The following is a 57,671-nucleotide window of genomic DNA, read 5'->3' as shown; positions in this document are numbered from 1 at the left end:
CCCGCGGCAGGGGCAAATATGCTAACCCCTGTTGCTGGTGGCGTAATGACAGCTGTAGTTGCTGGTTACGGGGCCGAAGCGGTTGCCGCTTGGGGGGTAGGTAATAGAATGGAGTCTATTGCTAGTATTGTCGTGCTAGCGCTTTCTATGACGCTGCCCCCTTTTATTAGCCAAAACGTTGGAGCAGGGCAAGTAGAACGGGTAAAAAAAGCATATTCGCTTACTTTGAAGTTTGTTCTTATTTGGCAGTTCGGCATTTTTCTTGTCATGTGGGCAATGTCTAGCTGGATAGCCGTTGCCTTTGCCCATGAAGCAGAGGTAAGCGTACTAATACAGCTGTTTTTGATGATTGTGCCGCTAGGCTACGGTATGCAGGGTATTATCATTCTGACTAACTCATCGTTAAATGCCATGCATCGACCAATGACGGCGTTAACATTAAGTGTCATCCGCTTATTTGTTTTCTTCGTACCTATCAGTGTGGCAGGAAGTTTTCTCTTTGAATTAAAAGGGTTATTTGTAGGCAATGTCATTGCCAATACTGCGATGGCGTGTGTTTCATTTATTGTTTTCAAGCGCGCAGTAAAGCAATTTGAAATTGACACCGTAAATTCTCAGCATAATTAACGCGCTGGTGTTTTTTTTCACAGCGCATCTTCACTGAGCATGAGCGCAAATAAAACGTCGAGCAATAAGCTAAAGAAAAGGTTAAGTAAATGAGTAGAGGTTTTGAGCTTCATTCTAAATACAAGCCAGCAGGCGATCAGCCTAAAGCCATAGAAGCCTTAGTGGATGGGCTAGAAAGTGGCTTAGCCGGCCAAACACTTCTAGGTGTTACGGGGTCGGGTAAAACCTTTACCATGGCCAATGTAATTAAAGAGGTACAGCGACCAACGCTTATTCTTGCGCATAATAAAACACTAGCGGCTCAGTTATACGGTGAGATGAAAGAGTTCTTTCCCAATAACGCCGTAGAATATTTTGTTTCATACTACGATTATTATCAACCAGAAGCCTACGTTCCTAGTACCGACACTTTCATCGAGAAAGATGCTTCTATCAACGATCACATTGAACAGATGCGATTATCTGCGACTAAGGCGCTAATGGAGCGCAGAGACGTAGTTATTATTGCGAGTGTTTCGGCTATTTACGGTTTGGGCGATCCTGAGTCCTATATGAAAATGCTGTTGCACCTTCGCCAAGGCGACACTATGGATCAACGTGATATTTTACGTCGCCTTGCTGAACTTCAGTACAAGCGTAATGATTTGGCCTTTGAACGGGGTACCTTCCGTGTACGTGGCGATGTCATTGATATCTTCCCAGCCGACTCAGAAAAGCAAGCGGTGAGGGTTGAGCTTTTTGATGATGAAATTGATAAGATCAGTTTATTTGATCCATTAACGGGGGCCGTCGATAAATCAGTCATCCGCGCAACGGTTTTCCCAAAAACACACTACGTGACGCCCCGAGAAAAAATTCTCAATGCCATTGAACACATTAAAGATGAATTGGGCGATCGCAAAAAACAGCTCCAAGAAGCGAATAAGCTTATTGAAGAGCAGCGTATTTCGCAGCGAACCCAGTTTGATATCGAAATGATGATGGAGCTCGGATACTGTTCGGGCATTGAAAACTACTCCCGCTATCTGTCAGGGCGAGCGCCGGGCGAGCCACCTCCAACATTAATAGATTATTTCCCTGCAGATGGCTTAATGTTTATCGACGAATCTCACGTTACTGTTTCTCAGATAGGAGCTATGTATCGCGGCGACCGCTCAAGAAAAGAAACTTTAGTGGAGTTTGGTTTTCGACTTCCTTCTGCGCTAGATAATCGCCCACTTAAATTTGAAGAGTTTGAACAAATTTGCCCCCAAACCATCTATGTTTCTGCAACGCCTGGCGAGTATGAATTAAAGAAAACTGAAGGTGAAATAGTAGAACAGGTCGTACGTCCAACAGGTCTTTTGGACCCAATTATTGAAGTTCGCCCTGTGGCGACTCAGGTCGATGATGTTCTGTCTGAAATCCAAACGCGAGTAGAACTAGACGAACGGGTTCTCATTACCACGCTTACAAAGCGCATGGCCGAGGATTTGAGCGAGTATTTGAATGAGCACGGCGTTAAAGTTCGTTATCTGCATTCAGATATTGATACTGTTGAGCGTATCGAAATTATCCGCGACCTGCGATTGGGTAAATTCGATGTGTTGGTGGGTATCAACTTGCTACGTGAAGGTTTAGATATGCCTGAGGTGTCGCTAGTTGCTATTCTAGACGCTGATAAAGAGGGCTTTTTACGTGCTGAACGCTCTTTAATCCAGACTATTGGTAGAGCTGCGCGACATGTAAACGGTAAGGCCATTTTATATGGTGACAGTATTACTAAGTCTATGAAAAAAGCGATAGATGAGACAGACCGTCGTCGTGAAAAGCAAATGGAGCATAATAAGGCAAATGGTATAACGCCAATGCGACTTAACAAGCCTATTACCGATATTATGGACTTAGGTGACGGCGCGCACCCTGCGTCTGGTAAAGTTAGGTTGCGTAAAGTAGAAGAGAAGAAAAAACAACAGAAAACAGCTAGCGCCACTGAATTGATGGACCAAGTTACCGAGCTGGAAAAGCAGATGTTTGAATATGCTCGAGAGCTAGAGTTTGAGAAAGCGGCTTCGTTACGAGATGATATTGAAGCACTGAGAAAACAGGTTGTTGCGCTTTCTTGATAAATGCGCCCCAATATTTATTGGGGCCAACGTTTTCTATCGTGGACAGCTTATTTAGTTCTTTCATAGCCGTCTAATTCCTAGCCTAGGTTATCCCTTCGCATTTTATTAAACTCTTTGTGAGGCCTTAGGCATGGCTCTTTCGTATAAAACCGGATAACTCATATCAAGTTTTTGCTTTTATTGTTTGTTTCCCTGCTGTGCTCGTGGAAATCATCAATTAAACAGTTACTTCGAGAGCATAAACTTCTCAATTTCAGTACAAAATGAGACGAAAAGCCGTAAAATGTCGTTGTAATAGCGCAATTAGTTACATATAGTTCTAGTTTGAGTATCGATAACTATACCTATAAACAGGTGCCAATATGCTTAATCGTCTACAGGAGTCAGATATAAAACTACTGCGTGTATTCTACGCTGTAGCAAGCTGCAATGGATTTACTGCGGCAGAACCCGTGTTGCGTATGCAACGTCCAAATATCAGTGCTGCTATTAAGAAGCTGGAAGAGCGTTTGGACCTGGTGCTATGTCACCGGGGGCGTGGTGGCTTTCAAATGACAAAAGAAGGTGAAGTGGTTTTTCAGGAAACCAAGCGCATCTTCAACGCCTTCGATAACTTTGTGTTCAATCTAAAATCGCTGCACGATGACTACTCTGGCCATATCACGCTAGTGTTAATGGCAGGTCTTCCGCTTTCAATGCACTTGGCCGTTAGTAAAGCGGTTAAAAGCACGATGAAAAAATTTGACGATATTCATGTGAATATCCAAACTCGCTTATATAACGAAGTTGAGCATGTCGCGCTTTCAGGTGAGTGTCACCTTGTAGTTTCAACCTATGACATGGTTAAACCAGAATCGGTCACTTTCCACCCGGTAGGAATTGAAACTGAAGGGCGATTATACTGTGCGCCGACCCATCCTTTGGCCAAGTATCGCGATAGTGAATTACCAGAGAACGTGAAGATTGGTGATTATCCAGCTATTGGTATCGCTGGTTTATCATCGGCTAACTATATTGAAGATGAAACCAGACTATCTATTCAAACTTTTTCTGATTCTTTCGATGCTGCGATGTCCGCAATTATGACGGGCGAATATATTGGCTTGTTGCCTGATTACATGGCAAAAGAGCAGGGGGCCGCGTTAGGACTTGTGCCAATTGCACAAGGTAGCCTTTTCAACTTTAGTCACGAGTTGTTCGTGATGAATGGTAAAAATACGCGGTTAAACCCGGTGTTACGCCACTGCATTAAAGAGTTGAGCTATTTTATTTCTGAAAGTCAGAAGTAATTAAGTAGTGATTGAATAGTAAGTAAAGACGGCGTATTTATTACGCTGTTTGTTTAATTAGTGAATAAAATTTTTAAGTAAGATTGCACCATAGCAGTTCCCAATTTTAATTCCTCTTTATTTTTTCGATTACGGTGAGAAATATATTGCGATTTGTGGCTCTACCTGTATATTTTGCCAGTGTTTAATCGGAGGATGTTTTGAAAGTATTAGATCTATTTTGTGGCTGTGGTGGATTATCATTAGGTTTGGAGCAATCAGGCTTCGATGTGGCTTTAGGTATTGACATATGGAAAGATGCTTTAACAACATTTAAAGCCAACCATAGTAACTCACAAACCCACTGCGCCGATCTTTCATCAGTAAATTTTAACGATTTAAGGGATATGTATCTCTCTAGCGGTGCGGATGTAATAGTTGGAGGGCCGCCATGTCAAGGCTTTTCTATTTCAGGAAAAAGAGATCCAAATGATCCACGCAATAAACTATATACATCGTTCCTTAAAGCCGTAGATTTTTTTAAGCCAAAAGCTTTTATCATGGAAAATGTTCCAAATCTAGCATCTATGAGCAATGGAAAGATAAAAGATACAATAGTCAGTGAGTTTGAAGAAATTGGTTATACTATCTCATACAGAAAACTATTGGCTTCCGATTTTGGTGTTCCACAGAATCGTCGTCGATTTATTATGGTTGGTTTATTACAGAATAAAAAGTTTGAATTTCCGGTGCCGACGCACGGTATAGATAAGATATCCTGTCACGATGCAATTTCGGATCTTCCAGAAGACACTCTAGAGGACGGCTCAAATTATCCAATTGAAGAGTTGACGGAATTCCAGCAAATGATGAGGATTGGCTCAAGAGGCATTTTCAATCATCAGACTACCCAACATACCGATAAAACTGTATCAATAATTTCCTTGGTACCAGACGGTGGAAACTATAAAGATTTACCCGACGAGTATAAAGGCACTAGGAATGTCAACATCGCATGGACACGATATGCCAGTGACAAACCAAGCTTAACAATTGACACTGGTCATAGGCATCATTTTCATTACAAATTTAATAGAGTTCCGACGGTAAGGGAATCGGCAAGACTTCAATCATTTCCAGATGATTTTGTTTTCCATTGTTCAAAGACCAGTCAGTATAAGCAAGTAGGAAATGCAGTTCCTCCAATGTTAGGGAAAGCATTAGGTGAGCAGTTAAAAAAATTCATTTAGGGATAGAATAAGCTATGTATAGAGTTCCAGAAGAGTTCTTCGTTAGATTGCATCATTGTCGTCCAAGATTCAAAAACGACAGAGAGAATGTACTTTTATTTATAGCTAGTGAACTGTGCTTGATAGGTGAACTACCAGAGGCTGATTTTGCTAAAGAACTGAATAGCGCAATCAAGAGATTCCCTGGTAACTCAGCAAAAAAAGGCAAGACGATTGATAATTGGCGAACTGAGATAAGTTCATTGCTGGGGTTAATCGAATACACCGAAGACAATACATGTAAGCCGAGCCAAATGGCTGAGATTTTGAACAATGGGCAAGACTTAATCGAATTTTTTAGGTTTTTCTGTTATAAATTTCAGTATCCTGGAGGGCATCTTAAACCGAAAAAAAGTTTGGAGCTAATCAAGTTAGGAGTAAAGTTTAAACCTGTAGGGTACATACTTAAATTATTAGTTGAAGCTAATAAAAACAGCGATAAGAAGTTCGGTATCTCAAAAGAAGAAGCTACGCATTGTATATTCAATGACCTTCGAGTTGTAAGAGATCATCGGGCTGTAGAGGATACAATATCAATCATCCTCAATAATAGGTCTTCAGGGATCGAGTATGATGGTAATGGTGACATTATTAGGTATGCAGGAGATATTCTTGACTACATGGTTCTGGCGAATTTGTTAGACTTTAAACCGAATGGAAAATATTACATCCGCACTGTGGAGCCTGAGGTTATTAATACTATCTGCCATGATGATAATTATTTTCCAGAATATGAGCCTCTTTACAATCAAGACGACTTGGAGCTACAAGACATCACTGCCACTCAGCTCGCTTGGTTCAGGTATGTAAATACAGATTTAAACGCTGAAATATTTGAGACCGATATTTTTAGTATTGTGGATAAGCCTGATGACGATAATGAAAGCACATTCATTGCAGAGTTACTAGATAGTATTCGCGTAAAACAAAGGGCAAATGGTAAAGTAAAGACAAAGGAAATTGGAGATGTAGGCGAAGCGATTGCGATTCAGCATGAGCAAGTGCGCTTAAGAAAGCTTGACAGGGATGATTTAGCTAAAAAAGTTGTTAAAATGCCGGAGGCTCTTGCAGCTGGCTATGATTTAAACTCGTATGAAGGCATTGCTGAGAAAAAGCGTTGTATTGAAGTCAAGACGACAATTAGTAGAAATAAGCTAAATATTCAGAGATTCCACCTGACTCCCACAGAATGGGGAGCCGCAGATACCTATCAGGATGCATATTACGTATATCGATTAATGATTTCGGCTAAAAGTGTGACGCTATTTATAATGAGAAATCCTGTGAAATTATATAAAAATGATATTATCGATATGACTCCCAGAGATGGTGTCGACATCACTTACAATGGTAAATCTGGAAAAACCGAAGAGGTGTTATCGTGAAACGATTGTCTGCAGTTTCACTCTTTTCTGGCTTAGGAGGTATGGACCTAGGCCTAACAGGGGGCTTCTCATATCTCGAAAAGCAATATAAAAAAAATGTATTCGATATCGAATTTGCTATGGATTTCGATAAGCCTACATGTGATATATACAACAAAAACTTTAGTCATGAATGTCACAACATCGATGCAACTAAATTGAAGGAGTCTGACGTTCCAGATCATGATATTTTAATTGGTGGTTTCCCTTGTCAGGCTTTCTCCGTATCAGCTCAAAACCCTCCCAGATTAGGCTTCAAAGATGACAGAGGAAAGCTCTTCTTTGAAATGTGTAGGTTATTAAAGCATCACCAGCCAAGGTTTTTCGTAGCAGAAAATGTCAAAGGAATTTTATCAGCAAATAAGAAAAAAGCCTTTCCATTAATACTGAGTGAATTCGAAAAGGCCGGCTATCACATAAAATATAAAATATTGAATTCTGTAGAATTTGGGGTTCCACAAAAGAGAGAAAGAGTTTTCATTATTGGATTTAAGAACAGGTCTGATTACCTCAGGTTTGAATTTCCCAAAGGCAACCCTGAAAAGGTCGTTCCGCTGAAGTGCATACTTGAACCTGAAGATACCATTGAACCTAAATATTATTTTAGCCAAAAAGCAGTTGATGGCTTGAAAGCTACCAAAAACTACAAGATTATGAATAAAGGTCGGGCCCAATGTATCGAAGGACCGAGCAATACTGTAAGTGCACACCTAGCGAAAGTTAGCTTAAACAGCACTGACCCAGTTTTAAAAATTAATAATAGGTACAGGATGTTTACGCCCAGAGAGGTTGCAAGAATCCAATCTTTCCCGGAGTCTTTTCAATTAACTGGGTCCAAGACATTGAACTACAAAGCTCTAGGTAATGCTGTTGCTCCTGTAGTGATGTGGCACATTGCAAATACCCTTGAGGGACTCATACTCAACGATAATATTGAAAAATTTCAAAATGTCGGCCAGCTAGATTTGTTTGAATTCAATGAGAAAAAAGCGGCCTATGTTACTTGACTAAACAGTATTGAACGGCTACTATCCTCAGCGTTATTTAGATGCTCCCATCGTCTAGAGGCCTAGGACACCGCCCTTTCACGGCGGTAACAGGGGTTCGAATCCCCTTGGGAGTACCAACGCATCAATTCCTCCTCTTATTTAAATAATGATTAATGTTTCCAACGTAAGCTCGTTCTCGTTTTTTGGAAGATTTTTGAACTACGGTAGTTATGAGCAAGCGTAAGGTTTTTACTCTTCTCTATAACCTAAGGTGTCTTGCCGATAATATTACATTCAATTTATAAGTTAGTTGCGATGTTGTTCACTATTCGCAAAATAACCATTCCGTAGCAGAAGATGAAGTAATATGGCTGGCTCGATTTACTTGGGCGCAAAAATAGGCTCATTAGCTTTGAGTTTTGTTTTCAGTTATAGATTAATGTTGAAAAACTATCAAGCTCGTAAATTAATATGATAAACAGTAGTGCATAAGTATTTTATTGTTCGACCTACCAATAAGATGGCACATTTTGATTTGCAAATTGACACAATACATGAACAACTAACGCAAAAATGTGCTACCGAGCTTCCCAGTCAAGGCTAGCATTAACTGGGAAATCTTGTTTAAATTTCTTTAAGAAAAGATGTATTTCAAAATTGCAAAATTTAATTCATATATCGATATAAGTAACTTGCGCAAATCGTTTAAAGAAATGTTTATATTGGCATAAAAAAATGAATCTCTAATTCGTTTGGTTAAGTAAACATTTTAGAAATGATCAACCGTATTAATATCTCACAGAGTAAGGTCACATCCCGTAATTTTTTATATATTCAAGGCAAGAGGTGCTTTTTTAACAATCTTTATTCGTATTCAAGAGGGTCGGTAGCGCCATTTTCTTTAAATGCTTCTAAACGCTCTTCGCACGCACCACATTTCCCGCAGGCTTTTTCTCTACCGTTATAGCATGTCCATGTTTGCCCATAGTCCAATCCCATCGACAAGCCGTCAGTCAAAATAGCTGTTTTGCTAACATCGATATAGGGCGTCATTATGGTAACAGGGGTATAATTTGCAATGCCGCATACATCATTCATTTTATGAACAAATTCAGGGCGGCAGTCAGGGTAAATGGCATGATCGCCAGAGTGCGCACCGTAGTAAACTTCGTTTGCTTCTAAGCTAACGGCATAGCCAACTGCTAGCGAAAGCAATATCATATTGCGGTTAGGTACCACAGTTTGCTTCATACTTGGCTCTTCGTAATGGCCCTCTGGAACATCGATATCAGACGTTAGAGCCGAGCCACCAATAAGTGTGTTAATGGCACTGATATCAACAATCTTGTGCGGAACGTTAAGCGATTTGCATACGTTTGCCGCATAGTCGAGTTCTTTTTTATGGCGTTGGCCGTAATTAAAACTCAAAGCATAAACTTTTTTGCCTGCTTTAAGTGCCTTGTGTAACACTGTGAAGGAGTCCATGCCTCCTGAATAGATAACAACAACGTTTTCTGACATAGTTTTCGAAGATTTAAGAAATTATAAACGAATTTTATGTGATCCTTGGTAAAATCCCAACATACAATCGTTAAAGGGTGTCAAATTGTCTGTAATGTCCACACTAAACATCAATGAGATGTTTGAAACTATCCAGGGTGAAGGTGCTCACACTGGAATTCCTTCCATTTTTGTTCGTTTACAAGGCTGCCCTGTAGGCTGCCCCTGGTGCGATACTAAACATACGTGGGAAATTAAGCCTGATTTAAGTGTTTCGCCACAGGCGGTGATAACCAAAGGCGAAGAGTCAGAAAGCTATTTCATCTCAAGCGAAGACGCTTTGCTGGCCGAATTTACTCAACAAGGATACGTGGCAAAACACGTGGTCATCACAGGTGGTGAGCCTTGTATGTATGATTTACGTCCGTTGACGACCTTACTACACGACAAGGGTTTCACTACGCAAATTGAGACCAGCGGCACCTTTGAAGTGCTCTGCGATGAACGTACATACGTGACAGTATCACCAAAAATAAATATGAAAGGTGGGTACGGTGTTTTAGTGAATGCGCTGGAAAGAGCGAACGAAATTAAGCATCCTATCGCTATGCAAAAGCATATTGATGAGCTTGATGCGCTATTAGCTAAGGTGTCGTCACTTGTCGGAAAACAGGTGTGTTTACAACCAATTAGCCAGCAGAAGAGAGCAACTGAACTGGCTGTGCGTACTTGTATTGAGCGCAACTGGCGGCTATCTTTACAAACACACAAATACATTGGCATTGAATAAATGTTTATTATGCATTGGCCTCTTGAAAGAATAAAACGCGATTACGAGTACTCAATTCACTCTTTAATTCAATATGGGCATAAAGAAAATGCACAGCTTCAATTTGCTTAAAAAAGCTGTTACTGCAGCTATTGCTTTGTGTCTTTTGGCTATTGTACCAACGGTTAATAGCGCTACGTGGACGATTACCTACCCCCGTCCTATCGATGACTCCGACGCACGTGCTCAATATCCTATCGCTTTACTTAAACTCGCTCTCGATAAAACAGGTGTCAATTACGAGCTTCGCCCGTCGGATCGCATATTACTGACCAGTAAGGCTATGCGCCAGCTTCGTGAAAATAGAGAAGTGAACGTAGTGTGGAGCATGACAGATAACCAGCGTGAAAAAGAACTGGCTCCCATTCGAATTCCTATCGCCAAAGGGCTTATTGGCTTTCGTGTCTTCGTTGTAAACGAAGATAAGAAGTCGAAATTTGATGATGTATTATCGCTGACTGATATGCGAAAACTTGTTCCTATCCAAGGGGAAGAGTGGCCAGATACCAAAATTCTGCAAGCTAATGGATTTAATGTTTATACTGTGCCTGAATTTCGCAAAGCGTACGAAATGATAAAACAAGGAAAAGGAGACTTTTTTCCCCGCTCCGTGATGGAAGTGAGCGCAGAACTTGAAGAAGAGGGCCGCCGCTCTAATCTTTACCTTGAGCCTTCAATGGCACTTTATTATCCCACGGCAATGTATTACTTCGTTAATGTAAATAATAAAACATTAAAAAATCTCATTCAGACTGGTTTAAATAGAGCCATAAAAGATGGGTCGTTCGACGCCTTGTTTGAGTCTACCTACGCGCCTATCTTAGAATCTTTAGACGTTAGTGAACGCAAAATATTTACCTTAGAAAATCCATTGCTTCCCATCGAAACGCCTCTTACTAATTCTGCACTCTGGTATAAACCAACGTTAAAAGCGACTAATACCAATCCGCATAGATAAGTGCCCACTCAGAAGGCGCTGGCAAGTTTCCTAGCAAAGCGTGGGAATGCAGGAATGGTTGTTCCCTTTCAAATTCCCAGAATGAAGCTAGGAAGCTTGCCAGGCCTTCCCGAAGGGCGAGTTTAAAATGTCCACACTCTTTGTTGTGTCACCTTGATGTAGAACCACTATACCTGCGGTAATACGCCGTGATTACGAACATTTTAACTCTCGCTGAGTGGGTAATTATCTATGCGGACTGGTATAAAGTAAAAGAGCAATAAAAAACGCAGCCTAAGCGGTAATGCCGTTCACTTAAGGTGAGCGGTATTTTTCTTTCTACTGTATCGCTGTGGCCTCTGCTTAACAGTCCTAGGGAAGCTTCGCTCTCGTCGTGGAGCAAGGATAAGATGCTCAGCCATTTTGTGCATATACTTATATTGTCTTGGAATAGCGCCGGGCGTTGAATAAGGCAGACCGACCAGCAGCGACGTCACCTGAGCCAGCGCGCCATTAAAACTAAGCTGGTAAGGTAGGTAGTTGCCTTTAAGGTTAAAGCACATCTGAACCATCTGGTATCGCACCAGATTGTAGGTCAGCAATACGCCCCACAGTTCCTGCTTCACTAATTCAGGAAGGCGACTACGCAAGGTCAGACGGTTTCCCAGCATGTATTGTTTTTGCTCCCTGTAGCCCAGCTCAATCTCCCAGCGATGCCCGTATAAGTCAGCGATATCGGCTGCAGGGTAGCGCATGGCATCGGTCATTGACGTAAGCACTTCATAGGTTTTACCTTTGATCTTTCGACTCACAATACGAGCGGTCAGGGTATCGGGTAATCCCGGCCATAATTTCCTAGAGCGAGGGTTACTGCTTAACATTACTAACTTGTCATTGCGTCCCAAGGAGCGAATTTCCTGATATTGCAGGTTCTTTTTAACAGGAATAAGCCAGTGCCGGTTTTCCCCTTCGAGCTGCCATTGATGTAATAGGCCTAGGGAATAAAACCCTTTATCGAACAGGGTGACACTATTGTCCGGGGTGGTTTCGATAAGCTGTTCGGCCAGCTTCATTTCATTGATGGCGTAACTATCAAACGCGCTTCCCGTCATCAGATGGGTACTTAGCTCCATCTGACAAACCATTCTTACTTGCGGGTAAAGAGAATCCTTTTTGCGTGAAAACGCGTCGGCATTTTCTGGCGTATCTTCGGTACGCCAGACGACACCATCAACGCCTAACAGCGTCAGTCCATTCCACTGAGGTAAGTTTGCCTGTCTGAGCCAGTGCGCCGTCATGTGCTGATACACCGCCTTTGCGCCACTTTCTCCCAGTGTTTTACGACGCTGTGTTAATGCACTTGGCGCCACAAAGGGCTTACCCTCACGCTCAACAATATCGAGTTGGTTTACAACATCAGATATCGACTTGTCATTGTACAGCGCCATGCCTACAAGTAGCCATACCAGTGATTCAAGCGACAGCTTACGTTTGCGCAAAGTGACCGTATCAGACATCTCATAAGCTTGCTCAATCAATTCTAACGGAATGAGGTCAGACAGCGCTTTAGCTTGTGGCTGCTTAACAGTATTGATGATGTCTAAAGCTTGAGAAGCGTCCATAAAAAAATCCGATATCAGTTACCTGATACCGGATTTTGAAGCCTTAAAAAGATCGGTCAACCGATCATTAAACTCTTAACTGATCGGCATTACAGCCTAAGCTGCGTTTTTTTATATCTTTGTTTCGTAACGTCTGTTAAGACTCACCAGCGTGAACGTCTTTCATTGAGCGACCAGAAGGGTCTGCATTGTTCTTAAAGCTTTCGTCCCACTCAAGGGCTTCTACTGTACTACAAGCAATAGATTTACCGCCAGGTACGCAGCGTGCGGCACTCTCTTGAGGGAAGTAACTCTCGAAAATAGTGCGATAGTAATAGCCTTCTTTGGTGTCAGGCGTATTCACTGGGAAGCGGAACTCTGCAGTTGCTAATTGCTGGTCTGTTACTTCGTTTTCAACGAAATCGCGAATTGAGTCAATCCACGAGTAACCTACACCGTCACCAAACTGTTCTTTCTGACGCCACAATACCTCTGCAGGAAGTGTTTCCCCATTATCGAACGCTTTACGAAGGATCCATTTTTCCATTTTGCCATCAAGACACATTTTATCTTGTGGGTTTAAGCGCATCGCTACATCAATAAAGTTCTTATCTAAGAAAGGAACACGTGCTTCTACACCCCATGCTGATGTTGCTTTGTTTGCACGAGCACAGTCAAACATATGAAGGCGATCTAGCTTACGCACGGTTTCTTCGTGGAATTCTTTGGCATTTGGCGCTTTGTGGAAATACAGGTAGCCACCAAAGATTTCATCAGCGCCTTCCCCCGATAGCACCATCTTAATGCCCATCGCTTTAATTTTACGGGTCATAAGGTACATAGGTGTAGCTGCGCGGATGGTGGTTGTATCGTACGTTTCAAGATGGAAGATAACATCACGGATGGCATCTAAACCTTCTTGAATAGTGAAGTGAATTTCATGGTGAACAGTACCAATCATATCTGCCACTTTTTTCGCGGCTTTTAGATCTGGCGCACCCTCAAGTCCAACGGCGAAACTGTGTAGGCGAGGCCACCAAGCGTCGGTCTTATCTTCATCTTCAACGCGTTTTGCTACGTACTGTGCAGCCACAGCAGAAACCAGTGATGAGTCTAGACCACCAGATAACAACACTGCGTAAGGGACGTCAGACATCATGTGTGACTTCACTGCTTTTTCAAAAGCAACGCGAAGTTCCTCTAGATCGCTCGTGTTGTCTTTTACGTTGTCATACTCCATCCAGTTGCGTTTGTAGTATTTAGTGATTTTTCCTTCTTTGCTCCACAGGTAGTGGCCAGGAGGGAATTCACTAATTGTCTTACATACGCTCGCTAGCGCTTTCATTTCTGATGAAACATAGAAGTTACCGTGTTCATCGTAACCCGTATAAAGCGGGATTATACCAATGTGGTCACGGGCAATGAGGTAAGCGTCTTGTTCTTCATCGTAAAGAATAAACGCAAACATACCCTCTAGTTCATCAATAAAGTCGATACCTTTTTGCTGGAAAAGCGGAAGGATAACTTCACAATCTGAACGGGTTTTAAAAGGATACGGCTCATCTAAATCAGCGGCTAGCTGCTTGTGGTTATAAATCTCGCCGTTAACAGCAAGAATATGCTTATCGTTTTGGCTGATAAGAGGCTGTGCCCCAGTATCAACGTCGACAATCGCCAGTCTTTCGTGACAAAGAATGGTATTGTCATTATTCCAGATACCCGACCAGTCAGGGCCACGGTGGCGCAAAAGTTTAGATAAATCGAGGGCTTGGGTTCTGAGTTCAGACACATCGGTTTTGATATCAAGGATACCGAAAATACCACACATATAACGGATTCTCTCTGTTCACTTGTTGAAAAAAATAATAGAAGTTTTTTCTGTCGGTACTCGCGTACGAGTGGGCGAAGGATTGTTTTTATTCTTTTTTCGCGTGCCCCTGAATGTGCCAGTCTGACAGGAAATTGCAAGTACAATATGATGAGAAAATGGAAATTCTTATTCCTTTTATCTCAAAATAGCGCTTTATTAACATTTTTATCCTATTTCGCGGCGACAAACACTGTCTTTACTGAGTCATATGGGTGTTAAGGAAGAAACAAAATTAAGAGTATGCAACGGCTCTATTTAGGCATATGTAGGGCGCCAACGAAAGGGGCCTCATAAAGAGGCCCCTGTTATACTCTTGCAGGTTTAAGCAATTTTCCAGTGCTTAAACGTCGACGTTTGTATTAGTTTTGACGCTGAAACTCACTTGCTTCATTCCACTTAGGCCAAGCATCTGCATTCGCTACGCCGACACCCACGTCAAATAGCATTTGCGTGTCTTGTACGATACCAGTTAAGTCCCAATCGTCACGATATTGGTCGCACACTTGATGATAACAACCAGTCACGATAACGTTCATACGCTTTCTATACTTAGCCGTTTCTTCATCTGCAGGCTCGTTACCGCCTTCTGCATAAAGTGCTGGGACACCCTGTTTGGCGAAGCTGAAGTGATCTGAACGGTAGTAATAACCTGCCTCAGGTCGGTCTTCTTGGGTAAGTGTACGACCTTGTTTTGCCGCAGCGGCCTCTAGGTAATCTTCCATTTCTGACTTGCCCATTCCCACAACGGCGACGTTTTTAGTTCTACCTAAAACGTTCATTGCATCCATATTGATATTAGCGACAGTATTTTCAATTGGAATGACAGGGTTGCTAGCATAAAACTTGCTGCCTAATAGCCCTTGCTCTTCAGCAGTAACCACTAAAAATGACACTGAGCGTTTAGGCGCCGGTGTTAGCTCCGAATAGGCTTTAGCCATGGCTAAAATAGCTGCAGTGCCGGTCGCATTGTCGTGTGCGCCGTTATAGATTTGGTCGCCTTCTTTGCTTTCATCTTTACCTAGATGATCCCAGTGTGCTGTGTAGATAACATGCTCATCAGGAAACTCTGTACCCGGTAGTGTAGCAATTACGTTGTTGCTCTCTGACTTTTCAAAAGTATTGTTTACAGTAACCGACGCTTTGATATCCATCGCTTTACTATATGGGCCTTGCATGGCGTTAGCTTTCTCTTCATCAAAATCAAGGCCAGCATCGGTAAACACTTTTTTCGCTGCATCTAACGTAAGCCACCCTTCAACGGCAACACGGCTTGCACCTTTGTCACCGCTCACTAGGCCGTACTGCGGGCCACTCCAACTGTTAGCAACAACAGACCAGCCGTAAGACGCTGGCGCGGTTTCGTGAACAATAATGGCACCCGCCGCCCCTTGTCGGCTCGCTTCTTCGTATTTGTAACTCCACCGGCCATAATAGGTCATGGTAGTGCCTTGAAACTTACCGCTTTCTGGGTTTTCAAAACCAGGGTCGTTGATTAGCATAACCACGGTTTTGCCCTTAACATCTAACCCTTCGTAATCGTTCCAGTCGTATTCTGGCGCATTTACGCCGTAACCGACGAACACCAGCTCAGAATCTTCAAGGGATACCGAGCTTTGCTCGCGCTTAGAAGAGGCTACCATTTGCTCTTTGTAGACAAAGTTATTGTCGCCGATAGTCATGGTCATATCAGGATCAGCGGTAATTTCCATAAGCGCTACTTTTTGAAGAAAGCTATCGCCATTACCCGGCTTAATCCCAGCTTTAGTAAATTCGCTTGTTAAGTAGTCAATGGTTTTCTTTTCACCTTCAGTCGTTGGTAAACGACCTTCAAACTCGTCTGAAGAAAGGATCTTTAGCGGCTCGCGAATATCGGCATCGGAAATACTGTTGTAAACACTGTCGAAGTTAGATGCTACTGGCATCTCTTTTTGAGCTAATTCTTTTTGTGAGGTGCTGTCGTCGTTCGGTGTGCAAGCACTTACGCCTAAAAGGGTAGGTACAAGCAATGGCAAAAACATATTTTTCATTGTTAGTCTCTGTTTGCTCTACAATACGCGACTAGTATAGAGAAAACCCCAAAGCGAACCAATAGTTGATATGCAATCACACTCAATCCCTTTCTGTAACGACTACTTACTAAAATACGCCAGTAAACCGGTTACGGCGCTTCTTGAAGAGGTTGGCTTGCTAAGTAACGACGAATTTCCTACGCCTGAACAGCTAAATGAATTAACTACTCGGTATTATGATCATTGGCAGGGGCCTTTGTTCAAGGGGCAAAGCCAGTTCTCAACTGATGAGCAACGTTATTACGAGACCATTATTAGTGAAGACGGTGTAGTCCCTACCCGGGAGCAAAGCTGGCACGACTTATTTAATGCACTTATTTGGCTACAGTTTCCTAAAACAAAATCTTTGTTAAATGAGCTGCATATTAGTGATATCAATGCGCACGGCGTGAACCCCAGAACGGCACGCCGCAACCGCATTACCCACTTTGATGAATGTGGGGTAGTGCTAGCCGTTGAGACTTCTGACAGATTTGTTTTAGACAAGCTAGTGCCTAGTAAAGAAATTCCTGAGCAAAAGTTTGAACCTGCAAATAAAAACAATCGAAGCGCGCATATGACAGTGATGCGCTTGAGACATTTTTAGCAGAATTAGCGGTTCACGAGTGGGAACGAGTTTTCGTCGAAAAGCGAGAATTGTGGCACACCCGAGTGAGCCCTTTTATCTTTGGGCACGCGAATTTAGAAATGATGCTGAACCCGTTTATAGGGCTGACGGGCAAGTGGCTTGCGGTATCGGTACCTCATGGTTTTAGCCGTCTTGATAAATGGCAGCAACGCTTGGTATTAGACCATGCTATGACAGCGAGAATTAAGACGCTAAATTGTTTCGAGAGCACACCGCTTTTAAAACCTTTGCCCCTGCTAGGAGTGCCATTATGGCACAGTCAGCAAGATGAAATGTTTTATAAAAATAAAGACTATTTTAGACCGCTACGCGAGGGCAGTAAGCCGACAATTCAGCTCCCCTTGTGGTCTTAAGAACTTTGCGCTGCCCCAGTTTTTTATCTGAAGCAGCGCCAACTAATAGCCAAATGGAAAGTAGGCTATTAAGAGTGTTTTTTTAAAATAGCGCTAAGGCAATTAACCAAATACCGTAGATAACCACATACGGCGCGCACGCAATTAATGCCGCTTTCTTAAGAGGAAAGGACGTCCATTGCGAAATGCCTACTGTAGCTAAATAAATGCCCCAAAAAAGCTCTAATCTTAACGCTTGGCCGAAGGCGTACCAGGGCGAGTCCATGGGAATATTTGCAATAAAGCCTAAAGACGTTGGAGATAAGATTGATGGTGCCACCTGATGGTCGCCTGCGAACAACAGCAATGCAACGCCAATTAAACCAGTTAGTACGTAAGGCATTGAAAGCCACCATGCGAATCCGTACCAGTCGGTGAAGCCGAAAACATGGCTGTCGTCTGAACGCGTCATCAGGTTTACGTACACGGCATAAACCGCGTTAATAATAATGGGGATAAAAAACGCGCCGATAATAGATGACCACAACAAAGCACTTCTGGTGAAGAAAGCTTTCATCTGCTCTTCTTCCGCTGGGCTCATATCACCTTGTGCGGCAATATTCATTTCAGCAAACCACTCAATATCTACAAAGTTAACGTAGAGGTACTGTGAGACTAGCGTGATAGCCATGATCAAAATAAATGGCATCCAACTCCAGTTGTTGTGTTCGCCTACCGCTTTGAACACGCCATTCGGTTTAAAAAAAATATCATTACACGCTTGGAAAGGGTTCGTCACGTTGTGCATCCCTTGCTCCTCTTTTTCGTTTTTATTCACTGTTTAGGCTTTGTGTAAAGCAATGACTGAATGTAAGTCATTGTTCATAAACACGTAAGAACTTTTGCGTTTACAGATTACTGGGGGCTACATGTGATGTACAGCACAAGATTCTGATGAAGAGGTATTTTTTGTAAGGGGAGGTGAATAAGGCTAGTTTATTAGAGCGAATTGCGTTTCTAAAATTAAAAAAGGGAAGCAAAGTGAAGCTTCCCTTTCTATTTTCTACAAAGGAAAAACCATCGAGCTATAGATAAGTCATATTAAGCAATGCTAGTACGATGGTGCTATACAGCACCGAAATAGGCAGCCCTATTTTTATAAAATGTGAAAACTTATAGTTCGCCGCGTTATAAACAAGCAAGTTGGTTTGATAACCAAACGGCGATATAAAACTCGCGCTTGCTGCAAATGCTACCGCTAGGGCAAATGGCATAAGGGGGGCGCCAATGATTTGCACTAAACCATAAGCGAACGGAAACATTAATGCCGCTGCCGCATTGTTGGTAACAAACTCGGTTAAAAGTAAGGTTAATAAGTAGATAACCACGAGCGCTATAAACCAATCAGTGCCCGCCAAAAGAGGCATTAGCGCTTCGGTTGTAGTCGCAATGACCCCAGAGTTTTCGAGCGCAGTGGCTAAGCTTAATGCCCCTACAATCACAACAATCAAATTTAGCGGTAAGTTTCGCTTCATTTCCCCATTTGAGGTCACTCTTACGCCAATAAGCACTGCGGCTAAAAATAGTAGACCGATGGCCAAGGAGATGGCGTTTGTTGCAGCTAATAACACAGTGGTAAGGAAGCCGCCAAGGGTGATCCATTCTTGATTATTGGTCAGCGGACGGGCAATTTTTTGCTCGGACAAAATGAAAAAGTTCTTATTCAAGTTTTGACGAGTCGCAAAGTCTGGGCCTGTCGCTAATAGTAAAAAGTCACCGGCTTGAAGCTTTATTTCACCAAGCTTACCTGAAAGCTGTTCTCCGTCGCGACGAATTGCAACAACGGCAGCGTCAAATAAGGCTCTAAAACCAAGCTTTTTAATGGTTTGTCCAATAATTTGTGCGCGGTTAGCCACCACAACTTCCGTTAAGCTTTCACGTAATACGCCATCCGTTTCTGCAAACATACTTAACCCTTTTATGTGGCTTAAGTTATCCAATTTTTGGACGTTGCCAGAGAAAATCAGTTTATCGTGCTCTACGATAACTAGGTCAGGGCCCACGGGAGAGATGAGATTGCCATTGCGAACCACTTCTACTAAAAAAAGTTCAGGCAGATTACGTAAGTGATTTTGCTCTACGGTTTTGCCTATTAACTCTGAACCAGGCTCTACTTCTGCTTCAACCATATACTCGTGATAGTTATTGTTTTTGTTGCCGATATTGGGCAACAAGGGCAATAACATAAACATGAGTAAACCACAGCTAAGCCCCGCTATGGTGCCGTACAAAGTGAAGTCAAAGAAATTAAAGCCAGGGTGACCGTGCTCTTGTAAAAAGCTATCTACAATGAGGTTAGTTGAAGTACCAATTAAGGTAACCGTTCCACCGAGTATTGCAGCGTAAGAAAGCGGGATCAGTAACCGTGAGGCCGGGTGATATTGGTTTTGCTTTATAGGACCAATAAGGCTTGCCACAATCGCGGTGTTATTTAACAGCGCAGAAGAGACAAAGGTTAACGAAAATAATCGCCAATAGGACTGAGTGAAATTAGCGCTAACTAACTTTCTACCAAGTCGCTTAATTAAAGCGGTTTTATCAATGGCACTACTCACTAAAAGCAACAAAACAAGGGTGATTAGGCCCTTGTTTGTTAAGTTTAGCAAGATGTCGTCAAGAGATAACTGCTGGGTAACCAGTAAAGCTAACACTGCTCCAGAAAACACAGTGGAAGGGCGCTGACTGGTAAAAATCAGCGCGCATATCGTACTGGCAAAAATTGCCAGTACGATGAACTGGGTCACATCCATATTGCTCCAGTCCTGCTTATAGTTTACTGATATCCACAGAGTTCCAATGCGGAAAGTGCTTGCGAACTAATGCATTGAATTCAAGTTCGAACTCAGAGAAGTTTGGCGAGGTATGTTGTGCATCACCGGCAATTTCGTCGATGATCATACCCGCACCTACCGTACCATTGGTTAAACGGTCGATAACAATGAATGAACCGGTAGGTCGGTTGCGCTTGTAAGGGTCACAGGCTACAGGCTGAGTAAACTTCAAATCTACAATGCCAATTTCGTTAAGATTTAGGTGCATGGCATCTGCTTCTTCCAGTGTGTTCACATCAATTTGATTATCGATATGAGCAACAACCCCTGGCGTCGATTTGGTCGCAAACTTAAACAAGTATTGCTTGTTCGGCATTAGCGGCTCTTCAGACATCCACACCAGATGTGTTTTAAACTGTGTGTTAAGTAGTGGCAAGTTGTCCGATTTAACAATCATGTCGCCACGAGAGATGTCAATTTCATCTTCTAAGGTAAGCGTAACTGCCTGAGGTACATAAGCGCGTTCTTGATCGCCTTCAAATGTAACTACTTGCTTAACTTTTGACTTCTTACCAGATGGAAGTGCAGTCACTTCATCACCTGGCGCAACCTGACCCGATACTACCGTACCGGCAAAGCCACGAAAATCTAGGTTAGGGCGGTTAACATACTGTACTGGGAAGCGAAAATCTTCCTGATTGTCGTCTTCACCAATTTCAATGTTTTCCAACATTTCCATTAGTGGTGTGCCGTCAAACCAAGGTGTTTTTTCACTGACACCAACAACGTTGTCGCCTTCCAATGCTGAAATAGGAACAAACTGAATGTCAGGAATATCAAGCTGTTCAGCAAACTTCAGGTAATCTTCCTGAATTTGCTTATACACCTCTTCTGAATAATCCATTAAGTCCATTTTGTTAATCGCAACAATAACGTGCTTGATGCCTAGAAGTGAAACTAGAAACGAGTGGCGCTTAGTTTGTACTTTAACACCGCCACGGGCATCAACAAGAATGATAGCGAGATCACAGGTAGATGCACCCGTTACCATGTTGCGTGTGTACTGCTCATGCCCTGGGGTATCAGCGATAATGAATTTACGCTTGTCGGTAGAAAAATAGCGGTATGCTACGTCAATAGTAATACCTTGCTCACGCTCAGACTGAAGGCCATCGACAAGTAAGGCTAGGTCAACTTTCTCACCTGTAGTACCTACTTTTTTACTATCTTTAGTAATAGCCGCAAGCTGGTCTTCATAAATCATTTTTGAATCGTGAAGTAAGCGACCAATAAGGGTACTTTTACCGTCATCTACGCTACCGCAAGTAAGGAAACGTAGCATGTCTTTCTGTTCGTGTTGCTCAAGGTAAGACAGAATGTCCTGTCTTAGTAATTCGTTTTCATTGTTCATGTTATGCGCTCACAAGGAAAAAGGGGTTTAACACAGACTCTTTTTGGTTATAGGTAAGAGCGTCAGCGTTGTCATCTAGTGGGTTCTCAGGGTCAAGTACGGTTACGTTTGCACCAGCCGCTAATGCGACAGCGTGTGCCGCGCCTGTATCCCATTCAGATGTGGGGCCTAAACGAGGGTAGAGATGTGCTTCGCCCTCAGCCACCAAGCAAAGCTTCAGTGAGCTGCCCATCGCCACAAGCTCAGTTTCACCTTCAAGCTGTGCCAATAAATTTTGAATCTCTGGGCTTTGGTGAGAACGGCTGCCTACTATTTTCCACACTTCAGCTCCGTCGTGCTTGCGTGCAGAAATTGCAGTGAATTCGCCATTTACTTCGGTCCACGCACCTTCACCTACAATACCGACATAGCTTTTGTTTAGTGCTGGCGCGTAAACCACACCCATTGTTGGTTTGCCGTTTTCGATAAGTGCAATGTTTACCGTAAACTCACCGTTTTTCTTAATAAACTCTTTGGTGCCGTCTAGCGGGTCAACCAGCCAGTATGATGACCAGGTTTTGCGCTCATCCCACGAAATATCTGCTGATTCTTCAGAAAGAATTGGCAGATCGGACTTAACTTCAAGGGCGTTAACAATAACGTTATGCGCCGCTAGATCCGCTTCAGTTAACGGGCTGGTATCTTGCTTTTCATAAATGGCAAAATCTTTTTCGTAAATTGCCATTATTTTATCACCGGCTTCTTTGGCGATAGTTAGCACTTCTTGTGCAAGGTTATTCAAAGGCTGTGTCATTACACCAATCCCTTTTCTTGAAGCAAAGCATATAAACGCTCAGCGGTCTGCTCTGCTGGTTCATCCTGATAAGTTAAGTGTACTTCCGGAGACTCAGGGGCTTCGTAGGCTGAATCTATGCCTGTGAAGTCTTTAATTTCGCCGCTGCGCGCTTTCTTGTATAACCCTTTAGGGTCGCGCTTCTCACACACTTCAAGTGGCGTATCAACAAACACTTCTACAAATTCGCCCTCTTCCATTAAGCTGCGACAGTAGTCGCGATCTGCTTTAAACGGAGAGATAAAAGCGGTAAGTACGAGGGTACCAGCGTCAACGAATAGCTTCGCAACTTCGCTGATGCGTCGAATGTTTTCAACGCGATCTTTGTCGCTAAAACCCAAGTCGCCACATAAGCCATGACGTACGTTGTCGCCATCAAGCAGATAGGTGTGCTTATTTTGCTCGTGAAGCTTCTTCTCAAGCAAGTTTGCCAATGTCGATTTGCCCGAGCCACTTAACCCGGTAAGCCAAAATACGCGAGGCGTTTGGCCTAGCTTCTCAGAGCGGGTGGTTTTGTTGACTTCGTGTTTATGCCAAACAACGTTGTCTGTGGCCATTAGAAGTACCCTTCCATTTTCTTCTTCTCCATAGAGCCCGCGCTGTCGTGGTCAATCACTCGACCTTGACGTTCAGACGTCTTGGTAAGCAACATTTCCTGAATAACTTCAGGTAGGGTAGCCGCTTCTGACTCTACCGCTCCGGTAAGAGGGTAACAGCCAAGGGTACGGAAGCGTACCGAGCGCATTTCTGGCACTTCACCTTCTTCTAATGGCATGCGGTCGTCATCAACCATAATTAGCACACCATCACGCTCTACGACCGGGCGAGGCTTAGAAAGGTAAAGTTGTGGGATATCAATGTTTTCTAAATAGATGTATTGCCAGATATCTAGCTCAGTCCAGTTAGACATTGGGAATACACGTATGCTTTCACCCTTGTTAACTTGAGAGTTATAAATATTCCAAAGCTCTGGGCGCTGGTTTTTCGGGTCCCAGCGGTGGTTGCTATCCCGGAATGAGTAAACACGCTCTTTAGCACGAGATTTTTCTTCATCGCGTCGTGCACCACCAAATGCAGCATCGAATTTATATTTGTTCAATGCTTGCTTAAGTGCTTGAGTTTTCATGATATCAGTGTGCTTCGCTGAGCCGTGGCTAAATGGACCAACGCCGGCTTCAACACCTTCTTCATTAATGTGAACAAGCAAATCAAAACCGTGTTTCTTTGCTTGCTCATCGCGGAACTTGATCATTTCGCCAAACTTCCACGTGGTGTCTACATGTAAAAGTGGAAACGGAATTTTGCCTGGCGCGAACGCTTTACGGGCAAGGTGAAGCAGTACAGAAGAGTCTTTTCCGACAGAGTAAAGCATTACTGGGTTTTCAAACTCAGCGGCAACTTCACGGAAAATTTGTATACTCTCGGCTTCGAGTTGTTTCAAATGCGTTACAGACGGGATACTAGCAGTCATTTTGAAGTCCGAATTTATGTTATATAAAAAAGTTATATGCGGGTTATTTTTCTGCATAGAACGATAACATATTTAAATTCAAAAGTAGTATGCGATTTTGCTATTTAAAATAGCTACCTTATTCCATTAAATAAAACTGTCATGCAATTGAAGCATAAGACCGTTTTTGCCGGTCTAGAAAAGAAAAAAGCCCTGCTCAAAAAACTAAGCAGGGCACTATATTTACAGTTATAACTGAATTATTTTTCGCTTATTTTTCACTAAGTTTGGTCTGGAAAGCATCGAACGTATCGACTACACCTTCTCTCGGTGTACCTGATTTACTCAAAATCATGATGGTTAAGCTCGATAAAATGAACCCGGGTACAATTTCGTACATCCAAGCACCAAGCTTTTGGCCGCCAATTTCTATTGGTAGATAAATCCAAAGCAATACGGTTACAGCACCAACTATCATGCCGCCTAATGCCGCCCGACGCGTCATTTCTCGCTTAAACAAACTAAATAATACTAGTGGGCCGAACGCAGCACCAAAGCCTGCCCAAGCGTTGCTCACTAAGGTAAGGATAGTGCTGTCTCTGTCATAGGCGAGATAAATAGCCACAAGTGCTACAACCACTACGCTAACGCGGCCCGCTATTACAAGCTCACTGTCTGACGCATCTCGACGTAGAAAGGCTTGGTAGAAGTCGCTGGTAAGTGAACTTGACGTTACTAACAGCTGAGATGAAATAGTACTCATGATAGCCGCTAGGATCGCAGCTAGTAAGAAGCCACCAATAAGAGGGTGGAATAAAATTTGAGAGAGGTAGATAAATACCGTTTCTGGGTCAATGTCATTGCCGTTGCCAGTTACATAAGCCAATCCAAACAAGCCAGTCATTAACGCACCGATAATAGAAACAATCATCCAGCTCATGCCAATGTTTCTAGCTGTAGGAATGTCTTTTACCGAACGGATAGCCATAAAACGAACGATTATATGTGGCTGTCCAAAGTAACCTAGACCCCACGACATCAGCGATACAATACCGATTACACTTAATGCTTCGTTAGTTGAAGCATCCATAAATGCATCAAATAGAGCAGGGTTAATGGTATCTAACGCATCAATTGAAGCCCCAATGCCGCCAAGTTCGCTGATGACCACAGCAGGTACCATAATGAGTGAAACGAACATTATGCAGCCTTGCACAAAATCGGTCATGCTCACTGCCATAAATCCACCAACAAGGGTATAGGCAACAACAACACCCGCGGTGACGTATAGACCAGTCTCATAAGTTAAACCAAATGATGTCTCAAAAAGCTTTCCGCCAGCGACAACGCCAGAAGAGGTATAAAGGGTAAAGAAAACAACAATAACGACTGATGCAATAACCCTTAATAGTCGAGAGTTATCGGCAAAACGGTTTTCAAAGTAGTCGGGGAGGGTAATAGAGTTATTAGCCACTTCGGTGTAAACGCGAAGCCGCGGAGCGACCAACATATAGTTTGCGAGCGCACCAATAACTAATCCAACGGCAATCCAGCCTGCAGATAAGCCAGATACATACATGGCGCCTGGTAACCCCATGAGCATCCAGCCACTCATATCTGATGCGCCTGCTGAAAGTGCGGTTACAGCCGGGCCTAATTGGCGGCCGCCAAGCATATAGCCTTCTACGTTGGTGTCTGTTTGCCGATAGGCGAAAAGGCCTATTCCCAACATTACAACAAAATACAAACCCAACGAGATTATCGTGCCAGTAGCCATATAAATTCCCTATGTTTTTTATTTCATGCTAACACCTATGACTTAGAGTCTCTACGTCAGTCAGCGACCTTGCATACTTTCTATACGGTTACTCGTAAATAAAGTTTGGCGAAATTTCAAAATGTGTAGGATTCGACTCTCGCACGCCCAGACCTTTTCGCTTTGTAAAGCAGTTCATCACAGGCTTTAATAATGGTATCTAGGTTGGATTCTTCACTTACATCTAGAAGACCAGAAGAAAAACTAACTGAAAACTTTTCATTGGTATGACTCCAGTGCTTTTGACGAGAAAGTGAAACGTTCAGCTCATCAAGCACACGCTTGGCCGACTGTTGGTCTGAGTCAGAGAAATAGATCAAGAATTCCTCACCACCATATCGGCAAAGCTTATCTGATTTTCGAATTCTATTGTTGATGATTTGGGTGAGCGTAGTTAACACTTCGTCACCTACAGTATGGCCGTATCTGTCATTAATTTTTTTGAAATTATCAACATCAAGCAGGGCAATGCACGACGTCTTGTTGTCTTTAAGTGATTTCTTAAGGCTGTTCAACATGGCGCGACGGGTAAGTGCTCCAGTTAGAGAGTCTCGTTCTGCGATTAAATCGCTTTGTCGCTTCGAAATCCAAAGCCACGAAGTGAGTATTAGAAGAATAGTGACAATAAGCGCAAAAATAGTGGTTTTCATTGCTTCTTTGTCAGTGGATAGCCCCTCTTTTTCAATTTGCAGCGCGCTAATTTCTTTTTGTCGATAATGAGCTAGCTCGATATCCTTCGCAATGCTATTTGAGAAATTAGACGAAGAATACTTAAATTGCTCCGTGTTTTTTTCAAAGAGAAGTTGGTTGTACGCTTTGGAATGCTCGTAAGCCTTCTTGTAATTGCCAGCAGCGTCATAGATACGGGTAAGTTCGAGTTCTTTTCTTAACATATATTGTTTTTTGAACCCATTTGAAGATAGGTTTTTTCGTACCGCATCTTCGAATTTTGTAACTGCCAAAGAGAGCTGCTTTTCATTATTTTGAACAATGGCTTTATAGGAATGATAAAGGTGAACAAGCTCTTCTGGTTTAATTTTAATTTGATTTATATCTAACGTATCAATCTTGTTTACGACTGACTGTATTTCGCTTTCATGAGTTCGCCGAAATCCCATAATAAGTACTCGTAGTCTTTGATAAAGGGTTAGAAATATTTCAAGTTCTGAATTTTTAATTTTTACAAACTCAAGGGCCCTATCAGAAATAAGCAGTGCGTCCTCATATTTACTTTGAAGAAAAAGAGAGTCAATCGAAGTAAAGTACGCCCATGTAATGAATTCATCATTCAACTTGCTTTGCTCGATTATCTTCATCGAATGAGTGAAGGCTCTACTTGGTACCGATAACTCAGTAAAAGCGATGCGAAGCCATTCGTGGGCAGTATCGCTATCTAAAATGTTTTCTAAAGTAAGCGCAGAAGACCGGGGGGGCAAATGGGGAAGTGCATATTCTATTTCATTGATTGCCTGAATGGGGTTAGCTAAGGTGAGTTCCATTGCCAGCCATATACTTGCTATGGCAGTTGCTGTTTTGTTACCTGTTTCCAAAACTTCGCGCTTTAAGCGTCTGAGCGCAGGCACTGTTACATTGATTCTCTGGGAGGAACCGTCAAAGTCATTAATAGCTCTGGCATAAATATAATACGCCCTAGCAGCAGCATACAAATCTGTATTTAGCGATTTTAGCTCGTTCCAGTGGCTCTCTAGTAAAGGTGACTTAACGTATATCGGAACCCTGGGCCTTTCAGTTTCGTTAGCTGTTCCTGTGGCTAATAGATGTCTGAAGATTATGCCTTCACTACTATCATCAGATTGAATTTGTAAGTCTTCGATTTTGGCATTTATCTGGTTATTATCGATATCAGATTGATTATTCCAGTTATAAATAGTTACTGCTGCTAACCGACTATAAGCATCTAACTTTTTAAGCCTGAACTTTTCAGAACTTTTGTCTAACTGTGCATGAAGTGAGTGACTGAAGAAAATGATGAAAAGTAGACAAAACTTCACCCTTGTAAAACGACACCAAGCGGCCATGGAATTTGCTACCTCTATACTGCGGATAAACTGAAACGTTTACTGATAATTAAAACAGTTGTTTAATCCTAAAGTATAAGTTCTATTGAACGTGTTTTCATCTTAAATTTAAGCAAAAAAATCGGCCACAATGGGCCGATGAAGGGAAGTGCATAAGGTAAGCACTCTTTTGGAACGGAGAATGCCAGCTACATTGCTAGCTAGGCAGAGAAATGGATTCTTTCAGATACTGCTTTTTTCATGCTGCTCAAATCAGCATCTTTATCACCCACAATCATAACGTTAGCATGATTCATTTTTATGCTCTCGCCGTGGTATTGTCCGTCACCAAACTCGCTGGGTACCGAAATGTCACCACGCTCTGGCACCACGAATACCGACATTTTACCTTGTGGCGTATTCACAATCAGGTGGAGGCTTCTAACTGTACTTAAGTGACAATAGTTCACCACTTCAACACCATCGAGCATTTCACTAAAGCTACCGCCAAAACTTGCTAGCTTTGCATTTACCATGTTTAAGTCAGCAGGAAGTAGCGAATGGGCACTCTCCATTTCTGCATACTGCATGTGCGCAAGCGCTTGACCGCCAATACTAAGGGGCTGGTGGTACCACATGGTAAGACCAATGCCAATGGTAAAAGCAACCGACGCCGCCATGGCCAAATACCAACGATTTCTGCGCTTGTACCGAGTGAATTCGTCTGTCGATTGTTGCCAGATTAGCTTGCTAGCAAGATCTTCTGGTACATCGACTTTAAGAGCTTGCTTTAATTGCTTATCTAACTGCTTTTGTTCATTCCAGAAACTGCGTTTACTTTCATCCGCTTTTGCCGCTTCTATAACATCACTGTCAGTCGTTTCTGGATCGGCGTAGATTCGACGCCTAAATTCTAACTCATCCATTTACACGACCTCTCTGTTCATTTTGTTTCTCTAATGCCTCTTTAAGCTGGTTCCTCGCCCTAAAAAGGCGGGTCATTACTGTGTTCTTGTTAAGCTCTAATTGGTTAGCTATCTCTTCGCCACTAAACCCAAAAATCAATTGAAGAATTAAAGGTTCGCGATATTCCACGCTCAATCCGCCTAACAGCCGCTGAAGTTCTCTGTCTTTCAGGTCACCATCTGCATGCTGGGTATCGTCTTGTATATGACAATCGTCAATATCTACCGTGTCGAATTGCTTGCGCTCAAACCTGCGGGCATTCTCACGACGAAGAATGGTAATTAACCATGACTTTGCCGCCTTTTCGTCATTTAGGGCGTCTAGTGATCGCCAAGCACGTAGAAAGGTTTCTTGTACAACATCTTCTGCAATGCTCTGGTCCTTAATAAGCCAGAAAGCATAGCGGTAAATGTCGGCGTGGAATGCCTTTACCAGTGCTTCATATCTTTGGTGTTTTGCTTTCATACCCGATAAGACCTGAGCATTATCAGTTTTATTTCGCCCAAACATAAAAAAATCCGAAAAACTCTAACTTTTTTCACTATCTCACAAAAAACGCGCCATTTCGTTAGCCAAAAGACGCGTTTTTCTTGTAATACTAGTGATCAGAGCACTCAGTCAGAGTTGCTAAGTACTTTTTTGAGAAGCAATCCAGCTATTGATATTCTCTTCTAAAATAGAAAGTGGAACTGGGCCGTATTTCAGCACTTCGTCATGAAAGCCTTTCCAGTTAAACTTATCGCCAAGTTCAGACTTAGCATGCTTTCTAAGTTCCATGATTTTTAATTTGCCAATCATATAGGCCGTGGCTTGCCCTGGCATGGCAATATAGCGTTCAATAGCTTTTTGCGAGTCATACTCAGAGTTTGGTGTATTCTCAATAAGATAACTAACCGCTTCTTCACGGGTCCATTTTTTCGCATGAATTCCCGTGTCAACTACAAGTCTGCACGCACGCCAAAGCTCCATGGCTAAACGCCCAAAATCAGAATAGGGGTCTTTATAAAATCCCATGTCTTTAGCTAGTTCTTCAGTATATAAGCCCCAACCTTCAGTATATGCAGTAAAGCTCAAGAACTTTTGAAATTGAGGAACACCCTCTAACTCTTGTGCAATCGCTCGCTGCATGTGGTGACCGGGAATGCCTTCATGATATGCCAACGCTTCTAACTGATAAGTCGGCATCGCCTTCATATCGAACAGGTTTGCGTAATAAATACCCGGGCGGCTGCCATCCTGTGCTGGGCTCTGATAGAACGCTTTACCCGCAGACTGTTCACGGAACGCTTCAACGCGCTTAACAATCATTGGTGCTTCTGGGAGAATACCGAAGTAGTCAGGAATAGCTTCACGCATGTCATCTATGGCCGTTTTTGCCATATCAAGGTACTGCTGCCTGCCTTTATCTGTTGAAGGTAAATAGAATTGTTCGTCTTCACGCATGAAAACAAAAAACTCTTGAAGCGTACCTTTAAACTCTACCTGTTTCATGATGTGACGCATTGCATTGTGTATGCGCTCTACATTGTCTAAGCCAATTTGATGAACTTCTTCCGCAGTAAGATCTGTAGTCGTAAACCAGTTAAGGCGGTTCTGATACCACTTGTCGCCGTTAGGCAAACGCCATACACCATCACCTTCAGGTGTCACATCGCGCTGATGGGCTAGTTCTTCGATAAACTTTTCGTACGACGGCATAACCGAGGTTACCAATGCGGCTTTAGCTTCGCCCAGTAACGTAGTTTTTTCAGCCTCCGATAATTCAAGGCTGTCTACCTTGTTTTGAAAATCTTCCCAGATAGTTGAAGGTGTTTCGCTGGAATCAAATGGTGCGCCGGTAATGACATTTTTTGACGCATCAATCATTTGGTCATAAGCCCATGCGGGTGGAAATACCCCAGCTTTTTCGCGTATTTTCATTTGTTCGATAACTTGGTCAAAGTATGTGCGAACATTGTCTAATCGACCAATATATGCTTGGGCATCTTCTTTACTTCTTACACCGTGAATATTAATAAGGAAGCTAGGAACTTGGGTATGCGCTGCACGAAACTGATGTACAATATAACGGTGATGTCTAAACTCGTCGTTAGCCAGGTCACGTTCAATGCCAAGCTTATAAAGGCGCAAGCTTAACTTTTCTTGCTCGCTTAACTTGCTGGTGTCGAAACTATTAAGCTTCTCTAGTCGGTTTTTGGCGATAGCAACACGGGCATCGGCTTCTTCATCACTGATGTCATCCCACTTATCGTAGTCCCACTTTTTACCCAAGTAACTTTGAAATAGAGGAGAGCGTTTAAGGTCTTCATCGAAAGTACGTTCAAAGAACGCATTTAGACGCTCAGACTCAGACTGTCCGGCAGGCTGTTCTGTTTTAATAGGTTCTGGCGCTGTCTGAGCGGTTTCACTTGCAGGAGAGCAAGCTGTCAAAGCGGTAACTGCCAACGCTATTGGCGTTAGCTTTAATAGTGTTTTCTTCATTTTCTTCCCCGTCGCGTTTAATTAATTATTTTTATAGGCTAAACCAGTTCAGCTTTACGACCTCAAAAAGGGCATTAAGAACGAGACTTTAACTGATTATTAATTACACATAATGCTATCGAAACCCTCGTCGCTGCTATTTAGCAAGGAGCAAGGGCTTTGATTACGCAAATTTCATCGTATAGGCAAATGAAATGCGTTTTATGAAGCAGGATACAAGTTAGATAGCGTGTGGCTGTTTTCTTTGCTTTTTAGCTTCCATTCGTTTCGAGTACGCTTAACTTCTTCAGAAAGTTTACTCAATGCCTTCGATACTTGTTCAGAATTGGAGCTTTTATCAGCCTTATCAGCTGAGAAGCGCAGAGCGTAGAGCTCATTAACTGCATTGTTAATACCTTCGAACTGTGAAAGTTGCGTATTGCCTGCAGTTAGCGCATTTATCCATTGTTTAAGAACAGGTGTCAGAGAACTTGTATCCTTTGCTTTGATTACCGTCATGAGGTTTTGAAATTGTACTTTTTCATCTTGCTTCGCTGAAGGATAGGGACGCTGTGCTGAGCCACCATTTTGTCCAATAAACTGAACCTGTTTGAGCTTTCTGTAAGTAAGTAGCCACCCTGTAAGTGCGATAACGAACAGTACAACTAGCACACTAACTACAATCCAGATAAAGGGGGCTTTGTCGCTAATACCGGCGTCATCTGAAACGCTATCTAACGACTTGTCTTTATTGCTAGTGCTTGTGGTAGATTGAGGTGACGTTGACGGTATATCGTCTTGAAAGTCTTCTGTTGCATTGCTTGGCAAAGCTGTATTGGCGTCGCTTTGACCAGTTGCTGGCGCTACCGTAATTGAGCGCGCTGGAATAGTGGCATACTCAGTTTGCTGAGTTAGTGTGTTAAACCAAGGGATAGTAATTTCAGGTAAAACAACGTTACCGGGCTTCGTTGGGATAATAGCCAGCGACGTTTGACGCTGTGATATTAAGCTTTGGTCTTTTTCGACTGTTGTTGTATTTGATTGATCAGGGTATAGCTTAAAGTTTGGCGGATAAAACTCAGGAATATTCGGAAGCTGTTCTTCAACTACCCCAAGCGCGGTTAGCGTTATAATGCGTGTTACCGGTTCGCCCGCCACAAAATTATCGCCTTGAGGCCATTCTTCATCAATTCGCACCATTTCAGAAGGCAACCAAGAATAATCAATTCCTTGAGGGATAGGCTTAATATTAACTGTAATATCAGGACCAACGCGATTGATTTGCTGAGTTCGGTTAAAGAAGCCAAAACGCTGATTAGTGTTTGCAGCCATGACTTCGCCGGTAAAGATGGGGCCTCTTAATGTGAATTCCCCTGACGCTTGAGGAACGACGGCGAATTGACGTTCAATAATTTGATACCGTCTACCGTTTACTATATCTGTATACTGCTTATCTTCACCTAATTGGGTGATTTCCGCATTTGGCATTTCTGGCGCTTGCAGGCTGCCGCGCTCAATATTGCCAGAAAGAAAAAGCTTAACAGTGTAAAGCAGTTGCTGATTTAAATAAGCCTCTTCCAAATCGATGTCTGTGGTAACGAAATAGTCGCGGGCCACGTTACTTTGTTCTTGCACCGGGATAACTTTAACCTGAATAGGCTTAGTTGATTTTCCTTCTATGGTTAAAGAAGGAATAGTGAACGTGCCTTCCTTGCGAGGAAACAAAGTGGTGGTCCAAACGGTGGTGCGCTTGGTGTCAAAATTGACGATTGAAGTTTGACTGCTTACCGATGTTCTACCTACCACAAAGTCCTTAAGCATGGGAGAGCTATCGAAAGCATCTCTGTCTGCGCTGCCATCCGCGGTAACCGTTAAGCGAATAGCTTCATCCAGCATAACAGGGTTTCGATCAATGGTGGCTTGCACTGAGTTTACATCGGCATAAGCTGCCGCACTCAACAAAGTGGTCAATAAAAAAAATATACGTGTAGACTGTAATAAGGCTTTCATCTACCAATCACTCCGGTTTGAAGGCATACGTTGACGCTGACGTTTTTGTGCTTCTAATTGCATTTTTCGTTTAAGTAAGAATGCAGGGTCGTCTGGCACGCGGCGCATTAAACTTTCCATTCGCTGTAGCTCTTCTTTTTCTGCATCGGTAAGTTCAGCTTCTTGACTTTGCATTGCCTGAGCTTCCTGCTGCGCTTGTTGTTCGTCTTCTTGTACTTGCGCACCATTTTGCTGCGCATTACCATCCTGCTCAGACTGTGTCTGTTCTGCATTTTGTTGCTGTGAGTCCGATGGTTCGTTCTGGCCGTTCATATCGGAGTTGTCAGACTGTGGTGATTCATCACCGCCATCTTGTTGATTATCATTGGGGCTTTGTTCCGACTGTTGACTCTCACTATCGTTTTGCTGACCATCTTGCTTATCGGAACCATTCTGGTTGTCTTGCTCACCAGGTTGTTGCTGGTTGTTATCAGCGCCCTCTTGATTTTTATCTTGAGGGTCATCTTGTTCGCCATCATCACCATTTTCGCTCTGATTTTTATCCTGATTTTGCTGTTGCTGTTGATTCAGCAAATCCTCAACTATCTTTTTATTGGTTTGCGCATCTTCGAAATCGGGCGCTTCGTTTAAAGCCTGGTCATATTTCTCAATAGCTTCGTCGAGCTTACCTAGTTTCGCCAGTGCGTTCCCTTGGTTGTAAAGGCTCTCAGGGCCGGGAATGCTTTTGTAGGCACTTAATGCACCTTCATAGTCACCTGATTTATAAAGTGATGATGCTTTCCACGTGTCGTCATTAAACTGGTTAACGGCGTCTTTGTACTTGCCTCTTTGGAAGCTGTTCAATGCTTCTTGATTGTCATTCATAAATGGCCTTTGCCACCATGAAAGTGATTCAGGTTTACTTGGCATTTCTGAAACAGACTCAGACTCTGCCGTCACTTTGTTGCTTGGAATAGCTTGAGCACTTTGAGGTGCATCTATGCTTTGTGAGGGCCCAGAGCTCTGTAATGCATGGGCGTTCTTAATCATAGAAGGACTAATTAAGCCTACTAACACGATGAATACTAAACCGCGTTTAAATGCGAAGGCAGCAAGCGGAAGAAGTGCAAGTAATAAGTAGGGGCCGACTTCTTTCCACTGGTCACCCTGTAAGTTACTTTCTTCTTCATCTTCTTCACGGTCATTTTTATCTAAAAGTGATACCGCTGCGAGGGCATCAATATCGGCGTCATTTGATGTAAAGGATTCAAAGCGGCCGCCACTTGTTTTTACTACACCTCTCACTGCGCCTTCGTTCAGTTTGGGAATAACAATACTGCCGGTGAAATCTTTCAAGAGTTCGCCATTTTGTTGGCGTATGGGGGCGCCTTCAGACGTACCAACCGTAAGCGCATTCACGGTAAAAGGAAGAGATGCCACATACTCTTGAAGCTCTTGTTGTTGCTCTAACTCTATACCGTCAGTAATCCAGTAGATCATACCTGAATTATACCCTGCGTTCGTCAAAAGCTCAGACGCACTCTCTATTCCCAATAGTGGGTCGCTGCCTGATACGGGCATGATCTCGGGAGATAGGCTTGGGATTAAGGTCGTAATATTCCCAGCATCTTCGGTTAACGGACTAATGACAAAGGCATCTCCAGCATAAGCAACCAAGCCCATTTCGCCCTCACCAATAGCGTTTACTAGGTCTATCGCTTTATATTTTGCCCGAGTAAGTCTGTCGGGCGTCATATCGGTAGCACGCATTGATAGCGACATGTCTATCACGATAACGTGCCCCATTTTTAGCTGATAAACCGGCTGGGGCAAGCGTTCCCACGTTGGGCCAGCGAGAGCTATAACACTCACAATCCACACAAAAGCGAGCATCCATATTGGAGGCTTTGCGCCCATTTCGGTTTTCCCAATCACCATGTATTGATAAAGGTGAGAAGGGATCACCGACTGCCACCCAGATTGTTTAGCCGTAGTTTTTCTAATTAAAACTACAAGCAACATCAGAGGAATAAGTGCGATAAACCATTCGGGGCGTAAGAAATGAAATTGGTTCAAGAAGTCGAATTCCATTATTTCGTCTCCTTACGTGATTGAGTAACATGAACTGCTCGAGCTGTTTGTATTGCATCAGCATTATTCGAGTGTTGCGATGATAACTGAGCTCGCTTTTGTGTGAACCAGCGATATAAGGAAATAGCTATCGTCAAAAACGCCCATAGTGCCGATAGTAATATCGCAGCACCGAGGGGGAAGTAAAAAAGCGCACTCAACGGACGCATTTTTCGGGTTTCGCCTTCAATGGGCTCAAGTGCGTCAAGCTGTTGATAAATAGCCTGAAGTTCCTGGGCGTTTCGGGCTCTAAAATACTGACCGCCAGTGGCAGTTGCAATGTCGGTTAACATACCTTCATCAAGCTCTTGTGACGGGTTTATTTGTCGGCTGCCAAAAAAGCTCTGGATTAGCATTTTATCTGCACCCACACCTATGGTGTATACCTTCACACCTTTATTTACTGCTAACTCTTTAGCTTGCTCGGGCGTAATGTTTCCTGCGGTATTTTGTCCGTCGGTTAGAAGAATCAACACGTTATTAGACTCTTCTCGTTCATCGAAGCGCTTAACTGCTAAACCTATAGCATCGCCTATGGCCGTTTGCTCGCCAACCAAGCCAATTACGGCTTCGCTTAAAAGCGTAGAAACGGTATCTCTGTCATAGGTCAGCGGCGCTTGAACGTAAGCGGTATCAGCAAATAAAATAAGGCCGATTCGGTCACCTACGCGGCGTTGAATAAAGTCATAAACAACGGACTTAGTCATGGTTAAGCGGTTAACTTGCCGGCCATTTAGCTGCATGTCATCTATCTTCATGCTGCCAGATAAGTCTACCGCCAACATCATTTCACGGCCTTCATTCGGTATGCTAACAGGCTCTCCTAACCATTGAGGACGTGCGGCGGCCGTCACTAGTAGCAGCCATATTAAGCTACTTATTACTAATGGTATCTTGGTTTGTCTTAGTTGGGATTGTTCTGACACATCGCCAGGTCGTAGGCTAGGAACGCGTAGCGCAGCCATGGGTACGTCTTGTGTTTTTTTAGACAGAAGGCGTACGAGAATAGGTAAGGGAAGCGCGAAGAACACCCACCACCAAGCAAAGTTAAGCATGATGCAGCTCCTTTGCGTTTTCAGGAGAAAGTCCGTTGACCGCCTGCTTATTTTTCGGAAGCTTCGCTTTTAAAAGCCAATTTTTTACCGCCCCTTTGCAAGTTTCAAAGTCTCTTGGGTTCGGAGTGGCTTGATAAACGTTGCTTACTAATAACGCTAAATCACTTTCAAGTTTTTTGTCACCATTTTTTAAGGCAGACGTTAAGAATGCTTGCCATTGTTTGCCGTAAAGCCCAGCAACTTGTTGAGTTGAGTAATAGCTCATGGCGGTGCGCTTTAAAACAGAGTTTAGGGCTACCGGCCAATTACTTTGTTGAACTGAAATTGATTCGAGTAGTGCTAATGCTTGCTTACGAGCTTTGTTGTGACGTATGTGAGCAGTAATGGCTTTATACAGGCCAAAAAGCACCAATAAGGCCACTGCGATAAGTGCCCACCATCCCCAATCTAATGGCCAAATATTGACCTCGGTAGGTACGTGTATATCGCGCAGCTGAGCAAGGGGGTCTTGCTGCTGAGGTGGCATTGGCATTTGATTTCCAGACGGCATCGATTGAGCAAAACGGGATAGAAAACTTGAAAAAAAATGATTAGAAAGATTGATGCTCTGCATTAATTAAGCTCCAATCGTTGTTCTTGTTGCATACTCTGAAGCTGTTCATCTAGCGGAAGACCCGCACTAACACTGAACCGAGCAATGTTATTTTTGCGCAACGTATCGTAAATCGCGCTGTTGTGTTCGTTTCGCCACTTTTGATATTGCTGCTGTTCGGTACTGTCTCCTAACACCCAGCGCTGTTGATTTTGACCATCTGAAACACTAACCGTTTGAAGTGAGTTGGATTGTGGCAACGCATGTTCTATCGGGTCATTAATCACAATAGCCCTTACTTCACAATGTCGCGTTAGGTGACTTAAATGCTGAATAGCCTGGGTATTTAAGTGCTGAAAATCTGATACCAGATAAACCAAACTACCTGGTCTGGCTAGCCGTCTTGCCCGTGCACAAGCATCAGCAAAAGCCTGTTCGTCTTTTGCTTTGTCAGTTTTATTTTGCGCACTTTGCTCGTGCAATGCCATAAGTTCATGGCAGACATGCAATACCGCTTTTTTACGTGTAAGAGGTTTAATTTCTTTATGCTGCTGTTGGTTGAAAACCAGCGCACCCACCTTATCGCCGCGAGCGGCAGCAGACCAACTAATTAGTGAAGACACGTGGGCAGCCTGAACCGCTTTGGTAAGCAGTTGAGTGCCAAATGCCATTGAAGGCAAATAATCACAGAAAAGAAAAACCGGGCGCTCACGCTCTTCTCGATACACTTTGGTATGGGTTTTCCCCGTGCGCGCAGTCACGCGCCAATCAATAGCGCGGATATCGTCACCGGGTTGATAGTGACGGGCCTCGTCAAACTCCATGCCTCGGCCTTTATGCTTGGTTAGATAGCTCCCGGCAAGTTTGGCTTGTGGCATACGCTTTGGGGCCAAGCTAAAAAGCTTCGCCAACTGCTGGTAGCGAAGTAACTCTGCACTAGACAGCGAGACACCGTTACTTTGCAGCTTATTTAGCTGCGCTTGTACATTAACCATAGTTTAAGGAACTGCGACAGTGGCAACAATTTTATCAAGTACGTCGTTAATCGTAATCCCTTCTGCCTCGGCTTGATAAGACAATATGATACGATGGCGAAGTACGTTGTGAACCACAGCTTGAATATCATCAGGGCCTACAAAGTCTCTGCCACCTAGCCATGCGTGAGCACGTGCACAGCGGTCTAGGCTGATAGTAGCGCGAGGGCTTGTTCCCATTGCAATCCACTGTCCCAATTCTGCATCAAAACTCGCTGGCTGGCGGGTAGCCATGATCAATTGAACCAGGTATTGCTCTAATTCCGGCGCCATATATAAGGACAGTGCTTCTTTTCGAGACGTAAAAATATCATCTTGAGTAAGCGTGGGCGGCGTAATAGGCGGCTCTGAAAGTGCCTCTCCGCGAGTTAATCGCAAAATCTCTAATTCAGTCTCTGCACCCGGATAATCAATGTCTACGTGCATTAAGAAACGGTCAAGCTGAGCTTCAGGTAGCGGATACGTTCCTTCTTGCTCTAATGGGTTTTGCGTTGCCATAACTAAAAATAGCGGGGGCAGGGGATAAGTTTTACTGCCCACGGTAATTTGACGTTCTGCCATGGCCTCAAGTAGAGCTGATTGCACCTTTGCTGGTGCACGGTTAATTTCGTCAGCTAATACAAGATTGTGAAAAAGTGGCCCTTTTTGAAAAACGAACTCGCCGGTTTCTGGGCGATAGATGTCTGTTCCAGTTAAATCGGCGGGCAAAAGATCTGGGGTAAACTGCACGCGATGAAAGTCACCGTCAATGCCGTTTGCAAGAGCATTGATTGCGCGTGTTTTTGCAAGTCCAGGCGGACCTTCTACTAAAAGGTGGCCGTCGGCTAAAAGAGCGATAAGAAGGCTTTTGGTTAACGCGTGCTGACCAATAATTTGCTGGTCTAAATAAGCGTGTAACTGTTGAAATTGCGCTGCTGCCATAATGCAAAAATTTCCGTTTGAGTTCTCGTTATTGGGAAGTGTCATTTGAATGATAACGTTATTTATTATCTTATTCTTTTATAGCGAGCGCTTGGGCCCAAAAATGGAACACCTAACGCAAAGCGCCGTCACAATGACACAAAACAGACTTTCATTTCCATATAAGGTTCATTCTAACTTTCTTCAAGTCGTTAAACAGTAATTAAAATGCGATATGTGGTAGGCCATATAGCTGTTTTAACTTAAACGAGACCACTTTCATGGAGAATCACTAATCTTTCGTTTCATTTATATTGCCCTTTAACCTCCATTATTTGCTATTTTGTTCATAGTTTGTAAAAATTGGGTTTATTACAGGTCAGACCACTTCTTGGGCGATTAGCTGTTCAGTGAAGTAGGTCATTAATTTAGGTGCATTATGGCTACAAAACAATCAGTTACTACCCGAGAGGGTGATCGCATCGCCATTGTCGCGGGGTTGCGTACTCCGTTTGCGAAAATGGCTACATATTTCCACGGCGTACCAGCTGTTGATTTAGGTAAAATGGTCGTAAACGAACTTCTCGTTCGCCATGGTGTTCAAAAAGAGTGGGTTGACCAGGTTGTTTACGGTCAGGTAGTACAAATGCCAGAAGCGCCAAACATTGCGCGCGAAATTGTGCTTGGTACAGGCATGAATGTTCACACTGATGCTTACAGTGTATCTCGCGCGTGTGCGACGAGTTTTCAGTCTACGGTTAACATCGCTGAAAGCATGATGGCAGGGACGGTACAGGTAGGCGTTGCGGGTGGTGCAGACTCAACATCGGTATCACCAATCGGCGTGTCTAAGAACCTTGCGCGAGCACTGGTTGATTTACAGAAAACCAAGACTCTCGGCCAAAAACTAAACATTTTTAAGCGCTTAAGTTTAAGGGACCTAGCGCCTGTTCCTCCCGCAGTTGCCGAGTATTCTACCGGTTTGTCGATGGGACAAACTGCAGAGCAAATGGCAAAAACACATCAAATTTCTCGCGAAGAGCAAGATAAACTAGCGCATCGCTCGCACAGCCTAGCCGCTGAAAGCTGGGAAGCAGGTAAACTGTCTAGCGAAGTCATGACTGCCTATGCAGAACCGTACAAAGGCGCGCTTGAGCGCGATAACAACGTGCGTTTTGATTCAAAGCTTGAAGGCTATGCGAAACTTCGCCCAGTGTTTGATAAGAAATACGGCTCTGTAACAGCCGCAAACGCAACACCGCTAACAGATGGTGCCTCTGCGGTGATTATGATGACAGAAAGCCGAGCAAAAGAGCTGGGCTACACGCCGCTTGGTTACATTAAAAGCTACGCATTCTCGGCCATTGACGTATGGGAAGACATGCTAATGGGGCCGTCGTACGCGACCCCTATCGCGTTAGACCGTGCCGGTATGACGCTAAATGACTTAACGCTAATAGAAATGCACGAAGCTTTTGCAGCACAGACCCTTGCTAACGTTAAGATGTTTGCAAGCGACAAGTTCGCCAAAGAGAAACTAGGCCGTGACAAAGCGACCGGCGAAATTGACATGGACAAGTTTAACGTAATGGGTAGTTCAATTGCCTATGGTCACCCGTTTGCTGCAACTGGTACACGTATGATCACGCAAATGCTTAACGAACTAAATCGCCGTGGCGGTGGTACAGGTCTAGTAACGGCATGTGCTGCTGGTGGTCTAGGTGCGGCAATGATAGTGGAGACAGAATAATATGAGTCAGGAACAAGAAATGACAAATGAAGTTCAGCCAACATCAGGCGCATTTACGCTAACCAAGCAAGATAATGGCGTTGCTATTCTTAGCATGGACGTACCTGGCGAGAGTATGAATACGCTTAAAGCTGAGTTCGGCGATGAAATATCGACCATGCTAGATGACATCGAGCGTGATAGCAGCATTAAAGGTGTTGTTTTGACGAGCGGTAAGCCGAGCTCTTTCGTCGCGGGCGCTGATATTACTATGCTAGCAGCGTGTAACACTGCTGAAGACGCAACGACTATCGCTGCTGGTGGGCAGGCTATTTTTGATAGAATTGAAAACATGAAGGCTACTTTCGTTGCGGCTATTCACGGCCCAGCGTTAGGCGGTGGTTTAGAGCTTGCGCTTGCGTGCCACTACCGCGTATGTACCGATTCATCTAGCACCCAGGTAGGCCTACCTGAAGTGCAGCTTGGCTTATTGCCTGGCAGTGGTGGTACTCAGCGACTTCCTCGCCTAATTGGTATTCAGCAAGCAATGAAAATGATGCTAACTGGCTCGCCTGCGCGCGCTAAGCAAGCTAAAAAATACGGCATTGTTGATGAAGTAGTGCCGCATAGCGTGCTTTTGAAAGTGGCAGAACAGTTTGCACTTAAACGCAAGCCAGAGCGTGAAGCGCCGCAAAAGAGCGCTATGGACAAAATGTTAGAAAAGACCGGCCCAGGTCGTAACATGGTGTTCAAAAAAGCGCGCGAAGCGACATTTGCCAAAACCAAAGGTAATTATCCAGCGCCAGGTTACATTATTGACGTTATCGAAACAGGCATGAACGAAGGGATGAAAGCAGGGCTTAAAGCCGAAGCTGAAGCCTTTGGTAAGCTTGTTATGACGCCTGAGTCTTTCCAATTACGTCAGATTTTCTTCGCCACAACTGAAATGAAGAAAGAAAACGGCGTTGAAGGTGTTAAACCTGAAAAAATGAAGAAAGTAGGTGTGCTTGGCGGTGGTTTGATGGGCGGTGGTATTGCCTATGTAACCTCGACCAAAGCTGGTGTACCTGTTCGTATTAAAGACGTACGTGCCGAAGGCATTGCTAACGCAATGAAGTACAGCTACGACATCTTAAATAAAAAGGTGAAGAAGCGTTTCATGCGTAATAGCGAAATGCAAAAGCAGTTAGCGCTTCTTACCGGTACGCTCGACTACAGTGGATATCAAGATACAGATATCGTGGTTGAAGCGGTATTTGAAGATTTAGATCTTAAGCAAAAGATGGTGGCGGATATTGAAGAGAACTGCAAAGAAAGCACAATCTTCGCGTCGAATACCTCGTCTATTCCAATTACACAAATTGCAGCTAAAGCAGCTCGTCCTGAAAACGTGATTGGTCTGCACTACTTCTCGCCAGTAGACAAAATGCCGTTGGCCGAAGTTATTGCTCATGACAAAACGTCTGACCAAGTCATTTCATCTACGGTAGAATTTGCCAAGAAGCAAGGTAAAACGCCAGTTGTAGTTAAAGATGGCGCAGGCTTTTATGTAAACCGTATTTTAGCGCCATACATGAATGAAGCGGCAAACCTCATTCTTGACGGCGAGCCAATTGAACATATCGATAAATCTCTGGTTAAGTTTGGCTTCCCTGTAGGCCCGGTAAAGCTGCTTGATGAAGTCGGCATTGATGTTGGAACCAAGATCATTCCATTCCTTGTAGAGGCGTTCGGTGAGCGTTTCACTGCGCCGAGTGCTTTCGATAAAGTGCTTGCAGATGGCAGAAAGGGTAAGAAAAACCAAAAAGGGTTTTATTCTTATGAGGGTAAAAAGCCAGGTAAAGAAGTGGATGAATCAATCTACGAACTACTTGGGCTATCACCTTCTGCCAAGCTAAGCGAAAAAGAAGTAGCGGAACGCTGCGTATTAATGATGCTTAACGAAGCCGCACGCTGTTTAGACGAAGGCGTTATCCGCAATGCTCGTGACGGCGACATTGGCGCTATTTTCGGTATCGGTTTCCCTCCATTTTTGGGCGGCCCATTCCGCTATATGGATACACTAGGTATTAAGCACTTAGTAGCTCGTTTAAACCACTATGCTACCGCTGTGGGTGATAAATTTGCGCCTGCTGATGTGTTAGCGAAAATGGCGGAAAATGATCAAAAGTTTTATAGCTAAGTTTATAAAATGTTAAAAGCCGGGCTTTGCCCGGTTTTTTTATGCCTAATATATGTTTTTGCTGGTTTATTGTTCTATTTTGGGTAGAATTCCCGTGATCAAAAAATAAACATGTCAAATTGTTGGCGTCAATTATCAGTAAGTTAAATTGAATAATTGATGGGAATAAGTAACTCCACGTAATTAGGTTAAACAGGCGGAGGCAGTGTGATTTCACTCGTAGTATTAAGCGTTATCTTTGCTCTATATTTTTATGTAGAAGCGTTTAAATGGGGAATGAACGCGAAGAAATGGGCGATAGCGGGTTTTGTGCTAGGTCCAATGGTACTGCCTATGTTCTCAATCTCTCGTCATATGCACTGGCGTAATGCGGTGGGGTTTAATAACCTCTATATTGCAGCGTAGATTTAGCAATTACGCTAAATAAAATCACTCCATTATCTTTCAGATATAAAAAAAGAGAGTGCACACTCTCTTTTTTTGAAAATCGTTTCAACTTCAAATTAGAAGCCTACACCACCAACACCACCACCTGTTTTAGGCTTGATGTACTCTGGTTGAGTAGTGGTTTCCTTTTGCGATTCAGGAGCCTGTTTGGCGCCTTCTTGATTGTCGGCAGCAACTGGGGTAGCGGTAGAAAGTACTAGTGCAACTGCGTACTCTTTTAACATGTTAATTTCCTCTGATTTTTTTGAACGAACAAACAAAGCCGATTTTTTATATTTGTTACCGGCACAATTGATATAGCTAGTTACGTGCCAATATAGATAAAAAGTCATTTAATTTAATAAAATCAAAGGCTTATTTTTCATAAAAAGTGTAAAAAAAGAGAGGGAAGCACTGGCGCCATTATTATGACACTAAAGTCTAATATACGAAGGTGGTAAGGGAAGGGGATTGCCGCATTTTGCCGTGTAAGAGTTACTTTAGAGGCAATCAATACCTCTTGGAAAGAAGGGGCGTATCTTTTAAAACTGGCTATTGCCTAAAAGCGTATGTAGCTTTTGATTTTCAGTAAGCAGCTTTTCAAAACGCTCTGCATTTAACGGGCGGCTGTATAGGAAGCCTTGTAACATTTCACAATCGTAGCGACGCAATATATCTAGTTGAGACTCTTCTTCCACACCTTCTGCGACAACTTTAAGACCTAAGTTGTGCGCAATGTTGATGATGGCAGCAGCCATATGTCGGTCTACATTGCTCTTTGCAATGTCATCAATAAAAGCTTTATCAATTTTTAAGGTATTTAAAGGGAAGCGTTTTAAGTACGCCAGTGATGAGTAACCGGTACCAAAATCATCTAGCGCCAGGTGAATACCACGCTCGCGCAGTCGCGTCATCATCTGAAGGCCGTTTTCAGGGCTTTCCATCAGCGTACCTTCGGTAATTTCACACTCAAGATGCAGTGGTGACAGACCTACATCGCTTAATATTCTATTTATTCTGTCGTCCAAGTCTGGCAGTTCAAACTGCTTAGCCGAAATATTCACGGCAACACGACCGCTAAACAAACCTTGATTAACCCAGCGCTTAGTATCAGCACAGGCCTTGCGAAGTACTTGCTCGCCAATTTCAATAATTTGGCCTGTTTGCTCAGCCAGTGGTATAAATTGCCCTGGGCTCACTATGCCTTTTTGCGGGTGTTCAAAACGCACCAAGGCTTCCATGCTAACTAATTTACCAGACGCTATATCCACCTTTGGCTGGTAATACACGGTGAACAGGTCGTCTTTAATCCCTTGACGGATCAAGTTCTCAATTTGTAGCTGCCTAACCGCGTTTTGATTCATTTCACCGCTAAAGAACTGATAGCTGTTGCCGCCGTTATTCTTGGCAAAATACATGGCCGTATCGGCATTTTTCAGCATTTCCTGTGGGGACTCGCCGTCATCTGGGTAAAAGGCAATACCAATACTTGCACCAAGAACAAACTCTTGTTTATTGATAATAAAGGGGCGCGACAACGTATCTAACAAGCTTTGCGCATAATGGGTTACTGTATGAATATCAGCGTTATCTTCCATTAAAATACTAAACTCATCGCCGCCTAAGCGGTAACAGGTTGCATTTCGCCCTGTAATGCGTTGCAGTCGCTTAGCGATTTGTTTAATTAAAATATCGCCGGTTTGATGGCCCAGCGAGTCGTTAATCTTTTTAAAGTTATCCATATCCAAGCAAAGCAAAGAATGGGCGCTGGATTTACGCACTAAGTTCTGATGGCTCGCCTGGAAGAAAGAACGATTGGGGAGTTCTGTTAGTGGATCGACGTTAGCGAGCTTTAACAGCTCTTTTTCAGTGCTCTTACGAGACGTAATGTCGCTAAAAACGCCAACAAAGTGACTTATTTTGCCGTCTTCATCGTGCACAGCATCAATATTCAGCTCCATTTCGTAGCGTTCACCGTTTACTCGAACGCTCTCTACCTCACCTGACCAGTTGCCCTTAGACTTAAGGGTTTTCTTAATTTCTTCAGTAAACGCATCCGGGTACAAATGAAAGTGCATGTAGCTAGCAAGAGATTGATCACGAGTCTCACCGGTATAACTGCAGTATGCGTTGTTAACGCTTATAAATTTGAATTGGGTATTGGTAATAAATACCCCTTCTGAAATATTCTCAATGGAGCGCTTAAACAGGTTAAGTTGCTCTTCTGCTTCTTTCAAATGGTGAATATTTTTAAGCGTGCCGGTCATTCGCACTGGCTGCTCGTTATGGTCGCGCTCTACCACTTTTCCGCGGTCAAGGATCCAAATCCACTGATTTTTAAATGTCTTAGCCCGGTAGGCCAGTTCATAAAAATCACTGTTGCCTTCCAAATGCTCTCGTAGTGCGGATTTAACTCGCGTTATGTCGTTAGGGTGAATGTTGGCATCATAAGCGCCAGTAGTACGTATATCATCTTGAGGAAAATCTAACGTCCCCCAGGTATTTGCTCTGTAAACCTGCCCTCGATACACATCCCAGTCCCAAAGCTCATCGCCCGAGCTCCACAGGGTTAGCTTTAAACGCTCTTCCGACTCTTTTATGGCAAGCTGGTTTGCCTTTCTAATTTGATATTGACGTAGAATGAAGGCAAAAATAGCCAAAGCTATTAAACCGTAGAAAACAAGGGCAACGGTGTGAAGCCAAGGAGGGCGCTCAATAATAATTTTTAAATTTTTACTTTCTGACCAAGCTTTGCCTGGCTCTTTAGCTTGGACCGAAAACGTATAATTACCAAAGGAAATACTGTTAAATTGAGCAGTACGTTCTTTATCTACATAAATCCAATCACTTTCAAAACCAGTAAGCTTGTACCTATAGGTCACTTGGTCTGGATAAACCGGATTAACCAGCCCAAAAGAAATACTAAAGCGGGTTTCATCGTGCTTGAGCGCTAATTGTTTTTCATAGGTGATATTTTCTTTTAAAGATTGATAGCTTGAAGTTTCTTCATTTTCAATTTGTTTTTGTTTGGTTTTTGCCAATGAGCCAAACACACTAACTTGGTAAAGTTGCGGGGGAAGTGTTTGTCTTATGCTGTCACTTTCGCCCATTGCCTGCTTTGAGATTTTAACAAAGCCCTTATTACCACCGAAATAAATCGTTTTATCGGAGGTTGTAATTACAGCACCTTCACCAAGGGAGTTAAATTCAAGCTGAGCATTGGGAATGCTATCCGCCTCCCTGAGTGTAGGTAAGTGTACTTTATGAACGCCTTTAGCATCGGAATACCAAATGCTATTTTCTACTGCTGTTGTCGAAGTGATAAAGCCGCTTTGATTATCCCTTTTTTGTTTGTTAAGAAGGGCAAAACTTTTTTTATCTAGCTGGATAACACCATCAGAGCGTGTGGTTAACCATAGGCCTGATGGAGTTTCATGTACGCCGTAGACCAAAGAGTTTATGCCATTTGAAGAATCCAAAATGCGAATGATTCTACCTTCGCTTACAGAGTAAATGACTAGCTTTTCACCAGCCCTGAACCAAACGTTACTATTAGCATCTTCATATATGGCTAACATATCGCCAAACTTTTCAGTTAGGGCAGCTTTTTTTATTTCTTCACTTTTTGTCAGAGATGAAACCGAGTTAGTATTTATTGAATACACATGGCCAACGGCTATCTGTAGCCAAATTGCTTTTTCACTTTTAAAAATATGATCGATAAACGAACCTTTAAAATACTCATGTATCAACACTAGACCTTCTGAAGTATCTTTGAGCACGAGTAAGCCGGTAGATGACGCAATCCAAATATTATCCTGCTCATCTATTTCAATATCCCAGTAGTGTATGCTGGAGTCCATATCTTTAAAAAAATCGAAAAACGATACCTTCCCAGTGTCCCGGGATATTTTCCCGAGCCCTTTTTGCTGAGAAACCAAATATAGGGTTTTGTCGCTGCTTTCGGCAAAACCCCACAAAGTGGAAAAATTATCTTCGCTATGGCGGTCGGAATTATACACAGGTTGAAAATGGACACTGGCATATTCAGGGTGATACTTGAAAGCGCCGCGGTGAAAGGTTGCAGCCCACACTACGCCCGTGCGGTCCTCAATCACTCGCATTACTATCGCAGATGGAATGCCAGTAGAATTGTAAATGTCAGAATTTAAATGCAAGTAATCAGGGTGATAGTCAGCTGATACGGTGCTTTCAGCAGCGTCTGATAATAAAAACAGCCCAATATAAGTGCCAACCCATATATCTTTGCCTACAACGGAGATTGAAAAAGAATTAACTTCTTCGGTCACACCCAGGTCATCGCTTTGAATGCGTTTTAAAATGCGACCGTTAGAGGCTAAAACGATTAGGCCCCCATTTGTTGCCAACCAATAATTTCCGTTAATTATGGCGATATCGTGAAGTGCACGTATATCTAGAGAAACCCCCCAGGGATTGACTTTGTTTGCGTTGTGAACTTCTAGCGTTTCAGTGTCTATTAAGGCAGCACCGAATTGATTAGAGCCCACCCAAATACGGTTAGCCTCTTCAAAAATCACTTTGATAAAGCTTTCGTCTTTAAAGACTTGAGTGAGAACGCTTATTTGTGAAGTTTGTTTTGAATATCGGTAAAGAAATTTCTTATCCGAGAAAAGGATATCACCATTTTTAGCTTCTGAAATTGCGGTAATTAAATCTGTTTTTATCACAGAGTTGTCTTTGTTAAAGACTTTGAAACTGTCTGACTCTGGCTGATAGAGCGCTAACCCTGAATGGGTCCCAACCCACAGTTGTCCTTCTGAATCGACAAATAGCGTTTTAATAAAACCGGAAGGTAATGAGTTAGGGTCAACATCTGATGGGTGATACTGTTTTACATCATAGCCCGAATAGCGGTTGAGGCCATTTGACGTCGCTAGCCAAATAAAACCCATGTCATCTTCCACAATATCTAACACTGCGGTGTCCGAAAGGCCGTGTTGCTTGTTCAACTCTGTGAAATGAAGATCAGAAACTTCTATCGCCTTTGCAGAATTAAATAAAATTCCTGACAAAGCCAACGAAAAAAGTAGCATTGAGTAGATTAGGGTTGAGCGCACCTATACACCTTTGGCATACGCCATTTATTATTCTTCTAATTTTTCCTGGCAGCATCCCTAACAACCAGAATAACAAATATGCCGAATAAACTGAGCCTCTACAAGGACTTTTTGGAAATAGCAGGAATAATGGATTACTTATTAAACAAACCCAGTTTAATCCAGTGTCTATTTATCGACACTGTGGTCAAAAACTTGACAGTCATTTTTGAAATTTAAGCGTCATTTAGTGTTTGTTTTATATAAGGTATTGACATATTTGCGAAAGTTTCTGTAGTGCTTCTGCCGTTTGGTTATTAGAACAAGGCGATAAAAACTAAGCAAATTGGCTGATAAACGTTTATTGCAAGTCGAAGCGCATTACTAGGAATGAATTCCTAGTAATACGGAATTTCTTGTTTGAATTGCGAGATACTGTTGATTGTAGGTTTCTCTTGAGTGGAGATAGCCTCGAATTTTCCCTTTGAAAAAAGTACGAGCTCTCCGCAACGTTCGCGTTTGGCTAATTGGTGAGCGAAATCTTGAATCTCTTCAAAGGTCAGGTCTTTAACTTTTTCCGCTAGTTTCGCGTTTCTATTAAAGCCCAAGTCCTGCGTACCTAAACTCACCCATAGTCGCTGAGACTTCATAGAAAGCGTTAAGTCTCGTTCTTCTAATTGCTTTATTAGGTTTTGCTGAATAGTAGGCCAATAAAAGCGGTAGAACTCAATCTCATTTAACTGCTGAAACAAAAAGTCTGTCATTGCGTCTAACAAATGTTTAGGGCTACATTGCGGACTTTGAATATAAAATGCCATACCAGGATGCTGGTTGTGGGGAACATAGCCAGTTCCTACGATGTAGCCTAATTGCTGCTCTGTTCTCAAAGAATTGAAAAACGGTGCCGCTAGCATTTGTTCTAAAACCATACATAGTGCGGTGTCGGTCAATCCTGGCGATGGGGCTTGAAGATAAAGTACTACTGCTGAATCATCATGGTTACAAAGCACTTCGTGGTAAAGGGTTCCCCCTACAGGAAGTTTAGATACTGCGCGTGAAAGCGGGCCGCCACCGGCATTTGGACACTGCTCTTGAAGCGTCTTTGAAAAGGCTTTTGACTCTTCGCTAGCCCAGTTTCCGTGCATAAATGCTTCAACAAAATAATGTTCAAAGGCGCGATTTCTGCAATTTAGCATTTGATCAAAGGAGATGCTGTCTATCACATCTAACAGTTCTACCGGCGCCTGAGTGTTGCGCTGAATAAGTACGCTTAATCTTGAGAACAAACGGTTGGTTGGTTTATTTAACAGTGAATTGTGAAGGCTTTGAATCTGAAGTGCTTTGTGGTGTTCGAAAGCTCTCTCGTCAGGCACGAAATCAAGTACAGCATCTAAAAGCTGATTGGCTAATAAAGTTTGCTGATTAGTAAAGCCCCGTGTATGAAGAGTAAACCCGCCTGATGCCCATATATGCGATAGTGAAGGCCTGCTATTTCAGCTCGATAATATTTAGCCTGCAAGTGATCATTTAACGCGCCAAGCCATATGCGTTTAGCAGCAACAGATAGTATTGAATCGGAAAATTTAGCGGCGTCGAAAGAGATATAAATATCGCCTTTAGGACTGTGAAATTGCTGATCTTGTGCGAACCAGAAGCGATAGCCGCCATTGTCCGCTAACTTATTGGGAATATTAAACCCAGTTTCAGGAAGTACGAGAGTGTACTCACTCGCCAAATAAGGGTTTGGAGGAGGAAGTCGTAAATCAGAAATTGGTGCTGGAGAATCAAGTCTGTGTAGCAACGCTTTATCCATTACTTCCACGCTGTATTCTGCTTCGTAGAAAGCGCAAACTTGTGCGGTTTTCACGTCTTTCGAAATAACCTTTAGCCGAATGTTCTTTGGTGTAAAAAACGACAGGGCATGTTCAATGACTTCTTTGTCATAACTGCCAATTGTTGAGCGGAGTTTATTTAACTCATCTGGACTAAAAATAAACTGATGTTGTGCATACTCGGTTACCAGACTAAGCGGTTTTACATTCTCTTCATACTCTAGGGCAAGAGCATTTAACTTAGATTTCTCGTGAAAGCGCCAATCTTCCAGAGATGCTTCCCTTATCAATTTGATATAACTAAACAGCGCTTCTAACACATGCTCTTTGTTTTTGAGCCCGTTTTGTGTGAGCTGAAAACTCACATTAAAGTCTTTAAACCTGTCGCCCTCAATACCTGAGCCAGCAATGAGATTTAGTGCCCAGTCTTTTTCTTTAAGGTAGGCAAGTAAGCTACCTTCGCCTTCATCGCCGATTAAATGGCTAATATAGTTCAGAGGCTTTGTTTTATAGTCATTCTGCAATGGGGGTAAGGCGAATGTCACTATCATCCGCTTTGCTGACTGCAGCGGATTAATATTTATCTGAATGCCTAGCTCATCTTCAGTGTAAAGTGCTGGCCAATCATCCGACGCTAACTCACCCGATGGCATGCTGCTGAAACATTGGTGAATCAAAGCTTCTAATTGAGGTAAGGGCATGGCGCTAGCAATACATAAGCACATATTTTTCGCGCAATAAAAACGCTGATGGAGTGTTTTAAGATGTTGCTTAAGCTCTGCGCACCCATGTTGCGAAAACGTATCGCTATTACCTACTGAAAATTTAGCGAAAGGGTGAAGTGGGTTACACGTTTCTTTGTGAATTTGGTAAAGTCGACGAAGGTCGTCTTTCTTCTTAAACTCAAACTCAGCATGTATATTTTTAATTTCGTTGCTGAGGGATTCTTCTTCAAATAGGGGTTGTCGAAGCATATCTGCAAACGCCGGTAAGGTTTGCGCAATAGCGTCACCACTGCAATTAAAATGGTAGTTGGCGTATTCGGTGCCAGTCCACGCATTGATTGTGCCCCCATGTTGCTCAATAAAACCATTGATAGAGTTGGGTTTGGGTAAGTGTCGACTTCCCATGAAAAGCATGTGCTCTAGAAGGTGAGCAAGTCCTTGGCAATCGGCAGGGTCGTAAAAGTGTCCGGCCCTTACAGCCATTGAAACGAAAGACTCACTCGCTTCAGGCGTATGACATAACATGACGCGCAACCCGTTTGGCAAAGTAACATGGTGCGCATTTTCTAAGGTTATTGAGTTATTCACATTGTCTCATATTTGGTTAAGGGCACCTTACTGCTGGGGCATCTATTAAGATAATCTTCACAAAACGTTAAATAATGTACGAAAATACTGATTATTCGTAGTTTAGCGCTAGGCGTAGAATCAGGTCTCTGATATCGTTAGCATACTTTCATTAATACTATGCGCAATGTTATGTCAGGTCAAAGTAGCAACGACGACATTTATCTTTTCATTATGCGTCACGGTGAAGCAGAAGCGCCTCGACTCGATGACAAAAGTAGACAGCTTACGTCATTAGGCCGAGAACAGTCTAAGACGGCTGGGCTTTGGTTAAAAGAGCAGTATTGCGACAAGGGTGTTGTCGATTTAGCACTCGTAAGTCCATATCGCAGAGCTAAACAAACACATGATATGGTGTCGTTAGACATTGTTGCGGACAAAGTTGAGAGCAATGAAGACATTGTTCCGGAAGGCTCCCCTCGATTGGTGGGAGATTATATAGACGGACTTCTTCATGCCGCGGTCAATTCTAAAAAACCCATCAAAAAACTTCTTGTAGTTAGCCATATGCCGTTAGTTAGCTATCTTGTTGATGAGCTATGCCAGTCTTACACTACCAGCTTGTTTTCTACAGCATCAATCGCTGTAATAAAGTACTCTTTAAAAGAGCATAAAGGCACCCTAGTCACGCATTATCAAGGGCTTTAAACTCGTAACACATTTCTTGTACTAATTTAGAATAATTGAGCGATTAATAGTTAAGTATATTTCTATTCGGTCGATAGACTCTTTGAGAGTGTCAAAGTTTATTCTATTGAAGGGTTGGGAAATGGACAGTAAATCTATTCCTGAGCTCCTTAAGCGTTCATTGCAATCGCATATGGCGGATGCTGATTTACGTGAAGATGAGGAGACGCGGGATATTATTGCCAAGTTATCTGAACTGTCAGATAAGGTCGCGGCTGCGAAAGCTAGAGCGATGGCAAATCGAGCTCAACGTCTAGCAGACGAAGCAAAAAGCTAACTAACAATACTGTTAGTGATCGTTATTTGAATCTTTAGGTGGCACATAATATTCCGGCATTATTCTGACGGTTTTAATCATGCTTTCTGAAATATCTACAATTTCTAAAGGATAACCTGCTAATCGCACGCTGACCTTGTTTTCAGGAATATCTTCAAGATACTCAAGCAGCAAACCGTTGAGCGTCTTAGGGCCTTCCGTAGGTAAATTCCAATCCATTTCCCGGTTTAGTTCGCGTACGTTGGCACTTCCGTCAACCAACACCGAGCCATCCTGCTGAACATTAGCCTCTTTACTATGGTCAGGAACCATACTCGTTGTAAAGTCGCCAATAATTTCTTCCAGAATATCTTCTAAGGTAACTAACCCCATGATGTCGCCATACTCATCAACCACAAGGGCTATGCGCTCTTTTTCGGCTTGGAATTTGTACATCAATGTATGTAGTGGTGTCGACTCTGGCGTGTAGTAAATTTCACGTACGGCGCGAAGAAGACTCGACTTGGTAAACTGATCTTTTGATAGAAGGCGCAGGGCATCACGCACGTGTACGAAACCTACAGCGTCATCGATACTGTCACGGTATAACAAAACTCGGGTGTGCTGAGCGTGGGTCAGCGCTTTTTGTATTTTCTTCCAATCGTCGTTTATATCGATGGCGAATATTTCGGCACGCGGCACCATAATATCTTCGGCGGTTACGCTTTCTAAGTCCAAAATGCTAACCAGCATATCTTGGTGTCGCTTAGGGATCATAGCGCCCGCTTCAAAAACTACTGTCCTCAATTCTTCTCGACTCAAGGCGTCGTCGTTTCCATTTGCAGGGCTAATTCTTAGTAAAGCTAGAATACCGTTAGTAATTCCGTTGATAGCCGCTACAAAAGGATACAGTAAAGTAAGTAGCGGAAGCAGAATGATGGAACTTGGGAACGCCACTTTTTCTGGATAAAGTGCTGCCAAAGTTTTAGGTGTTACCTCTGCAAAAATAAGTAAAACCAGCGTCAGGCCAAAGGTGGCGGCGAAGAGCCCCCAATAGTCACCAAATAAGCGAATACAAAGTATGGTTGCTAGCGAGGATGCAGCAATGTTTACTAGGTTATTGCCGATAAGAATAAGGCCAATTAGGCGGTCAGGCCGGTCTAGAAGTTTAGCAACGCGTATAGCTGAACGATTGCCTTCTCCCTGCAAGTGCTTGAGTCGATAGCGGTTTATCGACATCATGCCTGTTTCCGAACTAGAGAAATACGCAGATAGTAATATGAGTACGCCGAGCGCGATAAACAGCGTACTCGTTGATATGTCGTCCAATTAAGGGGTTCCTGTCTAAACTTAGGCTTCAAATGTATTGATTTGAAGACTCAGTTTCAAGGGGAAATTGCTTACATCCCCCTAATTACCTAGAAAAATCTATAAAGTTAAGAGCGTCGCCAAATAATGCTCAGCGGCGATGAGGGCCTATATTTAACTCTATATCACAGTAAAAACTCGCGAACTAATTTGCTACCAAAATAAGCAAGTGAAAGTAGTGTAACACCTAATACCGTCAAAATGATAACTTGTTTTCCTCGCCAACCTCTTAGCTTCTGGCCAATCAGAAGAATGAGAAATACCACTAGCGCTGCAGCGGAAAGCACCGTTTTGTGCGCGTAGGTTTTGTTGAACATATCCTCTAAGAAAACAAACCCGCTGATAAGCGATACAGTTAATAGGCAGGTGCCTGCCAACAACAGCTTGAACAAGATGTTCTCTACCAACATTAAGGGAGGGAGTGACGAATGAAGCAGCGCCGCACCTTTCTGTTTAAGCCTGTAGGTGATGTACGACATTTGAAGTGCATATAAAAATGCGATGACTAAGATGCAGTAGGCAAACAAGGATAAGCTGATATGAATAACCAAACCAGGCTGAAGCTCTATATGCATGATGTACGACACCGGAATGAACTTTGAAGCCAGTACAGAAAGGCTCGCAAAACCGAACACAACAGGTAGTAAAATAAGGTTTGGAATGGAGCGTGCGAATATGAGCATGGAAACGGTGATTATCCACGACACTAGAGAGAGAACGTTGGTTACGCTCATGTCTTGCCCTGGCGCTATAATAATAACGCTGGTAAGAAATGCGATGTGTGCAATCGCACCAACACTAGCGATAGATAGTCCTAATCGTTTGTTAGGGCCATCTTGGTGTACAAATTTGCCGATAAGTACTGCCGCGGCTAGCACGTAGAGTAAAGCAGCAGATATGGCGAAAAGGGTGTTCATGATGCATCCTGTCAAAGGTAGGTGATGTGTTCACCGACTGAGTCGGTATTGATACTGCAACTTGCAAGTAAATTCAACCATCTCCTTGATTTTGTTTGTTTCACACCCACTTTTAGTGTGGTTATACGATCAGTGCATGTTGATATTTGCTCTATGTCCCGTATGAAATTAATACATCAAAGGTGAACAACCCTGAAGCATAAAGGTTTGCAAATTTAACTGCATTTGTGGGTTCGTTACGGTTCGCTTTTACGTTACAATGCAGGCATTACGTCTGAAATAAAAAGAAGTTTCATACTATGTTTGAAAATTTATCAGAACGCTTAGGCCAAACATTACGAAATGTCAGCGGCAAAGGGCGTCTTACTGAAGACAATATTAAAGAAACGCTACGGGAAGTGCGTATGGCTTTACTTGAAGCCGACGTAGCTTTGCCTGTGGTGAAAGCGTTTGTGGGACAGGTAAAAGAACGCGCTGTTGGCACAGAAGTGACTAAGAGCCTGAAGCCTGGCCAAGTATTTATTAAAATCGTTCAGTCCGAATTAGAGTCTGTAATGGGGGAGGCGAATGAAAAGCTTAACCTTGCGACTCAACCTCCCGCTGTTGTGCTTATGGCGGGCTTACAAGGTGCGGGTAAAACCACCTCAGTAGGTAAACTGGCTAAATACTTAACTGAGCGCGAGAAAAAGAAAGTCATGGTAGTGAGTGCCGACGTTTATCGTCCTGCCGCTATCAAGCAGCTTGAAACCCTCGCAGGCGAAGTGAATGTTACTTTTCATCCGTCAACGATTTTACAAAAGCCAATTGATATCGTTAACGATGCCATTGCTGAGGCGAAAAAGAATTTCTTTGATGTCCTACTTGTAGATACCGCAGGTCGTTTGCACGTCGACAACGACATGATGGACGAAATAAAAGAGCTTCACGCTTCAGTTAAGCCTATTGAGACGTTGTTTGTGGTCGACGCCATGACAGGTCAAGATGCTGCAAATACGGCAAAGGCCTTTAACGATGCCCTTCCGTTAACTGGTGTAATTCTTACCAAAGCAGACGGTGACGCAAGAGGCGGTGCTGCGCTTTCGGTTCGTCACATTACAGGTAAGCCAATTAAGTTTATCGGCATGGGTGAAAAGGTCGATGCTTTAGAGCCGTTCCACCCTGAGCGTATTGCCTCTCGTATATTAGGCATGGGCGACGTCCTTAGCCTTATCGAAGAGGTTGAGCGTAAAGTCGATAAGTCTAAAGCCGAAAAGCTGGCCAAGAAGGTACAGAAAGGTAAGGGCTTCGATTTACAAGACTTCAAAGATCAGCTTGAGCAAATGAAGAATATGGGCGGCATGATGGGGATGCTTGATAAGCTTCCTGGCATGGGCGGTATGTCTGATAAGATTAAAGATCAGGCAAACGACAAGCAGTTCAATCAGATGGAAGCCATCATTAACTCAATGACACCGGCTGAACGCGCGCGTCCTGATGTGATCAAAGGTTCACGAAAGCGTCGTATTGCAGCAGGTTCGGGAACCCAGATTCAAGACGTAAACCGTTTACTTAAACAATTTACGCAAATGCAGAAAATGATGAAGAAGATGTCTGGCGGCGGCATGAAGAAAATGATGCGCCAGATGAAAGGTATGATGCCACCGGGCGGTGGCGGCTTTGGAGGCCCTGGCGGTCCGGGCGGCCCAGGTGGATTTGGCGGAGGCGGCTTCGGCGGCGGCGGTGGCTTCCCACCACGCTAATTCGCTATAGTTCTAAAACTACCAAAAACCTCAACAGTAGCAATGCGTTGAGGTTTTTTTGTTTTTGTTGCATCCAATATCAAATGTGGCTCGTTTGGCTTGTTGAACAGGACGTGAGCAGTACCTATCGCACAGTTTCGCGGTTGACAGCGTCTCTTCATAAACAACAAGTACGGAGATGAAGATGGAATTCAACAAAACTTCGCAGCAAAAAATGAAATTGTCACTATTAGCAACGGCTATGGTGTTTGCTCTAAGCGCCTGTGATGGTGACGACGGGACCGACGGTTTGAATGGCGCAGATGGTGTAGATGGCGCACCTGGGCAAGACGGTAGCCCTGGCTTTGCTGCAGCCACTTTCCTCGTCGCCAACAATGGCGGTGATAATCGCAATACGGTAACTGCCGTCGACCAAAACGCTAGCGCGCTAAGTACGGTAACCACAGGTGCTAATGAAGGCATTGTATTCACCAACAAAGGTTCCCTAGTTCAGGCCGGCGACAGTGACTTACCGCTTTTAAGAACGCAGTGTAATTTTGATGCACAAGCCGACTACATGATAAGTAAAGGGCACGAGATAACGGGCGCAGCAACAGGGCTAGTCAATCCTAAAGGTATAGCTTTTGCTGAAAATGCTGGCCTAGTAATGGTGGCAGATTTTAACGGTCAAAAAATAAGTGTGTTTGGTAGTCAAGCGGCAGGGAACGTTGAGCCTATTGCTGAGATAATGGTGTCTGCAAAACCATGGGATTTGGCCTACGACGAGCGAAGCGATAGGTTATTCGTTGCACTTACCGACGGCACGCTAGCGGTGTACGATAATGTGGCAAGTTCAAGTTTTGCGCCTACTGTAATGCGTTCAGTTGTTCCTTCGGATACCGATGGAAACCAAGTTTCGATAAATTTGCACGGCATTGTGTACGAGCCTAAATCTAACCGTATGGTGCTATCAGATGTGGGCGATGCTTCTGTGGCCGACGACGGTCAACTATTTGTGATTGAAAATGTTTCTTCAGCAGATGGGGCGGTTGTACCAACCAGAGTGATAGGCGGAGCATCGACCCAGCTTGGCAACCCGGTAGATATTATCCTAACAGGTTCTGACCTTCGCGTTGCGGAAAAATCAAATGACGCCATTCTGGTTTTTTCA

General features: G+C 43.3%; 41 protein-coding genes, 1 tRNA gene and 2 pseudogenes (2 of these 44 cut by a window edge). 17 read left to right on the top strand and 27 right to left on the bottom strand.

The window, feature by feature from the left end:
* The 7 genes from KL866_RS13710 to KL866_RS13680 form a co-directional block, all read left to right on the top strand.
* A protein-coding gene (locus tag KL866_RS13710; protein WP_214995493.1) for an MATE family efflux transporter crosses the window boundary here: on the top strand, positions 1-627 show its 3' end. It extends 756 nt beyond the left edge of the window; 627 of the gene's 1,383 nt are visible here — the last part of the coding sequence; its start codon lies beyond the left edge, outside the window; its stop codon occupies positions 625-627.
* Positions 628-716: 89 nt separating this feature from the next.
* Positions 717-2,732, top strand: a complete 2,016-nt coding sequence (gene uvrB / locus KL866_RS13705; RefSeq protein ID WP_025254528.1) for an excinuclease ABC subunit UvrB — start codon at positions 717-719, stop codon at positions 2,730-2,732.
* A gap of 365 nt (positions 2,733-3,097) precedes the next feature.
* Positions 3,098-4,024, top strand: coding sequence for a LysR family transcriptional regulator (locus tag KL866_RS13700; RefSeq protein WP_214995491.1), 927 nt, complete (start codon positions 3,098-3,100; stop codon positions 4,022-4,024).
* A gap of 200 nt (positions 4,025-4,224) precedes the next feature.
* Positions 4,225-5,253 carry a DNA cytosine methyltransferase gene (locus KL866_RS13695; protein WP_214995489.1) on the top strand — a complete coding sequence of 343 codons (1,029 nt, stop codon included), beginning with the start codon at positions 4,225-4,227 and terminating at the stop codon, positions 5,251-5,253.
* Between the two features lie 14 nt (positions 5,254-5,267).
* Entirely contained in the window at positions 5,268-6,677 is a 1,410-nt protein-coding gene (locus KL866_RS13690) for a protein NO VEIN domain-containing protein (RefSeq protein ID WP_214995487.1), read from the top strand.
* Positions 6,674-7,723, top strand: coding sequence for a DNA (cytosine-5-)-methyltransferase (gene dcm / locus KL866_RS13685; protein WP_214995485.1), 1,050 nt, complete (start codon positions 6,674-6,676; stop codon positions 7,721-7,723). Before KL866_RS13690 ends, dcm begins: the two co-directional genes overlap by 4 nt.
* Positions 7,724-7,766: 43 nt before the next feature.
* Positions 7,767-7,842 (top strand) — tRNA-Glu (locus KL866_RS13680).
* Between the two features lie 727 nt (positions 7,843-8,569).
* Here KL866_RS13680 and queC read toward each other — a convergent pair.
* Positions 8,570-9,226, bottom strand: a complete 657-nt coding sequence (gene queC / locus KL866_RS13675) for a 7-cyano-7-deazaguanine synthase QueC (protein ID WP_025254530.1) — start codon at positions 9,224-9,226, stop codon at positions 8,570-8,572.
* Between the two features lie 94 nt (positions 9,227-9,320).
* Between queC and queE the strand changes: the two genes are divergently transcribed.
* Both queE and KL866_RS13665 read left to right on the top strand, forming a co-directional pair.
* Entirely contained in the window at positions 9,321-9,995 is a 675-nt protein-coding gene (gene queE, locus KL866_RS13670; protein WP_214995510.1) for a 7-carboxy-7-deazaguanine synthase QueE, read from the top strand.
* Between the two features lie 88 nt (positions 9,996-10,083).
* A complete protein-coding gene (locus KL866_RS13665; protein WP_214995483.1) occupies positions 10,084-10,992 on the top strand; it encodes an amino acid ABC transporter substrate-binding protein in 909 nt (302 codons plus the stop codon).
* Positions 10,993-11,282: 290 nt separating this feature from the next.
* Here the strand turns inward: KL866_RS13665 and KL866_RS13660 are convergent, their stop codons facing one another.
* The 3 genes from KL866_RS13660 to KL866_RS13650 form a co-directional block, all read right to left on the bottom strand.
* The gene (locus KL866_RS13660) at positions 11,283-12,593 is read right to left on the bottom strand and encodes an IS4 family transposase (protein WP_214995481.1); all 1,311 of its coding nucleotides are present in this window, start codon (positions 12,591-12,593) and stop codon (positions 11,283-11,285) included.
* A gap of 136 nt (positions 12,594-12,729) precedes the next feature.
* Entirely contained in the window at positions 12,730-14,400 is a 1,671-nt protein-coding gene (gene asnB, locus KL866_RS13655) for an asparagine synthase B (protein ID WP_214995479.1), read from the bottom strand.
* 401 nt (positions 14,401-14,801) lie between these two features.
* Entirely contained in the window at positions 14,802-16,469 is a 1,668-nt protein-coding gene (locus KL866_RS13650; protein WP_214995477.1) for a M28 family metallopeptidase, read from the bottom strand.
* Positions 16,470-16,539: 70 nt separating this feature from the next.
* Between KL866_RS13650 and KL866_RS20590 the strand changes: the two are divergent.
* A pseudogene (locus KL866_RS20590) lies at positions 16,540-17,492 on the top strand (DUF3025 domain-containing protein).
* An 82-nt stretch (positions 17,493-17,574) separates the two neighbouring features.
* Here the strand turns inward: KL866_RS20590 and KL866_RS13640 are convergent.
* The 17 genes from KL866_RS13640 to KL866_RS13560 all read right to left on the bottom strand — a co-directional run bounded on the left by KL866_RS13640 (position 17,575) and on the right by KL866_RS13560 (position 38,976).
* Positions 17,575-18,309, bottom strand: coding sequence for a Yip1 family protein (locus KL866_RS13640; protein ID WP_311236152.1), 735 nt, complete (start codon positions 18,307-18,309; stop codon positions 17,575-17,577).
* Between the two features lie 247 nt (positions 18,310-18,556).
* On the bottom strand, positions 18,557-20,281 hold the full coding sequence (locus tag KL866_RS13635; protein WP_214995475.1) for an SLC13 family permease: 1,725 nt from the start codon (positions 20,279-20,281) through the stop codon (positions 18,557-18,559).
* 16 nt (positions 20,282-20,297) lie between these two features.
* A complete protein-coding gene (cysN, locus tag KL866_RS13630) occupies positions 20,298-21,713 on the bottom strand; it encodes a sulfate adenylyltransferase subunit CysN (protein WP_025254538.1) in 1,416 nt (471 codons plus the stop codon).
* A gap of 1 nt (position 21,714) precedes the next feature.
* A complete protein-coding gene (gene cysQ, locus KL866_RS13625; protein ID WP_214995473.1) occupies positions 21,715-22,506 on the bottom strand; it encodes a 3'(2'),5'-bisphosphate nucleotidase CysQ in 792 nt (263 codons plus the stop codon).
* Entirely contained in the window at positions 22,506-23,102 is a 597-nt protein-coding gene (gene cysC, locus KL866_RS13620) for an adenylyl-sulfate kinase (protein WP_025254540.1), read from the bottom strand. The genes cysQ and cysC overlap by 1 nt, the downstream gene beginning before the upstream one ends.
* The gene (gene cysD / locus KL866_RS13615) at positions 23,102-24,016 is read right to left on the bottom strand and encodes a sulfate adenylyltransferase subunit CysD (protein WP_014948797.1); all 915 of its coding nucleotides are present in this window, start codon (positions 24,014-24,016) and stop codon (positions 23,102-23,104) included. The genes cysC and cysD overlap by 1 nt, the downstream gene beginning before the upstream one ends.
* A gap of 250 nt (positions 24,017-24,266) precedes the next feature.
* Positions 24,267-25,772: a sodium/proline symporter PutP gene (gene putP, locus KL866_RS13610; RefSeq protein WP_214995471.1), complete on the bottom strand. Its 1,506-nt coding sequence runs from the start codon at positions 25,770-25,772 to the stop codon at positions 24,267-24,269.
* A 116-nt stretch (positions 25,773-25,888) separates the two neighbouring features.
* Positions 25,889-27,850 (bottom strand): GGDEF domain-containing protein, encoded by a 1,962-nt coding sequence (locus tag KL866_RS13605; protein WP_214995469.1) that lies wholly within the window; start codon positions 27,848-27,850, stop codon positions 25,889-25,891.
* Between the two features lie 200 nt (positions 27,851-28,050).
* The gene (locus KL866_RS13600; protein ID WP_214995467.1) at positions 28,051-28,755 is read right to left on the bottom strand and encodes a DUF3379 family protein; all 705 of its coding nucleotides are present in this window, start codon (positions 28,753-28,755) and stop codon (positions 28,051-28,053) included.
* Entirely contained in the window at positions 28,748-29,305 is a 558-nt protein-coding gene (locus KL866_RS13595) for a sigma-70 family RNA polymerase sigma factor (protein WP_025254544.1), read from the bottom strand. Before KL866_RS13595 ends, KL866_RS13600 begins: the two co-directional genes overlap by 8 nt.
* A 117-nt stretch (positions 29,306-29,422) precedes the next feature.
* Complete coding sequence (locus KL866_RS13590) at positions 29,423-31,276, bottom strand: DUF885 family protein (protein WP_214995465.1); 1,854 nt, start codon at positions 31,274-31,276, stop codon at positions 29,423-29,425.
* A gap of 201 nt (positions 31,277-31,477) precedes the next feature.
* Complete coding sequence (locus KL866_RS13585; protein ID WP_214995463.1) at positions 31,478-33,265, bottom strand: BatD family protein; 1,788 nt, start codon at positions 33,263-33,265, stop codon at positions 31,478-31,480.
* The gene (locus tag KL866_RS13580; protein ID WP_214995461.1) at positions 33,266-35,335 is read right to left on the bottom strand and encodes a VWA domain-containing protein; all 2,070 of its coding nucleotides are present in this window, start codon (positions 35,333-35,335) and stop codon (positions 33,266-33,268) included.
* Positions 35,335-36,429 carry a VWA domain-containing protein gene (locus KL866_RS13575; protein ID WP_025254548.1) on the bottom strand — a complete coding sequence of 365 codons (1,095 nt, stop codon included), beginning with the start codon at positions 36,427-36,429 and terminating at the stop codon, positions 35,335-35,337. The genes KL866_RS13580 and KL866_RS13575 overlap by 1 nt, the downstream gene beginning before the upstream one ends.
* Complete coding sequence (locus KL866_RS13570; RefSeq protein ID WP_214995459.1) at positions 36,422-37,042, bottom strand: DUF4381 domain-containing protein; 621 nt, start codon at positions 37,040-37,042, stop codon at positions 36,422-36,424. Before KL866_RS13570 ends, KL866_RS13575 begins: the two co-directional genes overlap by 8 nt.
* Positions 37,042-38,016, bottom strand: a complete 975-nt coding sequence (locus tag KL866_RS13565; protein WP_214995458.1) for a DUF58 domain-containing protein — start codon at positions 38,014-38,016, stop codon at positions 37,042-37,044. Before KL866_RS13565 ends, KL866_RS13570 begins: the two co-directional genes overlap by 1 nt.
* 3 nt (positions 38,017-38,019) lie before the next feature.
* Positions 38,020-38,976, bottom strand: coding sequence for a MoxR family ATPase (locus KL866_RS13560; protein ID WP_025254551.1), 957 nt, complete (start codon positions 38,974-38,976; stop codon positions 38,020-38,022).
* A gap of 418 nt (positions 38,977-39,394) precedes the next feature.
* Here KL866_RS13560 and fadI point away from each other — a divergent pair, with 418 nt between their 5' ends.
* The 3 genes from fadI (at position 39,395) to KL866_RS13545 (ending at position 43,271) form a co-directional block, all read left to right on the top strand.
* On the top strand, positions 39,395-40,705 hold the full coding sequence (gene fadI / locus KL866_RS13555; protein WP_025254552.1) for an acetyl-CoA C-acyltransferase FadI: 1,311 nt from the start codon (positions 39,395-39,397) through the stop codon (positions 40,703-40,705).
* A gap of 19 nt (positions 40,706-40,724) precedes the next feature.
* Positions 40,725-42,866: a fatty acid oxidation complex subunit alpha FadJ gene (gene fadJ, locus KL866_RS13550; protein ID WP_214995506.1), complete on the top strand. Its 2,142-nt coding sequence runs from the start codon at positions 40,725-40,727 to the stop codon at positions 42,864-42,866.
* Positions 42,867-43,073: 207 nt separating this feature from the next.
* Positions 43,074-43,271: a hypothetical protein gene (locus tag KL866_RS13545; protein WP_214995456.1), complete on the top strand. Its 198-nt coding sequence runs from the start codon at positions 43,074-43,076 to the stop codon at positions 43,269-43,271.
* A gap of 98 nt (positions 43,272-43,369) precedes the next feature.
* On the opposite strand, the gene KL866_RS13540 is transcribed toward KL866_RS13545, so the two are convergent.
* The 4 genes and pseudogenes from KL866_RS13540 to KL866_RS20305 all read right to left on the bottom strand — a co-directional run.
* A complete protein-coding gene (locus KL866_RS13540) occupies positions 43,370-43,537 on the bottom strand; it encodes a hypothetical protein (RefSeq protein WP_214995454.1) in 168 nt (55 codons plus the stop codon).
* 297 nt (positions 43,538-43,834) lie between these two features.
* Positions 43,835-48,391, bottom strand: a complete 4,557-nt coding sequence (locus tag KL866_RS13535) for an EAL domain-containing protein (protein WP_214995452.1) — start codon at positions 48,389-48,391, stop codon at positions 43,835-43,837.
* Positions 48,392-48,768: 377 nt separating this feature from the next.
* Positions 48,769-49,566 carry an insulinase family protein gene (locus tag KL866_RS20310; protein WP_251140052.1) on the bottom strand — a complete coding sequence of 266 codons (798 nt, stop codon included), beginning with the start codon at positions 49,564-49,566 and terminating at the stop codon, positions 48,769-48,771.
* Positions 49,567-49,653: 87 nt separating this feature from the next.
* Positions 49,654-51,410: pseudogene (locus KL866_RS20305) on the bottom strand (insulinase family protein); the annotation flags it as partial.
* 276 nt (positions 51,411-51,686) lie between these two features.
* On the opposite strand from KL866_RS20305, the gene sixA reads away from it, so the two are divergent.
* Positions 51,687-52,202, top strand: coding sequence for a phosphohistidine phosphatase SixA (gene sixA, locus KL866_RS13525; protein WP_251140042.1), 516 nt, complete (start codon positions 51,687-51,689; stop codon positions 52,200-52,202).
* A gap of 121 nt (positions 52,203-52,323) precedes the next feature.
* The gene (locus tag KL866_RS13520; protein WP_025254558.1) at positions 52,324-52,518 is read left to right on the top strand and encodes a hypothetical protein; all 195 of its coding nucleotides are present in this window, start codon (positions 52,324-52,326) and stop codon (positions 52,516-52,518) included.
* A 12-nt stretch (positions 52,519-52,530) separates the two neighbouring features.
* On the opposite strand, the gene KL866_RS13515 is transcribed toward KL866_RS13520, so the two are convergent.
* Positions 52,531-53,826 carry an HlyC/CorC family transporter gene (locus tag KL866_RS13515; protein ID WP_025254559.1) on the bottom strand — a complete coding sequence of 432 codons (1,296 nt, stop codon included), beginning with the start codon at positions 53,824-53,826 and terminating at the stop codon, positions 52,531-52,533.
* Positions 53,827-53,990: 164 nt separating this feature from the next.
* On the bottom strand, positions 53,991-54,782 hold the full coding sequence (locus KL866_RS13510) for an inner membrane protein YpjD (protein ID WP_025254560.1): 792 nt from the start codon (positions 54,780-54,782) through the stop codon (positions 53,991-53,993).
* A 299-nt stretch (positions 54,783-55,081) separates the two neighbouring features.
* On the opposite strand from KL866_RS13510, the gene ffh reads away from it, so the two are divergent.
* Both ffh and KL866_RS13500 read left to right on the top strand, forming a co-directional pair.
* Positions 55,082-56,521 (top strand): signal recognition particle protein, encoded by a 1,440-nt coding sequence (ffh, locus tag KL866_RS13505; RefSeq protein ID WP_214995448.1) that lies wholly within the window; start codon positions 55,082-55,084, stop codon positions 56,519-56,521.
* A gap of 184 nt (positions 56,522-56,705) precedes the next feature.
* Positions 56,706-57,671: the 5' portion of a YncE family protein gene (locus KL866_RS13500; RefSeq protein WP_214995446.1), read on the top strand. The gene runs 1,092 nt beyond the window's last position; only the first 966 of its 2,058 coding nucleotides appear in the window; its start codon is at positions 56,706-56,708; its stop codon lies off the right edge, out of view.

Origin of the sequence: Alteromonas sp. ALT199 (assembly GCF_018619335.1) — a bacterium.
Classification (GTDB): Bacteria; Pseudomonadota; Gammaproteobacteria; order Enterobacterales; family Alteromonadaceae; genus Alteromonas.
Note: the sequence above shows the minus strand (reverse complement) of the source record. Positions and strands in the feature narration are given on the sequence as shown.

What these genes read in the sequence shown, in the direction of transcription:
- uvrB (WP_025254528.1), top strand. Translation starts at nt 717, where the DNA reads ATGAGTAGAGGTTTTGAGCTTCATTCTAAATACAAGCCAGCAGGCGAT.
- KL866_RS13600 (WP_214995467.1), bottom strand. Translation starts at nt 28,755, where the DNA reads ATGGATGAGTTAGAATTTAGGCGTCGAATCTACGCCGATCCAGAAACG.
- KL866_RS20310 (WP_251140052.1), bottom strand. Translation starts at nt 49,566, where the DNA reads ATGCTAAATTGCAGAAATCGCGCCTTTGAACATTATTTTGTTGAAGCA.
- KL866_RS13575 (WP_025254548.1), bottom strand. Translation starts at nt 36,429, where the DNA reads ATGCTTAACTTTGCTTGGTGGTGGGTGTTCTTCGCGCTTCCCTTACCT.
- asnB (WP_214995479.1), bottom strand. Translation starts at nt 14,400, where the DNA reads ATGTGTGGTATTTTCGGTATCCTTGATATCAAAACCGATGTGTCTGAA.
- ffh (WP_214995448.1), top strand. Translation starts at nt 55,082, where the DNA reads ATGTTTGAAAATTTATCAGAACGCTTAGGCCAAACATTACGAAATGTC.
- KL866_RS13660 (WP_214995481.1), bottom strand. Translation starts at nt 12,593, where the DNA reads ATGGACGCTTCTCAAGCTTTAGACATCATCAATACTGTTAAGCAGCCA.
- KL866_RS13560 (WP_025254551.1), bottom strand. Translation starts at nt 38,976, where the DNA reads ATGGCAGCAGCGCAATTTCAACAGTTACACGCTTATTTAGACCAGCAA.
- KL866_RS13585 (WP_214995463.1), bottom strand. Translation starts at nt 33,265, where the DNA reads ATGAAAGCCTTATTACAGTCTACACGTATATTTTTTTTATTGACCACT.
- KL866_RS13565 (WP_214995458.1), bottom strand. Translation starts at nt 38,016, where the DNA reads ATGGTTAATGTACAAGCGCAGCTAAATAAGCTGCAAAGTAACGGTGTC.
- cysN (WP_025254538.1), bottom strand. Translation starts at nt 21,713, where the DNA reads ATGAACAATGAAAACGAATTACTAAGACAGGACATTCTGTCTTACCTT.
- fadI (WP_025254552.1), top strand. Translation starts at nt 39,395, where the DNA reads ATGGCTACAAAACAATCAGTTACTACCCGAGAGGGTGATCGCATCGCC.
- queC (WP_025254530.1), bottom strand. Translation starts at nt 9,226, where the DNA reads ATGTCAGAAAACGTTGTTGTTATCTATTCAGGAGGCATGGACTCCTTC.
- KL866_RS13520 (WP_025254558.1), top strand. Translation starts at nt 52,324, where the DNA reads ATGGACAGTAAATCTATTCCTGAGCTCCTTAAGCGTTCATTGCAATCG.
- cysQ (WP_214995473.1), bottom strand. Translation starts at nt 22,506, where the DNA reads ATGACACAGCCTTTGAATAACCTTGCACAAGAAGTGCTAACTATCGCC.
- queE (WP_214995510.1), top strand. Translation starts at nt 9,321, where the DNA reads ATGTCCACACTAAACATCAATGAGATGTTTGAAACTATCCAGGGTGAA.
- fadJ (WP_214995506.1), top strand. Translation starts at nt 40,725, where the DNA reads ATGACAAATGAAGTTCAGCCAACATCAGGCGCATTTACGCTAACCAAG.
- KL866_RS13570 (WP_214995459.1), bottom strand. Translation starts at nt 37,042, where the DNA reads ATGCAGAGCATCAATCTTTCTAATCATTTTTTTTCAAGTTTTCTATCC.
- KL866_RS13665 (WP_214995483.1), top strand. Translation starts at nt 10,084, where the DNA reads ATGCACAGCTTCAATTTGCTTAAAAAAGCTGTTACTGCAGCTATTGCT.
- KL866_RS13700 (WP_214995491.1), top strand. Translation starts at nt 3,098, where the DNA reads ATGCTTAATCGTCTACAGGAGTCAGATATAAAACTACTGCGTGTATTC.
- KL866_RS13540 (WP_214995454.1), bottom strand. Translation starts at nt 43,537, where the DNA reads ATGTTAAAAGAGTACGCAGTTGCACTAGTACTTTCTACCGCTACCCCA.
- KL866_RS13650 (WP_214995477.1), bottom strand. Translation starts at nt 16,469, where the DNA reads ATGAAAAATATGTTTTTGCCATTGCTTGTACCTACCCTTTTAGGCGTA.
- KL866_RS13590 (WP_214995465.1), bottom strand. Translation starts at nt 31,276, where the DNA reads ATGAAGAAAACACTATTAAAGCTAACGCCAATAGCGTTGGCAGTTACC.
- KL866_RS13690 (WP_214995487.1), top strand. Translation starts at nt 5,268, where the DNA reads ATGTATAGAGTTCCAGAAGAGTTCTTCGTTAGATTGCATCATTGTCGT.
- KL866_RS13595 (WP_025254544.1), bottom strand. Translation starts at nt 29,305, where the DNA reads ATGTTTGGGCGAAATAAAACTGATAATGCTCAGGTCTTATCGGGTATG.
- KL866_RS13605 (WP_214995469.1), bottom strand. Translation starts at nt 27,850, where the DNA reads ATGGCCGCTTGGTGTCGTTTTACAAGGGTGAAGTTTTGTCTACTTTTC.
- putP (WP_214995471.1), bottom strand. Translation starts at nt 25,772, where the DNA reads ATGGCTACTGGCACGATAATCTCGTTGGGTTTGTATTTTGTTGTAATG.
- cysC (WP_025254540.1), bottom strand. Translation starts at nt 23,102, where the DNA reads ATGGCCACAGACAACGTTGTTTGGCATAAACACGAAGTCAACAAAACC.
- KL866_RS13580 (WP_214995461.1), bottom strand. Translation starts at nt 35,335, where the DNA reads ATGGAATTCGACTTCTTGAACCAATTTCATTTCTTACGCCCCGAATGG.
- cysD (WP_014948797.1), bottom strand. Translation starts at nt 24,016, where the DNA reads ATGACTGCTAGTATCCCGTCTGTAACGCATTTGAAACAACTCGAAGCC.
- sixA (WP_251140042.1), top strand. Translation starts at nt 51,687, where the DNA reads ATGTCAGGTCAAAGTAGCAACGACGACATTTATCTTTTCATTATGCGT.
- KL866_RS13510 (WP_025254560.1), bottom strand. Translation starts at nt 54,782, where the DNA reads ATGAACACCCTTTTCGCCATATCTGCTGCTTTACTCTACGTGCTAGCC.
- KL866_RS13635 (WP_214995475.1), bottom strand. Translation starts at nt 20,281, where the DNA reads ATGGATGTGACCCAGTTCATCGTACTGGCAATTTTTGCCAGTACGATA.